Here is a 57,671-nt window from a genome sequence, read left to right as displayed (position 1 = left end):
GTTGAATAAGTTTTTTCTGAAAAGCCGAGCGATGCGACGCATGGTGGATTGCCTGTGTCACCGCCTGTCGCATCAAGGCGGCGGATCCGACTGCGCAGTAATAGCGGGTACCCTGCACCATCTCAATGATGGTACGGACGCCCCTTCCCTCCTCACCGAGCATAAGGCCCCAGGCCTCAACAAGTTCCATTTCACTCGACGCATTGGATTTATTTCCGAGCTTGTCCTTCAGGCGTTGGATATAAAGACCATTTCGCGTCCCGTCGGGACGCCATCGCGGAAGCAAAAAGCAGCTCAGTCCATTTTCGGTGTAGGCGAGCGACAAGAAGGCATCCGACATCGGCGCGGAGCAGAAGAACTTGTGCCCGGTGAGGATATAAGCAGCCCCGGGCCCGGTTTTGGTGCCCTCTGGCCTCGCTTTCGTCGAATTGGCACGCACGTCGGAGCCGCCTTGCTTCTCCGTCATGAACATGCCCATGGTTATGCTTTTTTTCTCTTCCGCAGGGATATCCCGGGGATCGTACTCCTGCGCCAGCAGCCGCGGAATCCAGACATCGGCTATCTCCGGTGTGGCCTTGAGGGCAGGCACCACGGCATAGCTCATGGCCATCGGGCAAAGAACCCCGCCTTCAATCTGATTAAGAAGGTAGGAAAGTGCGCCATGGGCAACATGGTTTCCGAAGCGCGGATTGTTCCAGGCAAAACTCGGAAGGTCGTTGGCGATCGCGAGGTCCATCAGGTTGTGATAGGCCGGATGAAAGGTTACCTGATTGATCCGCATGCCATTGCGGTCAAACGCTTTCATTTCGGGAGGGTACCGGTTTGCTTGATTGGCCCATTCAAGCGTTTCCTCCTTACCCGCCTTCATGGCGAAATCGATTATATTGCGTTCCGCCCATCCTGCCCCTTCCCGGCGCAGCCCTTCCTGCAACGGCAAATCTTTGCCATAAAGATCCTGATCCCCGAGAGGTGGCGGCACATTTGTCACCTCATGGGTGGGCAGATTAGAAATCGGGCTGCGGATATTCATGACATGCCTCCTTCTCAACAGGTGTGAGACTGATATAGAATATGGGACTCGATCTCATCCTTGCCAAACAACTTCATGCCGCAATGTGTAAGGCCCGAGTTTTTCCGCTATCTGTGGCCCCAATTGGTCCTTGTCTCCACCCGTGACTGACACGGTCGCCAGACTGCCGTGCACCGGATGATTATCGACCGTCACCGTAATGACTACCCCGTCTGCGGCAAGCGCCTTGAGTTCGGCATTGAAGACTTTCACTGCGGCATCATGCCGGAGCGCAGGCTTGAATATCTTCCCAACGCCCGTCAGCGGCATTTCGCTTAAGATGGTCAGGTCCGCCGGGTTCGCCGCCCGCTCCGGAATATGCTCACGCGCGAACTCCTTCAACTCCTCCGGCGTTACATTTGCATCCGGCTTCAACTGAACATAGGCCACCGGCATTTCACCGGCATAGGCATCGGGTCGTCCCACAGCGGCGGCAAGCTCCACGCTCGGATGTTCATGCAACGCTTCTTCAATGATCGAAGGATCGATATTATGGCCTCCACGAATGATCAGATCTTTTGCACGGCCCGTAAGCCAGATATAGCCATCCGCATCAATCCGCCCAAGGTCGCCGGAACGCAGCCAGCCATCGGTCGTGAATGCCTTCTGATTATACTCTGCCTGCACATAACCGGGCGTGACGCAGATGCCCTTCATAATAATTTCACCGATCTCGTCCACATCGGAAAACCGGGTAATATGACCGCTTTCATCAATGTCCGCCGCTTTTACCTCGACAAAAGGAAAGCGCAATCCGACGGAACCGAAGCGCACCTCACCCTGTTGCGGCTGCATGGTGGTGAAGCATGTCACCTCCGTCATCCCGTAGCCTTCAAGCATGGGGACACCGGATTTTTCACTGATTGCCTTCAGAACCTCAATCGGCGCGGCAGACCCGCCGGTCAGTCCGGCTCTTAAAGTGCTGATATCGGCGTCCCCGACCGGTACGTTCAACAATGCCGACATCATGGTCGGCACGCCGCCGAGAACAGTTACTTTATATTTATCTACAAGGCGCCAGTAATTACCGATCACAAGAGGGTCACGAAAACCCTGAGGGCTAACAATCACCAGAGTGATACCGTTTAGCATCGGGACCAGCCCAACGACGATGGAACCACTAATATGGAACATCGGCAACCCGGCCAACAGGCAGTCTTTTTCAGAATAACCCAGACCGAAACCGCTCGAGGCGATCTGGGAGAGCTGCATCCGGTTGGTGTGGGGCGCAAGTTTGGGCACCCCGGTCGTTCCGCCTGTATGATAGTAGCCAATAACATCATCCAGAGAGTCATTAAGCGGGCCGTTTATCGCACTCGCATCCTGCTTTGCTGTCTCCGCATCAAGTGGAAAAATTTTCTTGCCGTCACATTCCTTGTCACCACCAAGCACATATACGGCCTTAAGGTTTGGCATGCGTTCGATAACATAGGCGGCCTTCTCCCAGAGTTCAGGGCTCAATGCCTGTCCGGTCGCAATGAGGATGGTGGCATTCGCGGCTTCAGCAATACCATGAATATGCTCCGGCTCCAGCAAGGGATTGACTGCATTGACCGTTCCTACAGCCTCCGCACCCAGCATCGTAAAATATGCCTGTGGGCAGAGCGGCAAAATATAGGTAACCGTCTCCCCCTTCTTCAGGCCTGCGGAAAGAAACAGATTGGCCGTCTGGTTCGTCTTGGCCAGCAACTCCCGGTATGTGATTGGGATACCCTCTCCCATTGGATCACCCGGCGGCAAGGCGATCAGGGCAGGCTTGTCCGCGAATTTCTCAACGGTCGCGCAAAAGGCATCATATACAGAATGATAAGGAACCCATTGCTCGATCGGTGTCTGCTCAAACTTTTCGACATCCGCAAGCGAATTAAAGGGTAAGTTGAAGGCTTTCAGCGAATTCGCCATTCTTTTTTCTCCCAAGGTATTTTATTTTTATTCAGGATGATTGGTCATCTCTAATTATGTCGATCATGATGCCATATTAAAGTCAGGACACAATGAAAAACTGGCGGCCTTGCTTTGCCAGATTTTGCAACCGTCGGAGGTTTCATGAAGGACTTAAAGAATTTAACCGCCCTTACCATCGGTTCCGCGACAATTGATATTATCGCCTCGGTCGAGGATCAAGATATCGAGCGAATGACGATGCATAATGCCACGTCATCCTTCCTTCTGCTCGAAGAAGGCCGGAAGATTGACGTCAGTTCCATCAAGTCTTCTGTCGGCGGTGGCGGCGCAAACTCCGCGGTTGCGCTCGCACGCCTTGGATATCGCACAAGCGCTTTCGTAAAGACCGGCAAAGATATTGAAGGGGCAAAAATAAAAGAAGAGCTCGAAGCGGAAAACGTAGAAACCGACTTGATGATTATGGATGATAGACTTGCGACCGGGCAGGCCATCATGATCATGTCTCATGTCCGCAACCCCACTATATTTACCAACCGGGGGGCCAACACGTCACTCACAACTGACGAAATCAATCCCGATCTGTTTCACCAGAAGGATCTGGTTTATATCGCCAGCCTATCCGGTAATTCAGCGGCCTGCCTCACCCATATTACGCGCCTCGCCAAGGAAGCAGGCGCCTTCGTGGCAACAAATCCAGGCATCCGCCAGATTACATATTGGGCAGGCGACATTGTAGAGGCTTTGGCGCATGTAGATCTGCTCTCCATCAATGCTGTCGAGGCCGAACAACTCGCCCTGACCCTGTTACCTAAAGGGCAGCCGATCTCCGCAGAAAGAGCCGCGAGTGATGGCCCGCTTCTTCTGGATAGAGGACTTGGCGGGCGATCCTTCGAGAGTTTTGTTAGGGAAGTCTGCAAACTTGGACCAAAGATTGTGCTGGTCACAAATGGTGCTGAAGGGGCCTATGCCGGCACATCAGACGGCATCCGGTTTCATCCAGCCGGCAAAGCAGAGGTCGTCAATACCGCAGGGGCCGGAGATGCCTTCGCGACCACTCTCTCCGCCTACGCCGCCGCCGGGGCGGAACTTGAGACCTGCCTGAAAGCGGCAACCGAGAATGCTTTGTCCGTCATCGCCGCGCCGGATACACAGAGCAGTTTGTTGCGGTTGCAGGAACTGCAAGCTTTGTTACGTGCCTGAGATCACAACTACCGGTATCTATCATTGTACGTCCCTCCTGAATGATATAGTACGAAGTCAATCAGGAGCACTGTCGCCATGGTTAGAAATCTTCTCTTAAACGTTGTTGTCTCGGCTCTGTTCGTAATATGCATAGTGTCACTAGCAATGGCCGAGGACATTGGAACAGTAACTCGGCTGAAAAACACGGCATCTGTTGTTCGTGCCGGTCAGCAAATGAATATTGAAACCGGCTTCAAGGTTCAGGAGTTCGATGAAATTCTGTCCGGAGAAGAGGCGCGCGTTGAAATCACTTTTCATGACGGAACAAAGCTCAATATCGGGGCAGATTGTCATATCGTCATCGACAAATTTATGTTCGATCCCGATGTAGGTATCAGCATTGCAATTTTAAGGGCCCTGCAAGGACCGTTTCGTTTTATCACGGGCCACATTGGCAAAACCCGTGATCCTCAGATCGTCGTTCAATCCCGCTTTGGTGTGATCGGCGTCCGTGGGACCGATTTCTGGGCTGGTCCGTCACGCGGTCAGTATGGCGTCTTGCTGCTTGAAGGGTCGATATCTGTGACCAACCCATCCGGTCAACGTATCCTCACTGAACCGGGAACCGGCGTTAACCTGACAAGTAACGATGTGCCGCCAAGTGAGGTGACGACATGGGGAGCTGGCCGGGCCGCCGAGGCACTTGCCGCTGTCGCATTCTAGATTGAAGAGTTCGTCAGGGCATACAGACGGCCCTATAAAATTAACCATCTAAAGCATGAAACTTTAACCCGATTTTTCTCGTTTTTACTGTACTGCCCGGAATTAAAGTGATCCTTTACGGTGACTACTTCGTATTCATGGGTAGTATGCAAGGTTGGGAATATCTGCCCATCTGACCCATTATCTATGAATTCCCTTTCGAGGAGAGCAGTATGTTAAAGAAAATACTTCTGGTGATTTCACTGACGATTGTTGGCGCCATTTCGGCGACTGGACAGAGCCTGGCTGCCAATTCCGAGGTCGGAACCGTTACCCGACTGCAAAGCACTGCAGAAATCGTTCGTGACGGCAAGGGTATTCCTCTCGAAGTTGGCTCAATCGTTCAGGAAAATGATGAAATTAACTCCAAATCAGATGCCCGCGTTGAAATTACCTTCAATGACGGGACAAAGCTCCTGATAGGAGAAAATGCCCGCATAGGAATTGATGAGTATCTTTATGAGCCGAAAGATGGTATTGGCACTGCAATTTTGAGTGCGCTTCAAGGACCGTTCCGCTTTATCACTGGTAAAATCAGCGAGATGAAGGAGAAGCGCCTTGAAGTAAAAACCAGTCTCGCCACGATTGGCATCCGCGGAACTGACTTCTGGGGCGGGCCGTCCATGGGCACTTATGGTGTCTTTCTGTTCGAGGGTACAATCGTTGTCTTTAATTCGGATGGTGGTCGGATTGTAAGTACTCCGGGGACCGGCGTCGATGTGAATGGCATGAACATAGCGCCAGGCGAAGCAGAACAATGGAATGAAGAGCGGGCTCAGGCAGCTGTTGCTACTATAACGTTTAGATAGTTAGGCCCTTCAGGAGAGCGATGGATCGAGTTTATGCAGACCTTCCCCTATCACCCGATAGTCTGAAAGGAGTTCGTGACTATTGGATGTCTTTACGGGGAAGCCGAGGAATGCCGACGCGCCCGGAATTCGATCCCGCCGCCATCGTCCGTTATCTCCCTTATGTAACGCTGGTTGATGTCTTTCAAGATCCGGCGCGGTTTCGTTATCGGCTCATTGGAACCGGAATCACCGAGATCGCAGGACGCGATGCAACGGGAGAATGGCTCAATGAAGATCTCTATGGTGAGAAAGCAGAAGACATTCTCTGGGCGTACAAGAAATGCGTATCGGAAAGGCAACCGATTGCTGTTCGTGAACAAGTTCAGTTTGTTGAAAAGACTTGGGTCACTATTGATGTTGCATTATTTCCATTCGGAGATTCAGACGACAATATCAACATAATACTGGGTGCCGTGGACTTGACCGCTGATGGCGCCGAAACGCCCGGCCTCAAACGAAGCTATATCCTGAATTGGGAAGCAACCTAAGTTACTTCATATCCTATGAATCCTGGGCCGCACAGTCTTTAAAGAAAATATACCCCACCAATAAGCACCCAAGCTGCGATAAACAGGGTTTGCAACGTTATAAGAAGGACCGGTTGGTACCCGATGGTCAGAATATTCTCTAAGGAGGTTTTTACCCCCAAAGCAGCTATAGCAGTCACCAGACACCAGGATGAAAGCGGGATCAGAAAATCTTTCGCAATCGCCGGAACCATATGCATGCTGTTGAGCCCAACACACAGGCAAAAACCAACCACAAAAAACGGCAGCGGGAGGCCTTTTACAGCACCTGAGCTTCTCCTACGGAAATACAGGGAAATGACCAGCACGATCGGGACCAATAACGATACTCTCAACAACTTCGCAATCGTCGATATATCCCCCACTTCCGACGATATGCCATATCCCGCCCCCACAACTTGCGCGACGTCATGTATTGTGCCGCCAAGGAAAATTCCCGCAAAGCTGTCATCTAGATGCAGGGCGTTGACCAGAATAGGATAAATGATCATGGCCAAAGTGCTGAGCGCCGTTACAGCAATAACCGTAAAAACCGTATCCCGTTCACTATTTGGGGTCTTGGGCAGAACAGCTGATATGGCAAGCGCCGCGGACGCGCCGCATATCGCAACCGCGCCACCGGTCAGAAGTCCGAAACGCTTGCCACGCCCTAGTAAACTGGATAGCAGAATACCGACAAGGATAGTCGCACCAACTCCCGTCAAGATAATCCCTACCGGCGCCCATCCGAGGGATAGAACATCATCAAGCGTTAATCGCAGTCCAAGCAGCGCCACACCAAAACGCAACAATGTACTGGAGGAAAACTGAATACCGGCTGAACATTTTCCCTCTTCAGCCAGGAAGTGAAATGCGATCCCGAGTAAAAGGGCAAACAACATTTGCGGTGCCGTATAGTGTTCCGCCAGAAGCCGGGCGGCCGCGGCAATGGTCAGGCACAGCAGCAGCCCCGGAAAAAAAGATAGGCATTTGTCATACTGAGATCTGAGATTTGATTTGAGCTGGTCGAGCAATTTCATCGTAAAGCTGGTGAACAAGGGTAATTTTACCTGGCAGGCAGACTGACGGTGTCGTTAAACATATTAATCTCTTCTTTCGCAAGTGCGATAGAAATTTTCCAACAATTCCTTATCAGACGGGCTCAGCCACGGATATTATTGTGCCATTGCATTCCCCGAAACCGATTGTCCGGTATCCGTCCTTTTCACACCAAGCCGACAGGAAGACAGTATCTCCATCTTCCAGAAATCTGCGACTCTCAGTATTCGAAAGTTGGACAGGGAGTTCGCCTCCTTTTGTTACCTCTATCAGGGCACCGGTTTGATCTGGTCCCGGACCCGACATAGTGCCGCTCCCAAACAGATCTCCCGGCCGCAGGTTGCATCCGTTCAACGTATGATGCGCGACCATCTGCGCCGGTGTCCAGTATGAATATTTGAAGTTACTCTGTCCGAGGCGCTTGGGCGGCACTCCCTCCACCTTCATTTTCGCTGACTGGACGGAAACATCAAGATGCATATCTATGACGCAATTTGCCTCTTCCCTATCCGAACTAAGATAAGGAAGGATGGTTCTCTCCCCTTTGTGCTTCATGGAAATTCGAAACGGCGCAAGCGCTTGCATAGTGACAATCCAGGGAGAGATTGTAGTTGCGAAGTTCTTGCCCAAAAACGGCCCGAGCGGTTGATACTCCCATGCCTGGATATCCCGCGCCGACCAGTCATTCAGTAGACAAATCCCAAAGAGATGTTGTTCTGCCTCGTCAATTGAAATCGGAACATTCCGTTGATTACCCGCCCCGACAAACAGTCCGACTTCCATTTCATAATCCAACTTTTCGGACGCTGATACATGCGGCGGGGCATCAATCGAAGACCGGATTTGGCCTTTCGGCCTGACAATCGGCTCCCCCGAAACGACGATCGAAGACGAACGGCCATGATATGCAATCGGCACCCATTCATAGTTCGGCATTAAAGGATTATCCGGCCGGAACAGCTTTCCGATATTCGTCGCATGATCAATCGACGCATAGAAATCCGTATAGTCCATAATCATCGCAGGGAGCGCATACTCTGCATTTGACTGATCTATCAGGCAATCCGAAATTTCGATCTCATAAAGGCTTCCCTGTCTTAGCACCCCAAACAATGCTTTTCGGGTACTGGACCAGATAGCCTCTCCCTCTGCCATGAAGTCATTGAGAGTGGATGCATACAGACTTTCAGGAATGTTCAATCGGGAGGCCCGCGCGACTTCCGATTGACCTAACGCCGTCAGGTCCAGGATTTTGTCACCAATCCCCACGCCGATACGAAAGGTCTCATCGGTCCCTGCGCTGCGGAACACCGCATAGGGCAGGTTCTGCAAGGGAAAAGGATTCCCCTGTTCATTTGCTGTTTCAACCCAGCTCATACTATTTGGATCATGCGTTTCGTTAAATGTTATCATCCGTTTACGATCGATAGATAATTTGTCTTCCTATATACCTTAGAAACTATCTCCGGCGGATAACCCATTCTTTTTTATCGAAATCGATTTCTTCCCATCTGGCATTAATCAGCTCATTCGTACGCACGAACGTCAGCATAATTAGCTTGAGAGCGTTTCGGGTACTTTGATAAAGCCTCGCGTCGTTCCGTTCCAGCGCGGCAATAAACTCCGGCAACTCCCCTACATCCAATGCCGCGAAGTGTTCCTTCTTAACCGGTTTTAAGGCTTCCTTGATATCCTGAGACGGATCGCGCTGTGCTTTACCTGTCGCAATTGCGTACCGGAAAATTTCACCGCATTTTTGCAGTTGGCGCTTCGCCAGTTCATGCGCCCCGCGATTCTCGATTTTCCGGATGACCTGCAACAGCAACGGCGGTTCAATTTCTAAAATTGGAAAATTGCCAATCTCTGGAAATATATCTTTTTCAAGCCTGGTGATAATCTCTTCCGCATATCGCTTCCGCCAGCGGCTTTTGCGATTCTCGTACCATTCTCGTGCAATCACTTCGAAAGTGTTTTCGGCATTCTCTTTCGCTAATACCTTTTTCTTCTTCTTGTCCTGGGAGGGATCAATTCCATTCTCCAGCAGTTTGCGTGCCCGGAGGTGCTTACCCCTTGCTTCTGCTAAAGATGTTTCCGGATACACCCCAAGAGCCAGAAGCTTTTCCTTGCCGACAAACCGGTATTTATAACGCCAATATTTACTGCCATTAGGCCGGACCTCCAGATAAAGGCCTTTTCCATCGGACAGCTTATAAGCTTTTTCCTTCGCTCCTGCCCTCTTGATTTTGATATCGGTTAGCGGCATTTTGGGGGTACATGATTTTTGGCATTTTCAATGTACCCCCAATCTTACCCTCAAATTTTCTGGATGCAAGAGGTTAGTATCGGATTACATAAGACGCGAAATTCCAATATATCATTGTTTTTATTGTATATTTTGGATAACATTGGATTAAGTGAAATAAGGTTCTGGCTGGGGTGGCAGGATGCGCACCATTAAACCCATTTATCTAAATAAATCAATACCTTAAAAATTTACTGCAACCCCATAAAAACCGATTTTGTATCACTTAAATGTACTAAGTCAAGACGAAATGAAGCAAATTTCAAGTTAGTTCAGCTTGTCCTAATTGCCATCATCCCTAAGCAACAAACCGTCATGACAGTTATGATAAATGAATCCTCATACAGCAGTTCATTTTTATACGAAATTACTACTCGCCATCTATACAAATTGTTGATGCTAACAGTAAGCTGACTTATTTGCCGTCAATTTCTGTAAAGGGATGCGAAGCAGAAGTAGTTTTAAACCATCAATAACTTCTCAGTTTGACCCAACTCGGACTTCTTTTCTTGTCAGGTTTACCTTATTGGGGCAGACTTTAACGAATAGTTAAGCGCTGCGGTACGTTTTTTTTGCAGTCTGATATTTATGGGGATTATTATGCCAATAAAGGTGATCGGCGTCGGTGTCGGCAGAACAGGCACCTATTCTCTTAAGCTCGCGATCAATCAGATTGGGCTGGGACCCTGCCATCATATGGAAGAAGTGCTCCACAATCAGCCAGCGCAAGTGCCACTATGGGCGGCAGCTGCCAAAGGCGCTCCTGATTGGATGGCAATCTACAAGGGATATGAAAGTGCCGTCGATTGGCCTACGGCTGGATTTTTTAGGGAATTGTACACGGCCTATCCAACAGCCAAATTCATACTGACGCATCGCACCCCAGAAAGCTGGGCACAAAGCTTCTCCTATACGATTTACAGATTGCTTGCTGAACGGGACCAGGCCCCCGAGGAATTACAGGAGTGGCTTGACATGACCAGCAAGGTTATTGATAAAACAGGATTTCCTTCTGGACTTAGTGAAGCAAATTTGAGGGAAGCTTTCATCGCTCATAATGAGGCGGTCGTAGCAACGATTCCCGCCGATCAACTCCTTGTCTATAAGGTTAAGGATGGTTGGGCGCCGCTCTGTGCTTTCCTGGACGTGCCGGTTCCCGATGCCCCTTTTCCACGCACCAATGATCGTGCAGAGTTTTGGGATCGCGTATCTGGCAAGATCTGAATCACACATGACTGAACGAAGGAAACTAGCAGCAATATTCGCTGCAGACGTTGTCGGGTTCAGCCGTCTTATGGGGGCTGACGAAGAAGGCACACTGACGCGTTTACGGACAGTGCTTGACCATCTGGTTGATCCAAACATAACCGCCCATAATGGACGTGTGTTCAAGCGAACAGGGGATGGTGTCTTAGTCGAATTCCTAAGTGTGGTTGATGCTGTGCGCTGCGCAATTGACGTGCAAGAAGCAATGATCGAGCACAACGGCGGTTTGCAGGAGAAGCATACCCTCGTACTTCGCATAGGCATTCATCTCGGAGATGTAATTGAACAGAGCGATGGCGACTTGATGGGTGACGGTGTTAATATTGCGGCACGTCTGGAAGGGATCGCCAAGCCCGGCGCAGTCTGTCTATCTGAGGACGCATATCGCCAAGTAAGAGCGAAGATCAATCTGTCTGTTACAGACCACGGCGAAACGACTCTCAAAAATATTGCAGAACCCATCCGGATCTATTCGCTGGCGGTTGGCAATGAGCTGACTATGAAGGATGTGGCGGCGGAACAACTCGGTTTACAGACAAATAAAGCCACAAAGCTCAGAACTCCTGAAAAGCCCTCAATTGCCGTTCTGCCGTTTACGAACATGTCTGGAGATAACGAGCAGGAATACTTTGTTGACGGTATGGTTGAGGATATCATCACGGCGCTGTCACGTTTTAACCAGCTCTTCGTCATCGCCCGAAATTCGAGCTTCGTATACAAGGGCCGGGCTGTGGATATTAAGGAGGTCGGCCGTGAACTGGGTGTACGCTACGTGTTAGAAGGCAGCGTACGTAAGGCAGGGAACCGTTTGCGTATTACCGGACAGTTAATTGATGCCACCTCAGGCGCTCACCTGTGGGCAGACCGCTTTGATGGTGAATTGGAAGATGTGTTTGATCTGCAGGACAGAATTACTGACAATGTGATCGGAGCGATCGAACCGACGGTGCGCAAGGCCGAGATCGAACGCTCACGACGCAAATCAGCCGGTAATCTAGATGCTTACGATCTTTATCTTCAGGCGCTCCCCAATATTTATGCTGTACGTCCTGATGAGAACCGGAAAGCGCTTGATTTGCTCAATCGTGCTATTGATCTTGACCCGTCATACGGACCAGTTTTTGCACATGCTGCTTGGTGTTTTGTGCAACGGATCAGTCGACCCTGGCCACCTTACGGCAGCGATGATTTAGCCACGGCAATCTCGATGGCCCGCCGGGCGCTCGCCGCCGAGACAGACGATGCGGTGAGTATCGTGCTTGGCGGCTTTACGCTCGTGATGTTGAAACAGGACTACGCGACTGGACTGGATGCTGTCCGTCGCTCAGTTAAACTAAACCCAGGATCAGGTTTCGTAAATGCAATGGCTGGCTGTGCTCTTGTATTCGGCGATGATTTAGAGGCCGGGTTGCGTCTTTTGGAGCGAGCAATGACACTAAGTCCGATGGACCCCAATTTCTTCAGCCATTTGACTGTTTCAGCAGTAGCACACCTTTTCAATGATCGCGCCGATCTTGCTGCTGAATTGGCTGAACGCTCTCTTGCCCTCAACTCGGAATGGGACTCGACTTATTGGGTGCTAATTGCTGCCTACACCCAGCTTGATCGATTGTCAGAAGCTCGAGTTGCAACCAAGAAACTTTTAACAATATCATCAGAAGCAACAGTTGCTAAATATAAAATAGCTCTGCCTATCAGGAGCCCCGACTCCCTTGAGCTGGTCCTTAGCGCCCTCCGGCGGGCGGGCTTGCCGGAATGAGCATGAGATCCCATAGGCATTTCTTGTAATTTACACGCTGCGCTCAATGTCGCCTTCTAGCACAAAGCAGAACAAATGTCTGAGCCAAGAAGTGCCTCCTATTTGAGGATTAACGGACTTGGCGGCAGATTGACCTTAGCATTGAGCCGGGCTTCATTCATATGTCTTTACTTTCTCAACCTGGGGGTAGTCGTATTTCAAGCAAGATAATACGAGTAGGGAATATTGTATCATCAACAAAACAGTCCTACACTGAATAGCCCCTAGATTTGTAGATACCTTGCAGCTTAAGAATGAGTGAATAGCCTCTAGGTTTACACATTAATCATACATTTTTACTTGTTTCTCTTGACAGTAAATCCATCGCCTGATTTTACTAATGCGGATAATAATTTTATTCTAAAAAAGGAATAGTTGTGAAATTTAATGCATTAGCAGCGTTGACAGTATCAATATGCGCAATTGTGTTGAGCAATCCCCTGCCGGTAATCGGTGCGGAAAAAAAGTTAGAAAATATATCGCCTTATGCCGGAATAAAAAAGCCAGCTCCTGAGTACGCCAGAATGGTTGTAACTTGGCCCCCTAAAAAAGAGGGAGGGAAAGAAACAGTCAGGTACTTTGATGAATTAGGGTGGTCCCATAACATCCGCGAAACGCCGGATGGAGATATATACTTTGAAACTAAAGTAGGGCATGAAACCCACGCAATATATGGAGTTCCTGGACCAATATTTCCCCCGATTGAAGAAGGTCTAGCGTTTAACAAAGCAGTCGCAGAGTCTATTTATTCTGCTGCATATTTAGTTGATGAAGATTTGAAAAGTGAATGCTATGAGTACATTAAAGGGGTGTTGTTAGACCCAACTTCACTCAATATCACAGCGCCTCTAAAACTTGCAGAGAAAGATATTCTTAAAACACCCCATGTTGGAATTCGATTTAAAGGCAAAGCGAACGCAAGGAATCGAGGCGGGAACATTGTTCCCTCGATAATGTATTGTCATTTTCGTGCTACTGCTACGGGAGTTGAATTTAGATCTGGAGCACTAGTGAACTGAAGGCTAATCGACTCTTCGACCCGCTGATTCATAGTGTACTGATCACTTCAATACCGATTAGCCTATTAGTAGTTCCAGACGTCTGCGGATAGCTCGCTTGTTTAAATTTTCAAAAATAAGTGAGATAAAGGAGTGGTGAGATGTTTGGTTGGTTCAAAAAGATAAATGAAGAAAAACCCTCATGGGAACATCCAACCGAACCACACCTACTTATAGACCATAAGCAATTGAAAATGACCCAATCGCAAGTGGAAAAAGTCCTGACTGCAGGATTTAACGTGAGAATATTGGTTGATGAAGGTTTCCAAATCAAAGAGAGTTCTCCAGTCCGCATTACCGCAGTCATGGAGAAAGAAAACTATTTTTGTGAATATTCTGTCACATATGAGTTAGACGGAAACAAAGTAAAGAAAGTAGTGACCGAACTGCAGGGTCAATGGAGTGCGGGCAAAAAAACAGGAAAGCTATCAGGTGGAACCAACGACCCATTCGATAAATGGAGGGATTGGGATTGTAGGTATGAAGATATAATGGAAAATCTACGTGATGAATAAGTCAAACTCCACAAACTGAAGTTATTTTTTACACCGAAATTGGTATTAAATGTCGGCATTTTAGGCATATACCGCCGAGATATTTCAACGTCATGGCGAGCTAATTACGAAGTATTCGATAAACTGAAGCCCTGCCTATTTCTAGTTTTTTCGCAATCTCCGTCGCACTAACTCCGTCTGAGGCCAGTTTTAGCACTTCATCGCCTTTAGCCCTAGCTGTCGGCTTTCTTCCTTTGTACTTCCCTTCGCTCTTGGCCTTGGCAATACCCTCTCTCTGCCTCTCCAGCATGATTTGCCTCTCAAACTGGCTAACGGCCCCCAAAAGGTTCAGGACCAGTTCTCCAGTGGCATTGCTGGTGTCTATTCCGAGGTTGAGTATTTGAAGATGGGCATCCTTACCTTTAACCGTTTCAACGATTTCCCCGAGATGCCTCATAGATCTGGCCAGACGGTCCAGCTTAGTAACAACCAACGTATCGCCTTCGCGCATATAGTCCAGCGCCTGAGCTAGTTGCTTTCTTTGGGCTACAGAAGAAACTTGTTCCTTGAATATCTTACCACACCCCTGTGTTTCCAATTCCTCTATCTGAGCCTCAAATCCCGCGACCTGTTCAAGTGTTGACGTTCTCGCATAGCCAATCTTCATAATTTTGCACCCTAAAATGTATCATTAGATATAAGACTATGTGGGAATTTCATCTCAAATGTCAAATACTATTTATTTGAGACGCTATAGGGATGCTGTTGGAGTGTATCTTTAGGGCAAGGTCTAGTGGGAAGAAAATGGGCGTTAATCACCCTTAGAGCAGCCCTGAGAGGGTTTAGCTTAGAATGTCAATTTCCCCTTCCAAGTTTGCTTACTCCAGCCAGCAAGTCCCTCTGGCCGTTCTGAGCCAGTGAGATCAAACAAAACTGGATTGAGGGGGGTATGGGGGAATTTAGAATGTCCAATGATTGATGTGGACTCTCGTAATAACGCACCATTTTTGGGAAGAATATATGCGGTCCACTTTACCAACATAATGATATTTTGTTTTATGGAAGTTAGTTTGTACGCATTACCTGATTTATAAAAAGCGTATCGATAAGGTCGGCTCTTGGTATGCCTTTTAAGCTGTATCTTCAGGTCGCTAGGCGCGTGATTGTGCTTCTTCATCTGTTCTAACTGTTGTTGGAATAGTCACGCTATTATAGACCGACGTTTGACTGTTTACTATCGACCTGAAGAGACTATAAAAGGCATAGCAACGAAAGTCTTTCATGGGCGGAGAGCGGAAGTTCGCTGCACCCCGTTCCAAAATCTGGTACGCGAGCGTGCAGTATCTTGAGTTATATAAGTTTCTTGCTGGCAGATTCCTTTGGCGTCGCATCAATAACGATGATATCGGAAGCTCGTAGGCCTGCAACAATCCGCTTATTTCTTATATCTTGGATTGTTTCGAGTTTGTTTCCCAGCTTTCCGTAGTCAATAACTACGAAGATACCAAAAAAGCTGCTGCTAGCCTTTTTGTAGTGCTCAAGCTGAACCTCGTAACCGTGCTTAACTTTGCCGGTATCTCTCTTTAACTCTACTAGCACGTTCGCCTCATAGCCGGACGAGAATTTGAAATCGACGGGTCCGCCCCCCATATTTGCTTCGGGCGACATATCAATATTGTTAGCCTTGCAAAAAGCATCGGCGGCGAGTTGGAAAATTATCTGTGAAGCCCGCTCCAGCTTGGGCTTATCGCCCGACCATAGCTCCTTCCAAAGGTCACCAACTTCAACGTGCTTTTTGAACATCCCAATCGCCTCTAACACAACATCTCGGATTGCCTCGGGACCCTTAGTCAAATCCACATTTGATTTCTCTTCGAATCTTGTTTTGTCTTGCAACATCAATTGTCGCAAGCGGAAGTAACCCAGTATATCTTCATCAGCGTCGTATGCTTTGGCGTTTGCCATAACAGATGCAAGAAAGTGGTTGAAAGCGTCAGAAGAGCTTAGTGCAGCACTCCGCAAAGCCTCTTTGTATTCCGTAACAGTCGGTGTTGCTATTCCTGCGAGCATCTGACTAACTCGCGTCCGAATTTGATCATTCAACATGGCGGCAGCCTGAACATCTGACCAGTCATTTGCGATAGGTAAATCACGAACAATATCTTTTGGAACTAATAAGAACGGCCTGACTTTACCACTCCCATCATCGTAAACGGGTAGTTCTGCTTCGCTGTTTTCGTCAAGTCTTTGCGTTATCACATTCGTGCGCTCACAAAAGTCCTTGGTAATTCCTGCAAGCCTAAAAAAAATGACCCGTGTAGTAAAATCGCTAATAGTGTCAGGGCCCACGCCTTCCTCAAAGAAACCCATAAGAGAGATCATGTCCGGGTCTTTTACACCCAACCTAATGATGTCTGATGTAGTTCTGAGAATTGACTGCTTGATTTCATCAGATCGGGAGCTGCCGGACCTGCTTGAACCACCATAGCCCAATCCATTCTCTGGAGGTTCTTTAAGGTTTAAAAGGGTTTCTGCCCCCTTCCATGCAGCATCACCTTCTTTCTCCGCTATCGCTAAGAGCCGAATGACGTTACTGAAGTATTTTCGAAAATCTTCGACCGCACCCTTCGAAATTTCTTCATAGGAACACTTTTCGAGCAAGACTGGATCAATGAAAAGTTCCAAGTCTACATTAAGAAATGGATCTAGTAGGTTTGCCTTATCCAGCTCGTTGGGATCAATGCCAAAATGTGCCGAAAACAAGATCGGGCTAGAATACTTCGCCATAACAACTCCGGTGATGTCTCCGTCGCAATATGACCGAGATTTTCAGTGTACACCAAACTCAAAATAACATCTATAGTAGTGTAGCGGCTTTGAAATATCGCCTGTCCACCAGCCAGGAGCCATCGCGCATATAGCTTTCGTATGCCCGCAAAGGACCAAATGCAGACTAACTGGAAAATAATGTATGGGCTTGCCCATGTGCGCATCCAAATCTAGCTTGGTAGTATGGAGCACTCCGGTTTTATTGAGTGTTTAGGAAAACTATTAACTTAGGTGCCTGACAAAGATGGATGACTTTGTTGTAATGCATGCCTCTATGGTCTACTGGTGTGACACGTAAGTGAGACATTGATCAACAAAGCTGTTATCAAAACACAGTAATATCAATGCATTGACACAATGGCGGCGTTTCCCCGATCCTGTACCATTTAGTGCGATCAATGACCTGATAAAAACTTCTAATGCCGTGACAAATCAGCTGATAGCAACAAATTAAAAAACAACGAGTATTCCAACGACAAAACAGACAAACAGAGATCCTTTCCAAGGACCTTACTTGATCTGGAAAATACGCAACAAAATCTCAGGCCGGAACAAAAAAAACGGCACCCCCGCCTAGATACGACCGTGGTCCCCCGAGAAAAAAAGAGGGTGTTTAAGAGGGGTTCAAGGTACCGGGATTTAGTATATTTATATCAATCTCTATGTATCAAATTGATATAAATATATAGATTTTTATATCAATGATATAAAAAATATATAAAAAAATAGCCCTTTTCAGCCGAATTCGCGACCTTGAGCACATATTTATCTGTAAATTATATAGGATTATTCCTTTATATTCAATTACTTATCAAATATTCTATATCAAATCGATATCAAAACGTGCTCACTATGGCTCCTTCTTTGTGTCAAATTTTCCTCACCCCTTAAGGTTACGTTGATTTTTTCTCAATTCCTTTCCAAAAATTTGAATTTATCCACCTAGCTAATCAAATAATATAATAACGACTTCATAATGCACTTTTTCGGCTGAAGAATAGACCGGCAATGAAGATTAAGCTCATTAGAAAAATCATGTCACAGACAATATTATTCGCTTGGGCAACACATTTTTTGGCTCTAGAAATTTATAAATTCATGCCAGTATAATCTCCAATACATCGTTATATACACCAAAAGAAAACATAATTTTCATGGCAAAAAGTTCAAAAATTAGGCTTCCCACGGCGTATGAAAGCCCGCAAAGCGCTCGTCAACGGCGGAGTTTTCTGAGGATTTTTGAATTAGCAATGACCGGAGAGTATGATTTGGACCGCATTTCCCGTAAAGTCAGTAGCCTCTCATACCTCACAGGATATTCTCCACCCAGATGGACAGATTTAACTTCCAGTGAAAAATTTGTAATGGAACAAATAGTAGGACATTTCTTTAAGATTAATTTTTCTACAACTTTCAATATTAGTGATGAACAACGACAAAATTGGATATCAAAACATAAAAATATCACTATAGGATTCAAAAAGGAAGTTCTTCACAAAGTCCGGCACATATTAGGAAAGCGCCCTACATACTGGCTGGTAGTTGAGCCAAAGATTTCTCGCGGAAAAAAAGCTAAGAAATATGTGGATACGATAAACTCTCCTCGGAGATTTGATATTCATGCTGGTTTTCTAGTAGACAAGTCTGATCTTGCCCGGTTTCAACAAGGATTGGATAAAAGAGCAGAACAGTTAAAGCTAAAAACGCCTAAACCATCCAGTTCGTTGCTCCCCAAAAAAAAGAAACAGAAAATTCCATACCCCTTATTCCTCAAAGGGAGAATGGTCCAAGGTGCTTATATTAAGGATATTGGATGGGCAACATACTCGTCTAAAGCTATTGCTCTGACAAAAAAAATGCACACGGATCTTACTGGACCGACGCCCTTTGGAAAATCCAGAAATCTAACGCATGCAGCAAAAGCAGCATACGAACAAATTAGGATTGATGCGGCAATATACGAGATTCCTGAACTGTTACTTGCCGAGTTGGTGAAATATTCAATATCACCTGTGCGGAAATTCAAACGTACCCGCGAATCTCTATATGAGCCCTGCCAAAAACTACTAGACAATGCTATAGCTGATTTAGATAAGTCACTAGCATCAAACGAAGATATTGAAACAATAGAAAAACTTTCCCATGCAGGAAAGACCGCTGTAATCAACTGGGCCATAGGTGAAGTTACTAAATTGGCACTTTAGGATGCCAGATTGACTTAATACTGGGGTTGCTCCCAAGTACCGTCAATAGTTCAAATCATTCAGAATTTCGCCCCTGTGGCCTCCAGCGACTATCAGCTATCTCTTTCTCGTAAAATCAGCAAAATGCTCCTAGGCGCGCTTATCGTGCCATTTAGAGCACATAAAAGGTGACTTGTTCTTACTCTGAGTTGCCAGCAACTCTTTCGGCGAATAATTTCTCAACTTCCGGCCACTCCAGCTTAGCTATCGCTTCCGCCAGATTTTTTAGCCTGAACCCTTTATGATAAACGGAGGTAGTCATGCTTTCACCGGAGTCATGCCCAACTAAAGCCTCGACTAGTTCTTTTGATACGCCCTTATTGAGTAGCTGTGTGATGAAGCCGTGTCGAAAGGAGTGATAATCTACTCCTCTTTCAAAAACCCCTATATCCTGTCGATATCGGGAAAACCATTTCGAGAATGCAAAGCCGTATTTTTTATCCGCACCGCCCGGTCTTAGCGCTGGAAAAATTGATCTCTCTGGTTCAGTCACGATACGATCTACGTAATCCAAAAAGCCAAGCTTCACGATAGTCGGATGAACTGGCACTCGACGCTCGGATTGTGCATTCTTGATCTGCCTACCGCCAGCGCCATGGATATGGAAAAAAAATACATCCGCTTCCGACTGAATATCTGATTTCCTTAATTGCGCAAATTCTTCAAGTCTGTTGCCATGATACAGCGCCAACAACGGAAGCCAGTATTTTTCGTCTTTAGTAATGACGCTTCCCGCTTTAGATCGATGCACCTTTGATTTTGACCCTTGCCAATTTGGCGAAGCAAATAAAATTTCCAAATTTGCTACAGACCACTCCTGTCGCTTATTTCTCCTCGAACTATCCCTTGCAAATTTGTACCCAGAGGCCGGATTGCGGCCCTCATAAGTGCCCTCATTCAGAAGATGCGAAAAAAACTTTGATAGGGCTCGATGATGTCGTTTCAAGGTATTAAGCGCTAACGTTTCTTGATCTTTACCTTCGCTGCTTTTTATTATCTGTTGAAGTGATAAATCTCGACTTTCTACGGACCGTCCCCAGTCTCTTGGCAATTTTCTGATTAGAGAAATAAATCCAGCAATATCAGATTTTTGATATTCACTTACTGGCTTATCCCCAGCGACCTCAATGAACCTGATGAAAGTAGTCCTATTCTGATTTACAGTCTGCCCTTTCCATTGGCCTGTTTGTATCATTTGAGCAATTACAGTTTCATAGATTTCTGAAAATCGAACGGGCCTTTTACTTCGAACCTGCTCGCTTTTCGGCTGGTCATTTCCCCCAGCTTCACTTCTCTCAGGCAAAAACTCCGCTTTTCCCCTATCCATCATGTCTAGAACTGTTGAGAAGAGCGTATCGTTTGGCCGAAAGGAATAGTCGCCGTCTAGACGTGCAAGCATGGTTTCATATGCAGCAATTTGCCCTCGCTGGACAAATCGAGCCAGTATTTGCATAAGTGCCTGATTTTCGCTTTCGTCATCATGCAATCTCTCAATACCGACCGAAGACAAAAACGGTTCAATGTTGAGCGAGCTTAAAGACTTAATGTTGGTCAGGTGAGCGGATTTTTCGTCATCTAACCTTGACTGCATCAATGCTCGTGTGAATGAACGTGATGATTCAATTGTATTGGTTTCCTCGCAAAAAACATCCGCACTTTTCAATGCGAAACTTTCTTCCCATTTTTCTATTTCCCGTGAGAATATTTCCCTCGCAATGTTTTGGATATATTTGCTCGCTTGTCTGGGATTCATTTTTGCGTACTCGAAAAGCCGTTCACTTACCAAGTATAATTGCGCAGCGCGAATTTTAGCAAGCTTCCTGCTACCCGTTCCCAGTGAGCGCCTAATTTCCGTAACGCCTATTCTTTCCTTGAATTCAGTAGGGACCTTCCTTCGAAAATAAAAGGTGCCACTTTGATTCTGGAGATAGCGTCCCATTGAGCCCTCTTGCGAACAAAAGTGTACTAGCAAAGTGTACTAACGCTAATGCACTTGGTGGGGACCCGCAAAAAGTCTAAGTATTTGAAATAGTTAAATAATAAATGGCTGGGGTGGCAGGATTCGAACCTGCGCATGACGGGATCAAAACCCGTTGCCTTACCGCTTGGCTACACCCCAATGAGGAGCCTCTTTCTAGCTAAAGGCCCGGATAAGCTCAAGGCAAAATTTGAAAAAATGTGGAAAAGCGAAAACGCCGTGGCTTCTCAGTTGATTACTGTCGCCAGAACCCACCAGTCGGGGTGTCGCGACTGTATGTTCTGCACCGCCTTGCGGGCGCCTTCTGACGTTTCAAAAAGGCCGAAAACCGTTGCACCACTCCCACTCATGCGCGCAAGTTGACATTCTGTCTCTCCGGCAATTTCGTCAATAACACTCTCAATCTGCGGCGCGATTTGAAATGCCGGAGCCTGCAGATCATTTCCCGCTGTCCTCAGAGCAGAGATGATATCTACCTCTGTGCATCCCTCTATGCCCAAGCCGACTTTCGGCGTATCTGATATTTCCAGACGCCGAAAAACATCCGCAGTAGATACCAATATATTACAATTAACCAGTATAATATGAATCTTCGGAATCTTCAGGCCTGCGCTGAGCAGCTCCCCCACGCCGGCCATGATCGTTGGCTTGCCATATAGACATACTGGCACATCCGCGCCGAGCGAGAGGCCGAGCTCCGCCAGTTGCCGATCGGAATACCCAGTTCCCCAAAGTTCATTGAGAAGCTGCAAGGCAAGAGAGGCATCTGCCGAGCCGCCGCCTATCCCCGCCGCGACCGGCAGATTTTTGACCAGTTTTATTTTAGCGCCCTTTTTAACTACCGCCTTTTCCTGAAGAAGCCGGGCTGCCTTTAAAATGAGGTTATCATCCATTGCTCGAATACCGGCAGAAAAAGGTCCGGAAATTTCCAATGAAAGCGAGCTGTCGCTTTCGACCGTCAGCTCATCTCCATAGTCTGCGAATACGACAAGACTGTCGAGCAGATGATAGCCATCAGGCCGCTTACCTGTCACATGCAGATAGAGGTTGATCTTTGCACGGGCGATGCCGGTCAACATGTGCGATGAATTACTTCTCGGCCTTGATGTCATCCTGAAGGCCAGATTTCAGCTTTTCGCGAATTAGGGGCGCGAGTTCGGTTGAGGGCTCAAGCCAGAGTGCCCGCTGCCACTGATAGCGCGCTTCTTCCCGCCGACCAACACGCCAGTAAGCATCGGCGAGATGGTCGGTGATTGTCGGATCCGCCGCCTCCAGCGATACGGCCTTTTCAAGCTGGGTTACCGCATCGTCATAATCCCCAAGCCGATAGTAAAGCCATCCGAGACTGTCCACGATAAAGCCGTCACGCGGACGCAACGAGACGGCCTTGATCAACATATCCTTCGCCTGTTCCAGATTTTCGTTCCGATCGACCCAGGAGTAAGCGAGGTAATTCAAAACCTGCGGATGATCCGGCTGGAGCTCCAGCGACTTTATCAAATCCGCTTCAGCGAGTGGCCATTGCTTGGATTGCTCATAGGCGATACCCCGGGCATAAAAAAGCGACCAATGCCGTTGCTGAAAATCCGGCAGACGGTCAATGGCACGTCCGTAATCCTCGGCTGCCGTCACCCAGTCTTTGGAATCCCGACTGACATCTGCAAGCACCACAAGTGCCTCAATATCCTTTGGATATGAAGCGGCGACAGACTCGAGCATGGCCTTTGCTTCATCGATATTGCCAAGTTTATATGTCGCCCATGCCGCGCGGATTTGTGCGTTGCGGCCATGAGCGGATTGCGCTTTCACTTCACTGTATAAATTCAGGGCTTCCTGCCACCTGCCGCGATCCTCCGCTGTCTCCGCAAGCAGTATCCGGGCCATGGGAAAATCCGGTTTCAGATCGAGAGCGAAGTATATATAGGTTGCAGCAACACCGACGGCGCGTTCCTGCCCGATGATGGACGCGGCGCTGTAAAGCGCTTCTGCCGCGCCATCAACGGCATTTTCAACAACAGGCGTCAACGGACTGCCCGACGCCAGATCGACAAGTTCAAGATGTATTGTCGGGCTCAACGGATATTGTTGAATATAGTCTTCAAAGATTTTGCGGGCCTCTTCCCTCCGCCCTGTCCTGTCGAGATAGGATCCATAAGACTGCACCAGACGCACTGCCCGCCCTGAAGGCCCTTCAAGCGCCTTTGCGTATTCTTCATCCGCGCGCGCGCGGTTCCCGGAAACATCGCTCAGCAAGGCTATCTGATACTGCTTGAGCGCATCAAAGCCGTTGTATTTATCGAGAGCATCCAGTTCTGCAATCGCCGTATCCGTCTGTCCCTGCCCAAGCTTTATCCAGGCCATAAGCAATGGCTTCAACAGCACATTAAACCCGTTGTCCCCTGTTTTCTCCAGATAGCTTTGCGCGGCGGGAAAATCCTTTTGACGCAAGGCCTCAATTGCCAGAACGAGATTGGCTGTCGAATTATCTTCGGACTGCCCCACAACTTTGGGGGCAAGGGCCTTTGCCCGCTGAACGTCGCCTTTTGCAAGCGCCGCCTGCAATGTAAGGCCTAGAAGGACATTGTCACTCTCCCTGTTTCGCAAGGCTTCATCGAAATATAGAAGCGCGGCATTAGCATCTTGCTCACGGAGCGCTTCCCTCCCCGCAAGATACTGCCCGAAGTAAGAAGATGAAAACTCTTCCTCCGTACCGCCCGCATCCTGAAACATGCCCGGAAGTGAGTTTCCCTCGTTCGAGGCGCTGCTCGTGGCGCATGCACCAAGCGCCACCGTCAAAAATACGCTACCAAATACCAGTTTAAACATTTTCACGCCTGTGTCCGTCATATCTGTCGATCTATACTTAACTTTAGGACCCAACGTTTCACACGTCAGAGACGCCAACCCACTCTCTGGTATGTAGGGCATCCAGAACCCGCATTAAACAAAATTCCGGAATTCAGGCGAATTTTCTACATATTCGGATAGTTTGGACCGCCGCCACCTTCAGGCACGACCCAATTGATATTCTGTGTCGGATCCTTGATATCGCATGTTTTGCAGTGAACGCAGTTCTGCGCATTTATCTGCAGACGTGGATTGGACCCATCGTCCTCTGTCAAAAACTCATAAACGCCCGCCGGGCAGAACCGTTGTTCCGGCCCCGCATATTCCGCATAGTTCACAGAAACGGGAATACTGTCATCCTTTAAGGTGAGATGGACCGGCTGATCTTCTTCATGATTGGTGTTGGACAGAAAGACCGAAGATGGTTTGTCAAAAGTGTAAACACCATCGTACTTCGGATATTCAATTTTCTTCGCATCCTTCGCCTTTTTCAGCACCGAATAGTCATCATGATGCTTGAACGTCCAAGGGGCTTTGCCCCCGAGGACTTTCAGATCCAGCCCCGTGTACAATGTTCCAGCGAGCAAGCCCCACTTGAAGGCCGGCCGACTGTTGCGCACCCGATACAACTCTTCATATACCCAAGAATCCTTGTAAAGCGCCGGATATGTATCGAGAACCTTGCCGGGCGCCTCTGCATTCAACTTCATTTCCGCAACGATGGCTTCCGCAGCCATCATCCCTGATTTCATGGCAGTGTGGGAGCCTTTGATTTTCGGCACGTTTAAGAAACCTGCACAACAGCCAATGAGAGCGCCACCCGGAAAAACCAGTTCAGGAACCGACTGGAACCCGCCTTCATTGATCGCCCGCGCACCATAGGAAATACGCTTTCCGCCCTTTAGCATCTCCTTCATCATTGGATGCGTCTTGAACTTCTGGAACTCATCATACGGAGAGAGATAGGGGTTCTCATAGTCAAGCGCGACGACAAAGCCGACATAGGCCTGATTGTTGTCTAGATGGTAGACAAATGACCCGCCATAGGTGTTGCGGTCAAGCGGCCAGCCAAAACTATGAAAAATCTGGCCTTCCTTATGCTGTTCCGGGTCCAACTCCCACAGCTCCTTGATCCCGATACCGAACGTCTGGGGATCGCAATTCTCCCGCAAGCCGAATTTTTCGAACAGTGTTTTCGTCAGGGAACCGCGGACACCTTCCGCGAACAAAGTGTATTTGGCATGCAGTTCCATACCCGGCTCGTAAGAGCCTTTATGCTCACCATCCCGGCCAATCCCCATGTCTCCGGTTGCAACTCCCTTAACGCTGCCATCTTCATGGTACAGGACTTCAGCCGCCGCGAACCCCGGGTAGACTTCGACTTCGAGCGCCTCAGCCTGCTCCGCGAGCCAACGGCAAAGATTTCCGAGACTGATAATATAGTTTCCATGATTATGTAGTTGCTTTGGCAACAGAAAGTTTGGAAAACGAAGCTCGCTCGACTCTGTCATAAAGAAGAATTTTTCGGATTTGACTGGTGTATCGAGGGGAGCGCCTTTTTCCTTCCAGTCCGGAATAAGCTCATCAAGAGCGCGGGTTTCGAATACATTCCCCGAGAGGATATGGGCACCGATTTCAGACCCCTTTTCAAGAACGCAGACAGAAATGTCGATGCCGGATTCAATACTCAACTGACGCAGCTTTATTGCTGCGGACAACCCGGCAGGGCCGCCACCGACAATAACAACATCAAACTCCATAGATTCGCGTTCCATCACAAGCCTCTTTTTACTTATTCCGGCTTATTGGCAGCCGTTACATATTGTTGATCGGGAGTTTTCAAAACTACCTCCCAAGTGCCAATGTCTGACAATTTCGCCCCTGACACTATATTTTTTTTAAAGTGCGTCAATCCCGATTGCGAGCCATTTCGGCAGTTTCCGGCCATTTTATTGCAGGGCTTCTGTATGATAATGTCACTAAACCTTCTAAAATCAAGCTAACTGAACAGGCAACTCGCGACGACCGCCCTACTTCAAATAAATTTTGCTGCCTACACTCTTCTCCAACCATGGAAAAGGTTGTTATGATGGGCCATGCTTCAGAATCCCGCTGATATCATCGCACTGCTCAACTTCTACCTCGATGCCGGGGTGGACGAGACAATCGGTGAAGAGCCGGTCAACCGCTTTAATATGATGCCGCCGAAAGCAATGGCTGCGCCAAAACATGCGCCCGCCCTGCATCCGGCAAACCCGGCGAAAGCCAAAAATCCGGAGATTGTACAATCTCCAGCTGTTCCGTCACTGGCGGAAGGAATTCGTACGGCGGAGGCAATCGCCAAATCATGCAAAACGATTGATGAACTCAGGCAGGCTCTCGAAACATTTGAATATTGTTCACTTAAAAAGCTGGCATCTCACACTGTTTTTGCAGAAGGAAACCCTCAATCCCGGCTTATGATTATCGATCGCCAGCCGTCCGGGGATGAAGACCGGATAGGGCGACCCTTTTCGGGAATGGCTGGTGAGATGCTGGAAAAAATGTTGGCTGCTATCGAGATTGATCGCAGCGATGTATATCTCGCCAGCGCGATTCCCTGGCGCCCACCGGGAGGGCGCGCCCTTACGGATGAAGAACGCGCCCTGTGTCTCCCGTTTGCCCTTCGGCATATTGCATTAGTGAAACCGGACTTTGTTCTGGCCTGCGGAGAGGCCGCTAGTTACCTTCTTAATCAAAAAACCGGGATCAACAAGCTGAGAGGCGTATGGAAAGATTTGCAAATTGACTCAGTTCGGGCAAAAATGCTTTCGATTTTTCATCCGGCCTTTCTGATCGATCAGCCCGGGTTAAAGCGGTATGCATGGTCTGATCTACTTGGTCTAAAAGCGGCGATGAGAGAGAAACAATAACTATTTCCTAACGGGTTCGCCGTAACCTGTCGGCTGTATTAGAATAACTATTGTCTGTTTCATGAAATTCATTCCCAGAATAATTGCCGTTCTGGCACTTTTGATATCCAGCCTCGCGTGGGTGCCGTCCCTGGCGATAGCGAACGCTGTTCCCCCGGTTCTTTCGGCCGCCGATGCGGAGCGGTATCGGGCTATTTTTGCGCTTCAAGACACCGGACAATGGAAAAAAGCTGATGAGCTGATCAAGGCTCTTACGAATAATATCCTGATTGGCCACGTCAAATTTCAACGCTACATGCATCCGACAAAATATCAGGCGAGTTATGAGGAGCTTCATTTATGGATGAAGGCCTATTATGACCATCCGGAAGCCCATCGCCTCTACCGGCTGGCCAAAAGCCGACGACTAAAGGGATGGAAACCTCTTCCAGAACCGTTACACGGGCGGTATCTAGGTGGTACCGGACCAGGGCAGCCCATATTTCTTTCGCGCCCCTATAAAAGTGAGCGGAAGCGGTCTGCGCAGACGCGCAATGATGTCGCCCATGCTAAACGCGTCGTGAGCCGCTATCTTTACCGCGGACAGCCGACGAATGCCGCCGAATACATTTCGCAAAAGAAAATACGAAACCTGCTGGATCAAGTGGAGCTTGATCTCTTGCGAGAGAAGATAGCGAAAAGCTATTTCCTTTATGCCCGGGACGGCAAAGCTATCGAATTTGCAGAAGCCGCGCTCGACAAGTCCCGGAAAAATGTCCCACTTGCGAACTGGACGGCGGGTTTGGCCGCTTGGCGCCTCGGAAAAATCGAAAAAGCTGCGCAGCACTTTGCCGCCCTCGCAGAAACGAGCCGAATTTCCGACTGGAATTTCACAGCTGCGAATTGGTGGGCCTCACGTGCTTATCTGAAACTGGGTGAGCCGGAAAAGGCTTATTATTATCTTGAGAAGACGGCAAGCCAGCCGCGCACCTTCTACGGCTTGCTGGCATTGCGTCAGCTTGGTGTTGAGAAACCATTCAGTTGGGACCTGCCGACGTTGGAGCCGGAGAACATTGCCTGGCTGATGAAAATTCCATCTGCGAAACGGGCTGTCGCGCTCAGCGAAGTCGGAAAATATGATATGGCCGCTCAGGAACTGCGCGCCGCATTCCCGAGTGCAAACGAGAAACTGGCCCCCTTGTTGCTCGCTCTTGCGGAAGATATCGGAGCGCCCTCGGTTGCCATGCGAATGGGATTATATCTCTGGGAAAGCGAGAATGTGACCTGGGATGCCGCTATCTATCCCATGCCAAAATGGCAGCCCGGAGACGGCTTCAAGGTGGACCGCGCCCTTCTTTATGCCTTTATGCGACAGGAGTCAGGCTTTTATTCGCTTGCCCGCAGCGGCGCTGGCGCCAAGGGCCTAATGCAGATTATGCCCTCTACCGCGAGTTATCTCTCGGGCGACAGGTCGTTGCGGAACAGAAACAACAACAAGCTTTTCGATCCGACGTATAATCTTGAGCTTGGCCAGAAATATCTGACATATCTGATGGAATACAAGGATATCGATACCAATCTGTTCCATTTGACAGCGGCCTATAATGGCGGACCTGGTAATCTGAAAAAATGGAAGTCGGAGACGAAATACAGTGAAGACCCGCTGTTCTTCATTGAAGCAATGCCGAGCAAGGAAACCCGTAACTTCATCAAGCGTGTGTTGACGAACTTCTGGATATATCGTCACCGGATGGGACAGGACCTGCCGGGGCTGGACCAGATTGCAAGCGGCAGCTGGCCAGAGTACCAGCCGCTGGATCTGAATGAAAGCGAGGTCGCCGATAATGCCGGGAATTGATACATCCCGCCCGTTCATCAAGGTCCGCATTGCTGTTCTGACGGTATCAGACAGCAGAACCATTGCCGAAGACAGGTCCGGACAGACACTTGTAGACAGGCTGGAGGCAGCAGGGCATATCCTCGCGGATCGCAAAATCGTCAAGGACGAGATTTCCGAGATTCAGAAAATAGTAAATCAATGGATCGCCGACACCGATGTCGATGTTGTCATATCAACAGGCGGTACCGGCGTCACCGGGCGCGACGTCACGCCGGAAGCATTCGCTGGCCTTTACGAAAAGGAAATTCTCGGCTTCGGGGAGCTTTTCCGGATGCTAAGCTACCAGAAAATCGGCACCTCGACCATTCAATCACGAGCGAGCGCCGGGGTTGCGCGGGGCACCTATCTTTTTGCCCTACCGGGTTCCACTGGGGCGGTTAAAGATGCCTGGGATGATATACTTGTGCATCAGCTTGATTACCGCTTTATGCCGTGTAATTTTGTCGAATTATTTGACCGTCTGCGGGAACATGAAAAACGCTCGAAAAGCTAGTGACCGGTATCTGTTGCTGCGAATCCTATTGATTAGTGAAACTCAATCTTAATTCCTCGCCGATAAGATGCAGGTTTCACATCCGGAAAAGAAATCAACGATACTGAATGAAACGCTTTTTTACGACGGCTCGATACCGCGAACATAATCGCAAGGACCTCCGTCACGAGGTTCCCAAACTCCATTTGATGCTAGGTGATCGAGAATTCTCTACCTATGACTGGAGTCTGGGCGGGTTTCGCATAGATGATTTCAAGGAACGCCCTCCGGTCGGCGAAGAAATACGCGTTACCCAAATCGCTTATGATACGGAAAACACTGTCACAACCAATTCAATTGCGGTGGTCACCCGCATTCTCGTCGGCAAGAACCAGGTGGCTTTCAGCTTTAACAAGCTTGACGAGGAAGCCTATGACTTCCTCGAACAAGCAAGCATGCAAAGACTGGCACAACTTCGTAACACTTAGTCAGCCCCGGCCCTAGACAGACACCCAATACCCGTCCGGCGACAGACAGGATGTCATGACATGGCTCGTGCTTTGGGTGCGATGGTATAATATCTGCCGATACTGCTTGCAGAGGCTACCCCGGTTATCGAAACCTTCGCGCAGTATCACAATACTGCCGCGGTGGACACCATCGCGCCAGCTGATTATTTGCCCCACGGGCGCATCCAGCGCCAGATAAAGGGCCTGATGGTGCTTCTCAAGCTGAAGCGCGGATAAATTGACGACGAACCTCACATTGACAAATGGCCAGTAGAACCCCCGGTAATGATAATGCCCATAGTAACGAGGATAATGATGGGGCTTCACATAGACATATTTCGGCCGGTACGGATGGTTATAATAATGCTCAGCACGTGGTTTTACATAATAAACCTTGGGCGGATGCTTCGGGACCGGCTTCGCATAATAAACGTTCTTTACCCTCTTCGGGTTCGGCGTTGCGTAATACACCTTGTCGCCATGGTTTGAATGATATTTTTTACTTTGATTGGAATGTCTTTTACCTCCCGGGTGATTTGCCTTTTGATCACTCCAGTGTTTCTTTTGGCCTCCCGTCCAACCCGTTGCAGAATGCTGATACTTTTGACCTTTTGACTCATAAGTATATTTTCCGTCGTTGCGCGCATCTGCCTCTAATGGCAGCAGGCCACCCAGCACGACTGCCCCCAGCAGGAGATAACTGAATTTCCTCATTTCCTTCTCCTTCCCGTTTGTCCGTCTTTACATTCAACGATAAAGCGCCGGAATTCCGTTGCAAGTTCATTATACTTATTGTTCTTGTTTTGTTCTTTTTGTATTGCTAATATCCGATTATGAGCGAAACCGAAGTCATACCCTTTGATAAAAACAAACGCCGGGGGCGAGGCGCCACAGTCAACCCTGACAGCCGCTTTGAATCAGAAGAGAGGGACTTTATTGACGATGGCTGGAATTCCGCTGACTCAGAGAATGAGTCGGGTAGGCTCAGGACATCCGTAACACTGGAACACCCGAAATCAGTTATCAGTAAGAACTTTTCGCCGGACCTTCCTTTTGACAGATCGATCAATGCCTATCGGGGCTGCGAACATGGGTGTATCTATTGTTATGCCCGGCCGAGCCATGCCTACATGAATCTGTCCCCCGGTCTCGATTTCGAGAGCAAGCTTTTCGCCAAGCCGAATGCGGCCGAACTGCTGGCTCGTGAGATTTCAAGGCCCGCATATCGTTGCCGCCCGATAGCGCTTGGAACCAATACGGATCCCTATCAGCCGATTGAGAGGGATTTAAGGATAACGCGTGAAATCATCGAAGTGCTTGCAGAAGCCCACCATCCCTTCACCATAACAACTAAGTCAGATCTGGTTTTACGGGATATTGATATTCTGGCACCGATGGCAAAGGATAATCTTGTTGCTGTCGGCATCTCCGTCACGACGCTCGACAATCGCCTGTCCCGTGTTATGGAACCGAGAGCCAGCGCGCCGCACAGACGCCTCAAGGCAATAGAAACTCTATCCAATGCGGGTATCCGAACCCTTGTGCAGTCCTCCCCCATTATTCCGGGGCTGAATGATCAAGAGCTGGAGCAGATACTCACCGCGGCCCGAGATAAAGGTGCAGACAGCGCCCTTTATCTGTTGCTGCGATTGCCGCGGGAAGTGGCGAGCCTGTTTGAAAACTGGCTTCTAGAGCATTTCCCGGATAGGGCCTCAAAAGTAATGAAACTTGTTCGCTCCACCCGCGGCGGCAAGGATTACGATCCGGAGTTCGGCACTCGCATGGTTGGCACCGGTCCCTATGCCGCGCTTATTAACAAGCGATTTCAGCTTGCCTGTCGCCAACTCGGCTTTTCAGGCAGTAAATACGACCTTGCGACAGATTTGTTTGTCAAACCGGGACAGGACCGACGACAAATGGATTTATTTTAGATCGATGCCTGTGCTATTGAGGGCGGATGCCAAAGCCGCCCTCGATACTTCCTGATTTATCTTTTGAAAGCCTTGAAAAAGGTTATGTTGCGGGTGTTGACGAGGTTGGACGCGGCCCTTTTGCGGGACCGGTTGTCGCGGCCGCTGTCATCCTGAACCCGTTGAATATCCCCCCCGGTATCCAGGATAGCAAGAAACTCCCCAAGACAAAGCGAGAAGAGCTGTTTGCGTTGATACTGGCTTCGTCACAAGTCGGAATAGGGGAAACAAGCGTCGCGGAGATTGACGAGTTGAACATCCTGCAGGCAAGCCTGCTGGCAATGAGACGGGCGGTTGCAGCCCTTCCCTGCTCCGCCGATGTTGCCTTGGTGGATGGAAACCGTGACCCCGGACTTGGAATTTCGACGCGCCTGATTGTGAAGGGAGATAGCCGTTCCCTCTCCATTGCGGCGGCGTCGATAGTGGCAAAAGTGACACGGGATCGGAAAATGTGCGCTCTTGCGGAAGAGTTTCCCCACTATGGATGGGAGAAAAACGTCGGATATGGAACAGCGGAACATCGCAAGGGATTGCGTGATTTCGGCGTAACACCACAACATAGGCGAAGCTTTGCGCCAATTCGCGCGCTTCTTGCATGTGATTAAGCGAAAGTTCAGAATTATTCTCTAACATACTGATTCAACGAAAAATATTGACGTAGAGAATCGACCGAATCAGTATATTCGCAATGTTAATAACAGAATAATTCACATGACCAAGAAACAAAGCCTGCCGCTCGACCGGATTTTGCAGGGCGACTGCATCGAATTGATGAACAGTCTGCCAGAAAAGTCCGTGGACATGATTTTCGCTGACCCACCCTACAACATGCAGCTTTCCGGAGAGTTACGGCGTCCCGATGACAGCTTCGTCGATGCCGTCACTGATGACTGGGATCAGTTCGAGAGCTTCGAGGTTTATGACCGTTTCACGAGAGAATGGCTTGCCGCTGCAAAGCGGGTCCTGAAGGATGACGGCACGCTTTGGGTCATCGGTTCGTATCACAATATTTTCCGTGTCGGCGCAAGTTTGCAAGATCTCGGATTCTGGATCCTGAATGATGTCATCTGGCGAAAAACAAATCCGATGCCGAATTTTCGCGGAACCCGCTTAACCAATGCGCATGAAACACTCATCTGGTGCTCCAAGGGGCAGGAAGCGAAGAACCTTACGTTCAATTATGATGCGCTTAAAGTCATGAATGACGATATCCAGATGCGCTCGGACTGGCTTTTGCCGATCTGTAACGGAAGTGAAAGGTTAAAGGTTGAAGGCGAAAAAGCCCACACAACCCAAAAGCCGGAAGCCCTTCTCTATCGGGTACTCACGGCGGCCTCCAACCCGGGCGATGTTATCCTCGACCCTTTCTTCGGAACCGGCACAACAGGGGCGGTTGCAAGGAAGCTCGGACGGCACTACATAGGTCTGGAACGCGAGGAAAAATATATTGCTGTCGCACTTGAGCGTATACGTAAAGTTCGGCAGTTGCCCGAGGAAAACCTCGAAATCACGCGCAGCAAACGTCAGGAACCGAGAGTTCCTTTTGGCTCTGTTGTCGAACGTGGCTTGTTGTCCGCCGGTGAATTATTGTTTGACGCGCGTAAAAGATATAAAGCAAGAGTGCGGGCGGACGGGAGTCTCGTTGCCTCTGACGTAACAGGATCCATTCACAAAGTCGGGGCCCAGCTACAAGGCGCCAGCAGTTGCAATGGATGGACGTTCTGGCATTTTGACGTTGAGGGTACGGCAGTATCCATTGACGTGCTCCGGCAGCAGGTCCGCGCAGAAATGAACTAGGGGCGTTGCGCCCCGGAAAATGTAAGGGGTCGCAATGAAGAAAGTATCCACAGCTCTGTTCCTCGGAGGGGCTCTCGCCTTATCCGCTATTAATCCGGCATTCTCATATGAGGAATCCCGTTTCCTTGGCATCGACCGGGATGCCAGCGGGTCGATCTCGATGGAAGAAGCCCAGGCCTATCGGGCCCGATTGTTCAAGGAATATGACCTCAACTCCGACGGCAAGGTCGAATATGAGGAATATGTCGAGGCGGAAGGCCTGCGTTCCGTAACCGCAACGCCTTACTCCAAAGTTCCCGTTCCGGATGAATATCGCGAGATGGATAGCGATGGTGACACCGTTGTCACAATGGAGGAAATCACGGCCGCTGGCGCCGCTCGCTTCAAATCGCTCGACAAGAATGCTGACGGACAGGTCTCCAAGGACGAATTTGTGAGCCCGGGCCTCTAAACCGCTCCAATAACGTTACTGGCTTTCGAGAACCGCCTTTACCACCTTGGTCATAAGAGTCGGCAAGGCATGGTTATCAAACTCTCTGGGGTCGATCCAGACGGCCCCGTCGAGTTCCAGTTTCTCGGGCGACGCGAGCCGTGCAGCTACGGGCTGTAATTCTAGATGAAAATGGGTAAAGGTATGGCGCACCTGCTTCCGAACAGAAATATCGTTCAAGAGGTTTGAGGATTGCCCCTGAAGTAAATGCTCCACCGCGGCCTCCGTTTCCAAAGTTTCTTCTACCCAGTCAGTTGACGGAAACTCCATCATCCCGCCGAGCAAGCCTTTCTCTTCCCGGCGGCGCATGAGCACATGTCCATCCGGCCGCTGCAGCCAGAAAATTACCGCCCGCCGCGTCGGCTTAATCTTCTTTGGTGCTTTGACAGGGTAGTTTTCCATGTCCCTTGCCGCGAGAGCAGCACAACAGGATGACACCGGACAGACAGAGCAGTTCGGATTTCTTGGCAGGCAAATGCCCGCGCCGATATCCATCAGAGCCTGCGCGTAGTCGCCCGGCCGCTCTATCGGCGTCAGTTTCGCCGCAAATTCGGTAATTTCCTTTTTTGCGGCCGGCAACGGAGTCCGGATGCGATAAAGGCGGCTTACAATTCGCTCGATGTTTCCATCCACCACCGTCTCCGCTTTCCCGAAGGCAATGGCCGAAATCGCCGCTGCGGTATATGGTCCGATACCGGGAAGCGATAGTAGTCCGCTCATGTTGTCCGGAAAGACGCCTTTGTGGTCTCTGGCAATAGTAAGGGCACATTTATGGAGATTGCGTGCCCGCGCATAATATCCAAGTCCGGCCCAGGCGGTCAGAATATCATCGAGCGGCGCCTTCGCCATATCGGACACACTCGGCCAGCTTTCCAGAAATTTTCTGAAATACGGACCAACAGTGGCGACCGTCGTTTGCTGCAACATTATTTCGCTCAGCCAGACATGATATGGGTCCGGCTGCTCACCCGGCAGGCTTCGCCATGGCAACCGCCTAGCATGACTGTCATACCAATCGAGAATGGCGGCAGAAAAAGACTTTCGTGAAGGCGTCTGATGGATCATATTAACGTGACGTTATGGGCAAACTTGCGACGACAAGCAATGATAATCTCCCCCAGCATTAATGATGAGCACTAAAGGAAGAGAGTGAAACAAACTCAAAACAGCGCCGGACCGCGGGCGATTGCCAGCCTTGTTGGCAAATCCTCTCGGGCAGCACTTGTTCGGCGCGGCTTTGCCCAAGCTGACATTCTAACGCACTGGCCAACAATCGTCGGACCAAATCTCGCGAATTGTTCCAGCCCTGAAAAACTCAACTATTCCCGCCAGAAAAACAGCGAAGCCACCCTCCGCATCCGCGTTGCGCCAGGCTGGGCTCCCGAATTCCAGCATTTCGAGCCCTTGATTATCGAGCGAATTAACAGCTTTTTCGGCTATCGCGCGATAGCAAAACTGCAGTTGATCCAGGCACCAATAAAAAGGCCAGAAGCAAAGCGAGAAAGACGTACCGTCCCCTTGAGCGATGTGCAAAAGGAATGGGTCAAAGAGACGATTAAGAATGTCTCGGACACTGCGCTTAAAAACCGGCTTGAGGCTGTCGCGACGTCCATGCTCGGCGCACGGAACAGGGAAACGAAGAGCAAAGATCACACCTAAAAGAGGGTCAGCCTCTGTAAAATATAGAAAACGGCATTATGTTGCGATTGTTCACAGGAATCGTTTGAGGATTGAAGAATGAAAAGTTATAGTGACACCATATCTAGTATGAAAGTTAAAAAATTGGCTATATCTCGGCGTAATTTTATAAAAACTGGTAGCGTTTTGCCATTTGCCGCAACGGCGGCGGCAGGGCTTTTTTCCTCGACGGATGCCCATGCAGCGAAACCGCAAATCCTGCAAAGCGATCACGTGATTGGCTTTCCGACGGCGCCCATCACGATTATCGAGTATGCGTCATTGACCTGCGGCCATTGCGGCAATTTTCATAACTTCACTTACGGTGATCTGAAGAAAAGCTATGTGGATTCGGGTAAAGCGAAGTTTGTTTATCGCCACTTCCCGCTCGACAGGTTTGCCTTCATTGCGGCAATTCTCTCCGAATGCACCAGTGATGACAGCGCGTTTTTTGAAATGATCGGCACTCTCTTTGAACAGCAGGGAGTATGGACCAGAGCGTCTGATCCAGCCCTTGCCCTCATCGAAATAGGTGAGCAAAACGGCATCTCTCTGGAACAATTTGTCACCTGCCTCACGGATCAGGAACTGGTGGACGGCATTGCATCGGAAAGCCTGATCGGATCAACACAGTTCGGTGTCGATTCGACCCCCACCCTGTTCATTCAGGGCGAAAAATACCAACGCGACCGAAGCTTCGAGGCAATGGACAGTTACCTGAAAACGTTAGCGTAGATTACCGAGTGATGGAGAGGCTGTGAAGTTTGCACATTTAAGACTGTCCGGGTTCAAATCCTTCGTAGAGCCCACGGAACTCCTTATTAAGGATGGTCTGACAGGCATTGTTGGCCCAAACGGATGTGGCAAATCCAATCTTGTCGAAGCCCTGACATGGGTGATGGGCGAAACCTCGGCGCGCAATTTGCGTGGTGGCGCCATGGATGACGTGATCTTCGCCGGTACAGCCTCGCGCCCGGCCCGCAATGCAGCGGAAGTCACACTTGGCCTTGATAATAAAGAACGGGTTGCTCCTGCGGCATATAACGATTCACCGGAATTGGATGTCACACGCCGTATTCGTCGTGAAACCGGGTCGGATTACCGCATTAACGGCAAAGTCGCACGGGCGCGGGACGTCCAGCTTCTCTTCGCGGATCTCGCAACCGGGGCCCACTCCACCGCCATTGTCAGTCAGGGGCGCGTAGGCGCTCTGATCAACGCCAAGCCTAAGGAACGGCGGCATCTGCTGGAAGAAGCGGCTGGTATTTCCGGACTGCATTCCCGCCGTCACGAGGCCGAGCTCCGTCTCAACTCCGCCGAAGTCAACCTAGAACGGGTTGAGGATGTAATAGAGCAGCTTGAGGTCCAGCTTACAAACCTGAAAAGGCAGGCCCGTCAGGCCAATCGCTATCGCAATATTTCCGGTCATATCCGCAAGACCGAAGCCCTCCTGTTATATCGCAAGCACCAGCAAGCTCAGGAAAAAGCGGCAGATGCACGCCATAAATATGAACAGGCGGTTATGGCGGTGAACGAGTTGACACGACAGGCCGCCGCCGCCGAGTCGGCCACGTTGCGCGCGAATGAAGCCCTCAAACCGCTTCGCGATGCGGAGGCTGAGGCCGCGTCTGCAGCGCATCGATTGACGGTCGCGCGGGAAAATCTGGATGCAGAGGAAGAGCGGGCGAAACGGACGAAGCAGCAGCTGGAAGACCGTAAAAGCCAAATTTCAAGCGATATGATCCGCGAGAAAGATCTTGAAAAAGATGCCGCGGAAGCGATTACGCGTCTGGAGGCGGAAAAAGCCGAACTGCAAGAAGAGATAGAGAGTGCAGGGCCAAAGACGGAAGCGATCCTCAAAAAGGTCAATGGACGGAATGCGGCACTCCAAGAGTTTCAAAGCGGTTTTGATGCAAAAACAGAAGCTGTCGCTACCGAAATCGCGGAACGGAACAGCCTGAGCCAGCAGATTGAAGCCGCCAAAGCACAGCTTGATAAACTCACCAGACGGCTGTCAGACCTGAAAGCAGAACAGGCCTCTTTGAAGGAGAAACTTGGAGAAGGCGGAGCGGACGCACCCTCAGCCCAGCCATTGCAGGAGAAAATCGCGGCTCTCAACGCCCTTAACTCGGCGACCGACGAAGCGGAAATGCTTCGGCAATCTGCGGACGGTGCCGAGCGTGAAGCGCGCGAGAAAGTCAAGTTGGCAGAACGAGACGTGACAGCCCTTGAAGCAGAAGAAAGCGCGTTGATCCGGCTTCTCGAGACCGGAGATGATGGCGAATGGCAGGGCATCATCGAAGCGCTGACAGTCAGTAAAGGTTATGAAGTTGCGCTTGGTGCCGCGATCGGAGACGAGCTTGAAGCGCCAGCGGATGAGGCAGCTTCGGCGTACTGGCGCCTGATCGATCGCAAAGAGGCCTCGCAAGAATTTCCGGGCGCACTTCCCACGCTTGATGAGTTTGTCACGGGGCATGAGGCCTTGAAGGCACGGCTTGCCCAGATCGCGATCATAGAGGCGAAAGACGGACCGGATCTACAGGCCAAGCTAAAACCCGGACAACGGCTCGTAACCCAGGACGGTGATCTTTGGCGATGGGATGGCTTTACGCAAAAATCGGGCGCCAAGACAGTGGCCGCTGCTCGACTGGAACAACGGAACCGTTTGGAAGAAATTGCCAAAGAGCTGATAAAGAAGCGTGCCACGCTCACGAACATGACAAATGATCTGAAATCCTGCACAGATTTGCTGAACGACGGCACGGAAAAACTGAAAACACTGCGCCGTCAACAACGCGAACAGGAACAAGAGCTTTCGAAGCTTCGCGCCGTCCATGCGGAAGAGATTCGTGAAAATGCCGCCAAACAATCCCGTTTATCCTCGCTGGAAGAGAGCATCGCCGAGCAATCCGCCGAGCGGGAATCCCTTGAGAATGATTTGGCGGCAAAGCAGGATGCCCTTGCTAAAATGCCGGATCTGGCCGGAAGCCGCAGTGAAATAGAAACGCTGAGGGCAGAGCTTCATGAAAAGCGTGATGAGCTTGCCATCCTCAGAAGCGAATCGGATAGAATGACGAGAGAGGCTGCCGCGCGACGTGACCGGCTGACTGCGATCGACCGCGAGGTCATAGGCTGGATCGATCGCAATAAAAATATGGCCGAACATTTTGTCCAGCTTGAAATGCGATTCAAGGATACGGCGGAAGAACTTGCCGAGATTGAGGGCAAGCCGGAGGAAATTGCGGCAAAGCGTAACAACCTAATGGATGAAATCGCCCGCGCCGAAGGCCGAAGGAATGCCGCCAGGGACAAGCTCGCGGAGGCCGAATCGGTTCTATCGGAATGTGACGCCGCCTTGAAAAAATGCCAGGATGCCCTCGCAACCTGCCGCGAAGAGCGCGTTCGCCATCAATCCGATGTCGAACATATGACGGAAGTACTGAAAACCCTTGCCGAGCAGGTACGGGAGAAACTCAACTGTACTCCTGACCAGATCAAGTCTGCGGGCGGAATTGAAGAGGGAGAGGAAATCCCCCCCGTTGAAGACAGTGAACGTAAGCTGGACCGGCTCAAGCGCGAACGTGACGGCATGGGACCGGTCAACCTGCGCGCGGAAATAGAGGCCGAAGAAGTACAGGAACAGCTTTCAACACTCACGAACGAGCGTGAAGACCTCCTCGCGGCCATTGCACGACTCCGGCAGGGTATTGCCGGACTTAACAAGGAAGGCCGGGAAAGGCTGCTGACCGCCTTTACGAAGGTCGATCAGCATTTTCAGGAGTTGTTCAAGCAGATTTTTGGTGGTGGTCAGGCGCATCTGACCCTGACGGAATCTGACGATCCGTTAGCCGCTGGCCTGGAAATTATGGCGAGCCCGCCCGGCAAAAAACTTCAGCTCATGTCGCTGCTATCCGGTGGGGAGCAAGCGTTAACCGCCGTGGCGTTGCTCTTTGCAGTGTTCCTCACCAATCCGGCGCCGATATGCGTATTGGACGAGGTAGACGCACCGCTTGACGACGTTAACGTCGAACGACTCTGTCATCTCCTTGAGAGTATCGCCCGGGAATCTGACACGCGGTTTCTTGTCATAACACATCATCCCATCACAATGGCGCGGATGGACAGACTGTTTGGCGTGACGATGATGGAGCGGGGAATTTCACAGCTGGTCTCCGTCGATCTTGAGAAAGCCAAGGAGATTACCGAAAGCGCTGCATAAGCCCATTATGGCCTTACAACAACACCGAATAACGGCAATTTAAAAACTGTCGAAAAAGCGGCCCGTAAGGTCTTGACACCCAAGGGGGCAGACCGTATGTTTCCCGCGCTTTCTGTAGGGGTGGATGGGCAGCAATGAGCTACCTGTCAGGAGACATAAATGAATGAACCTGGACCTCCCTCGGAAGAAGATTTCAGCGCTCGGCTGAAAAAGGCGCGGCAGAAACAGGAACAGGCATCCTGGCAACGCAGCGACTTGAAGGTAGAGCGAAGCGCAGGCGCGGGCAAAGCCTGGAGGCTGTCAGTAGAGATGGTCGCCGCGTTATTGGTTTGTGGCTGGTTTGGCTGGTTGCTCGACAAATGGTTGGACACGAAGCCCTGGGTGATGCTGGTATTTTTGATTGTCGGCGCCGCCGTTGGTCTATACAACGTCATAAAGGTTGCCAGACGCATGAATAGCGGTGAATTTGAGGAATAGATATCGAGCTCTTCATGGCGGATATCTTGGGAAAGTTGAAACAGTAGAACGGGAACAGCATCGTGGCGGCAGAACATAGCCCTCTTGCGCAATTCGAGATTAAGCGCCTTGTTGAAATGAACGTTGGCGGCCTTGATGTCTCTTTTACAAACGCCTCCCTTTTTATGGTAATCGCCATTGCTGCGGTGACCCTGTTCCTGACATTGAGCATGCGGGGCCGGGCCATGGTGCCGGGGCGAATGCAGTCCATGGCCGAGCTCAGCTATGAATTCATCGCCAATATGGTCAAGGACAATGTCGGATCTGAAGGCCGGAAATACTTCCCCTTCATTTTCACTCTGTTCATGTTCGTGCTGTTCTGTAACCTGCTTGGAATGATCCCCTATACCTTTACGGTGACCAGTCAGATTATCGTGACATTTGCACTGGCCGCGGTTGTCTTCATCGGTGTGACGCTTATCGGTATTTTCAAGCATGGGTTCAAGTTTCTGACCTTTTTCGTCCCGAGCGGCGTACCGGTTGCCCTGCTGATCATTCTGGTCCCGATCGAGATTATTTCTTACTTTGTCCGCCCCATCAGCCTGTCTGTCCGACTTTTCGCCAATATGTTGGCCGGTCATACGCTGCTGAAAGTATTTGGCGGATTTGTTGTCGGTCTCGGCCTTTACCTCGGCTGGCTGCCACTCGGATTTATCGTTGTCCTGACAGGCTTGGAATTCCTCGTCGCCTTTTTGCAGGCCTATGTGTTTGCCATTCTGTCATGCCTCTATCTTAACGATGCGCTTCACCTGCATCATTGAGTTTTCGTTAATCTTCAACTTTGGTTGTTCTTGATTTAGAAGGAAGAATATTATGGAATTAGAAGCCGCTAAGATGATCGGTGCCGGCCTTGCGACTATCGCACTTGCAGGTGTGGGCGTAGGTATCGGAAATATCTTCGGATCCTACGTTTCTGGCTCTTTGCGTAATCCCGCTGCTGCTCCGAAAGTTTTCGGTAACGTTCTGCTCGGCTTTGCCCTGACAGAAGCTGTTGCGCTGTTCGCGCTGGTTATCGCATTCCTGATCCTGTTCGGTTAATCAAACTTTCTCATCGAAAGATTACCGATCGATTGGATTAAGGAGCCGGTATGCCGCAACTTAATATTGCAGATTTTCCGCCGCAGCTAATATGGCTCGCAATCACATTTGTCATCCTGTATTTCCTGATGGCGAAGGTGGCGATACCCGGCATTTCAGATGTTCTGGAAAGCCGGCAGAATCGTATTACGTCGGATCTGGAAGAAGCAAAACGGCTGAGTGAAGACGCAGACAAGGCGAAAGCTGACTATGAGGCAGCTCTTTCTCAGGCCCGCTCTAAAGCCCATGGGATCGTTTCCGAGCTGAAGGCGTCCATGGCCAAGGAACAGGAAGCCAGTAAGGCGGAACTGGATGCGGAATTAGCCAAGAAAGCCAAGGCCGCCGAGGCAAGTATCCGCCAAGCCAAGGAAACAGCGCTTAGTCACGTCCGTGAAATCGCGGCCGATACGGCTAAATCCGCTGTAACCAAACTTGTTGCTCTTGATGTTTCCGATAAGGATGTCGAGACTGCGGTTGCCGCAAGCATGAAGGGAGACGCCTGATGCTACAAGATCCCGCATTTTGGGTCGCTATCGCGTTTCTTGGCTTTATTGCCCTCCTTGTCTACTTCAAGGTACCGCCACTGGTTGCCAAGCAGCTGGATGCGCGTGCCGACAAGATTCGGAGCGAACTGGAAGAAGCAAAGAAACTGCGGGAGGATGCGCAGGCTCTTTTCGCAGACTATCAGCGCCGGCAACATGATGCCATGCAGACCGCAGAAGATATCGTTGCTAGGGCCAAGGAAGATGCGGAAATCCTGCGAAAGGAAAGCATCAAGGAGCTTGAGGCAAACCTGGCACGTCGTCAGGAGCTGGCAGAAATCAAGATTCGCCAGGCTGAGGAAAAAGCCGTTGCCGAGGTTCAGGGGATTGCCGTTGACGTTGCGATCGCGGCCGCAACCAAGTTGATGCAGGATGGCCTCAAGGGTGATAAGGCTGATGCCCTTATTGATCAGTCCATCTCCGGGCTTGAAAAGCAGCTCAATTAGCTGAAGAGAAACTCAACAATCAAAGTCTCGTAGCTTCTACGGGGCTTTTTTTGTGCCCGAGATCCCTTACCGCTGACACAAGAAAAAAGCCCCGCCATTTAAGGCGAGGCTATAGTATGCAGCAAACGAAGGGAGGCTTAGGATGCTGCAGAAAGGGCTATGCCAGCGTTGTCTGAATTTTCCGATGCCGTCCAGCGCAATACGGGATTGCGGGCGGCACCGGTTTCATCAAGCCGTCGCCGAGGGGCAAAATGCGGTGCGGCAATAAAATCATCTGCTTCTCCCGCTTTAGCTTTTTCAAGCAGATGACTCATGGCGCCAATAAACAGATCGAGCGTCTGACGCGATTCGCTCTCTGTTGGCTCAATCAGCATCGCCCCATGGACAACAAGCGGGAAATACATGGTCATCGGATGATAACCTTCGTCGATCATCGCCTTCGCCAGATCCAGCGTAGTGACACCTGTGCCTTTGAGAGTGCTGTCATCGAACAAGGCTTCATGCATACAAATTCCGGGGAACGGAGAGTGCAGCTTGTCCTGAAGCCCTACCCTTACATAGTTGGCATTCAGAACGGCATCTTCAGCAATCTGCCTTAGGCCATCTGCCCCATGGCTCTGCATATAGGCGAGGGCCCGAATAAACATACCCATCTGGCCATGGAATCCCTTCATTCGGCCAAAACTTTGCTGCGCGGCTCCTTCCGTCTGCTCAACCAAATCAAAGCCATCCTTACCATGGGTAACGAAGGGAACCGGCGCAAAGGGCGCCAGCGCGTCAGACAAGACGACAGGGCCGGAACCCGGGCCACCGCCGCCATGCGGTGTCGAAAAGGTTTTGTGCAGGTTGATATGCATGGCATCGACGCCAAGGTCACCCGGACGCACCCGCCCCAGAATGGCGTTAAGGTTTGCTCCATCACAATAGAAGTAGCCACCGGCCTCGTGAACCAGATCGGCAATCTTCTTCACGTCCGTCTCAAACAGGCCGCAAGTATTGGGATTCGTCAGCATTACCCCTGCTACATCCGGGCCCAGCTTGGCGGCAAAGGCGTCAAGGTCCATCCTTCCGTCTTTTCGTGCCGGAACTGCCTCCACTTTATAGCCACAAAGAGCAGCAGTAGCCGGATTGGTCCCATGTGCCGATTCCGGCACCAGGATACGCGTACGTGCCTCTCCTCTCGCTTCATGGGCAGCACGAATGGCCATAACGCCGCAAAGCTCTCCATGAGCGCCTGCGGCAGGAGACATGGCAACTGCCGGCATTCCTGTGATCGTTTTCAACCAATGAGCAAGGCTGTCGATAATTTCCAGTGCGCCCTGTACCGTACTGGTCGGTTGCATGGGATGAAGGTCCCCAAGGCCCACAAGACGGGCAACCTTTTCGTTGATCCGCGGATTATGCTTCATAGTGCAGGAGCCAAGAGGGTAAAAGCCTGAATCAATGGCATAGTTCTGTCGGCTTAACCGCACAAAATGCCGAAGCACCTGCGGCTCTGAGAGATCGGGCATTCCGATCGGATCCTTCCGATCCAATCCGCCAAGACGGCTTTTGGCAGTTTCCGGCTCCGCCATATCCACACCGATGCGTCCAGGCACCCCCTGTTCGAAGATAAGAGGGGATTCGAGTTCCAGTCCCTTGTTACCGGTATATGTCTCCATTTGCAGACCCGTGTCATCAATAGCTGCAGGCTGGGTTGGGCGACCTTTATTATTCAACATCAGAGCACCTCCTCCAGCGCAGCGACAAATTGATCCATATCTGAGAGGGAGCAGGTTTCCGTCGCTGCTACAAGCAGCAGGTTAGACATATCTGGATTATCCGGGATCAGGCGAGAAACCGGCACACCGCCCAATATGTCTTTTGCCGCCAGTTTCTCGACAACAGATGACGCATCGTCGGAAAGCCGGACGGTAAACTCATTGAAGAAAGTATCATTGACGATTTCAACGCCGTCTATCGCCTCAAGTTTCTCTGCCAGCGTCACAGCCTGAGAATGATTGAGCCTTGCCAGCTTCATAAAACCGGTCTCGCCCAAAAGGCTCATATGTATTGTAAAGGCCAGGGAGCAGAGCCCCGCATTTGTACAAATATTGCTGGTCGCTTTCTCGCGCCTGATATGCTGTTCCCGTGTAGAAAGAGTGAGGACAAATCCGCGCTTGCCATCCTGATCTACGGTCTGCCCGCAAAGCCGTCCTGGCATCTGGCGGACATATTTCTGACGCGTGGCGAGCAAGCCAACATAGGGGCCGCCGAATGATAGCGGCACTCCGATGGATTGACCTTCCCCCGCGACAATATCCGCCCCCATGTCGCCCGGCGGGATAATGACACCAAGCGAGACAACTTCATTAACAACAACAATCAGAAGGGTGCCGGCTTCATGACATTTATCGGCGAGCGCCGTAAAATCCTGGACGCGACCAAAGAAGTCAGGATTCTGAACAACGACACAAGCAATGTCTGATCCGATATGCTCATCAAAATCCTCGTCGCCTTCCAATACAGGCGGGAGGTTTTTTGTCTCGAATTCCGTAAATTGCAAGGTTGTCCGTGTCACATCCCGATAATGCGGGTGCAAATTGCCCGAAATAATCGCCTTCTTGCGACGGGTTACGCGGCACGCCATCAAGACCGCTTCCGCGCAGGAGGTTGCACCATCATACATTGACGCATTTGCGACTTCCATCCCGGTTATCATCGCCACCTGGGTCTGGAATTCGAACAGTGCCTGAAGCGTGCCTTGGCTGATTTCCGGCTGATACGGCGTATATGACGTCAGAAACTCGGAGCGCTGTATTGTGTGATCGGCAACCGAGGGGACATGATGCTGATATGCCCCGGCTCCCAGAAAACAGGGCGTCATATATGGGGACAGGTTTTTTGCAGCAAGAGTACGGAAATTCCTTTCAACCGTCATTTCACTCTCATGCAACGGCAAGTCAAGCAAGCCTTCGAGCCGTGCGTCTCGCGGAATATCCGCAAAGAGGTCATCAATGGACGGGACTCCAATTTTTGCCAGCATTTCTCGCCGCTCTTCCGCGGTATGGGGCATATATCTCATTCGTCGAGACCCTCGACATAGCTTTTGTAGGCGTCTTCATCCATCAGGTCATCAATTTCGGTACTGTCCGTTACCTTTACTTTTGCAAACCAGCCCCCCTCCAGAGGCGCCTCGTTGACCAGTGTCGGCGACCCTTCTAGGTCTTCATTTACCTCGATCACCTCACCGCTGACAGGAGAGTAGACTTCTGATGCGGCCTTGACGCTCTCGACCACGGCAAGTTCGTCACCTTTCGCAATATCCGAACCCACTTCCGGAACTTCCACATAGACCACGTCACCCAACTGCCCCTGAGCATAATCACTGATGCCGATCGTTGCCACATCGTCCTCCAGCAGCACCCATTCGTGATCTTCCGTATACCTGTATGACATTCAATACACTCCGTTAGAAAATTAACCTCGATAATAACGCTGCTCGACAAAAGGCATTTTTACGATGGTCGCAGCGCGCGCCTTTCCTCGGACAAGCAAATTGATTTTCGTACCCACCGCTGAGAATGCGAACGGTACATACCCCATTGCAATAGGAGCTTCCAGACAGGGAGAGTAACCACCGGACGTTACTTCGCCAATCACATTACCATCTTCGTCGGCAATTTCCGTATGTTCCCGCGCCGGCGCCCGTCCTTCGGGGACGATACCGACGCGTTTCATTGTCGGCTTATTCGTGATTTCAGCCTTTATGACGGCAGCGCCAGGGAAGCCGCCCTCCTCGCGGCGACGCTTGCTAATCGCCCAGAGCAGTCCGGCAGAAATTGGCGTAGTCTGTTCATTCAGATCATGTCCATACAAACAAAGCCCCGCCTCAAGCCGCAGCGAATCGCGCGCGCCAAGCCCGATTGGCGCAACTTCATCCTCCGCCAGTAACTTCCGGCAAAAGGCAACGGCATGTTCATTGGGAATGGAAATTTCATAGCCGTCTTCACCGGTATAACCGGAACGCGTCACAAAACAGGGAACTCCATCCAGAGACACTTCGCGGAAGGTCATAAATGGCATTTTCGTCACGACATCCGCATACCGTGCAAGTACAGCGGTGGCTTTCGGCCCTTGCAAGGCGACAAGCGCCCTGTCGGCAAGCTCCCGGACTTCCGCCTTGCCAGCAAGCCCCTTTTCCAGCAAGGCAATATCCTGCTCCTTGCAAGCGGCATTGACAACGACGAAAAGGTCCTTTTCTCGGCGCGTCACGATCAGATCGTCCAAGATGCCGCCTTCATTATTGGTGAGGAAGCTATATCGCATTTCACCGGGGGCCAGCGCCTGGATATCACCGGGAATTAATTCTTCAATCGCGGATGCAGGATCATCCCCGGATATAACGACCTGCCCCATATGAGAAACATCGAACAGCCCCGCAGAATCGCGGGTGAACAAATGTTCCTTCAGGATTCCCGTCGGATACTGGACAGGCATATCATATCCCGCGAACGGCACCATTTTCGCGCCCAATTCAACATGCAGATCATGGAGGATAGTTTTTTTAGCGGTAGATGCTTCACTCATACGTCAATCCCGGTTTCAGACAAAAGGCTATGTCCCAACGCTAGCTCTGCTGGAACCTACCCCCTCTGTCTTATAACCTGAGAGATTTGACGATTATGGATGCCACAACAATGACAACCATCTCGCTTACCCCTTCGGTGAAATCACAACTGTGATTTGCTTTCCAGAGTTTCATCCCCCTGCGGTCCGTTTGCCTGAGAGTTTCCGGGGTGGTTGCTCCTTCGGCGATGGTTTAGACGCCCATCTCTCCCGCGGGGATCGACTGAATGTGCATGAATAATAAGACTGATTTTGGTTTAGTCAAACAAGTAATGCTCTTTTATAGATTTTCAGCTTTAAAGCTCCAACTGCTCCCTGGTCAGTTGAAACCCTATGATGATGACATAGTCACCGCCGGTTTTAAGCCCCGTCAACGGAATACGTTGTTGCAGTTCTTCCTGAACGGTCGCGCGCCGCCGCCCTTCCTCGACTTCCAGCGGGCTGTAGAAAACTTCCTTGGCGATAATCTCCCCTGACCTTTCGGCGATTGCCACAAAGAACGGAAATTCCTCTGTCTGGCTCTCTGCCGCCGGACCTTTGGTCGCGCCGATGCGCAGGATCAGTTCAACGACAACCGCTGTATCGTCATCCACATACTGACACTGCCCGCTGAATGGCACGATGATTCCCTCAAACCGAACATCAACAAGGTCACGTCCCTCTCCTTCCCGGAACAGGGTGATTGTTTCCGCGCCCGGCAGGACTTCCACTCTTGGACAAGGCAGAGGCGGTTTAGACGATCCGAAAATACTGAAGATATCCGTATCGACACTTCCGCTGCATGCTGACACCAAAAACAACGGGGCTGCCAGTACAGACATACGGGGAAGTTTATTTAAAAATTTAAGCAAGGGCATTAGGATCCCGAAGAATTTAAAGACTAATTTTTAACATAAGTTCTATTGCAGGGCGACAAATCAACGACGTTATCCATCAGCATGTAAAGAAATTGCCACACCACTATAGTCGTCGTCATTTCAATTTACCTCGCCTTGTTATGGCATTACCCTTGAAACTGTTGTATGAGTCCGGCAAATCTAGAATGGACTGATGCAATAAGCAAGTTTTCACCGGGACACGATATTGATCGTGAAACGTGACCCGGAGCGGAAAGAGCATGAACACAGAAAAACGCACATTGTTACTGGCGGCACCGCGTGGATTTTGCGCCGGCGTAGACCGTGCAATACAGATTGTCGAGCGGGCACTCGAGAAGTATGGCGCACCGGTCTACGTCCGCCACGAAATCGTGCATAACCGCTTTGTTGTTGAAAATCTTGAAAAAAAAGGCGCTGTCTTTGTCGATGAGCTAAAGGATATCCCGAAAGATGTGCCGGTTATTTTCTCGGCACACGGTGTTGCGAAATCCGTCCCGGCAGAGGCTGAGAATCGGAAAATGTTCTATATTGACGCGACCTGTCCACTGGTTAGTAAAGTACATCGGGAGGCCGAGCGCCATGAACGCGACGATAAGGAAATAATCCTTATCGGGCATCGTGGACATCCTGAGGTGATCGGAACCATGGGACAGCTTGCCGAGGGGAAAATAACCCTGGTGGAAACGGCAGACGAAGCGCGGGCATTTGTGCCCAAACAGCCCGGCAAGGGCCTCGCATATCTCACCCAGACAACATTGTCCGTTGATGAAACCCGGGAAATTGTCGGCATCCTGAAAGAGCGCTTTCCGGACATCGAGAGTCCGAGGAAGGAAGACATTTGCTATGCGACAACCAACCGGCAGGCGGCGGTGAAAATTCTGGCTGAGCGCTGCGAAGGTCTTCTAGTGATAGGCGCACCGAACTCGTCAAACTCCATGCGGCTGGTAGAGGTTGCTGAAAAATCCGGCTGCGCCGAGGTTGCGATGGTCCAGCGTGCGTCCGATATTCCATGGGAACGATTTAGTCACATCGGCACAATCGGCATTACGGCTGGCGCATCTGCCCCTGAAACCCTCGTGGAGGAAGTCGTCGATGCTTTCTCCCGGCGGTATGAAGTGTTCGTGGAAGAAATCGTGACCAATCAGGAGCAGGTTGTTTTCAAGATGCCGAAGATCCTGGAACGCGAAGGCGCCGCCTGAATCATGGCCGTTTACACTGAAATTTCAGATGATGAGCTGGACGGCCTGCTCGGGCAATATGATTTGGGACAGGCACTTTCCTGCAAAGGTATCGCGGAAGGCGTTGAGAATTCCAATTTCCTGCTCCATACGGAGGTCGGGTATTTCATCCTGACCCTCTATGAAAAGCGCGTGCATGCAGAGGACCTACCCTTCTTTCTCGGCCTGATGGAACATCTGGCGGCGGGTGGATTTATATCGCCTCGCCCTATTTCGGCAAAGGATGGCCGGAACCTCAAAGAAGTTGCGGGGCGTCCGGCCGCGATCATTGAATTCCTGGATGGCCGGTCCGTTCGGCGTATCACACCCCAGCATTGTGCATTACTGGGGCAGACCCTGGCGCAACTGCATACCATTGGCAGCGACTTCAAACTCCAGCGCGCGAATACCCTCTCTGTTTCAAATTGGCGGCCGCTTTTTACGGCTTGCCAGGATAGTGACCATGGAAACATGCCCGATGATCTTTTACCAGAGATCGAGGCGGAGATTAGCTATCTTGAGGCTCACTGGCCATCGGGTCTGCCAAGCGGCGTGATTCATGCGGATCTCTTTCCGGACAATATCTTTTTTCTGAATGACCGGGTAAGCGGCGTTATCGACTATTACTTCGCCTGCAACGATTTTTTTGCATATGACCTGGCGATCTGTCTGAATGCCTGGTGCTTTGAAAACGACGATAGTTTTAATATCACCAAGGCGCGGAAGCTATTGAATGGCTATCGGGAAGTCCGCGATTTTTCCCAACAAGAACTTGATTTCCTGCCGTTGCTTTGTCGGGGTGCTGCTGTGCGGTTTTTACTCACCCGGCTGTTTGACTGGCTCAATCAGGTTGAAGGGGCGCTCGTTAAACCTAAAGACCCGCATGAATATTTAAAAAAGCTTCAATTTCATCAGGCCGTAACGTCCGTCGCCGCATATGGCCTGGAATGACTGAAGATCGAATCACATCAGTCGAAAAGTGAATCAATCTCGTCCTGCGAAATTTCATGACCTTCCGGCTGCGGGCCGCTTAATTCCACGTCCTCATCGAACTGCGGTTTAAACTCTTCTGCCTCCAGTTCTTGCAGTTCGTCTTCCCCGCCGAGAATATCAATCATCTTGGTAATCCGTTCATCGACAAAGCCGAGCGTAGCAACGACCTTCGAAATACGCTGGCCGGTCACGTCCTGAAAATTGCAAGCCTCATAAATTTTCATTACAGCCTTGCTTATTGCTTCCAGACTTTCCATTTCTTCCGGAGAACTCGTATGCAACTCAAGACTTTCGCTTTTGTCTTCAATTGTCTCGACTGCTTCCAGGATTGTATTTGTTGCCGTTTCCGTATCACCGACAACTGCGTCAAGCTGATCGGTGACGGAGCCAAGCTTCTGGCCGCTTCTCGATGAACTCAAGGAAGCTATTTCACGCCGGGTTTCAAGGATGACGTCAGACAATTCCTGCAACTCACGGCGGAGTACCTCCAGCTCGGCGGAGGCCTTCGCTTCCGTGGCTTCCTCTTCAGTGATCGCAATAGGATCAGCCTCGCCAAGCAGTGCCTTGATATCGCCGAGCGCACCCATAAGGTTTTGATACTGTTCGCTGTTTATACCAGCCGAAGCAGGATCGTGAGCTATGGGGGTGGTCAAACCAAATTGCTTTATTTCCGCCGAGAATAGCTTTTTCTGCATCTTGCTCACTCAAACCTCTTCATTCGAAACGGGTATAGATTTCCGTTCATGCCCGGTAAATTTGACGGCAAGGCGCTAATTTTCGGTTAAAATCACTCCTTTTTCTAAAATTGCTCCGCTGTGGCAATCATGCTAATAGCCGACCTAGACAGGTGTTCGTTTTGTAAACCTATTCAGGAGTATGATTTTGGCGGAGAAGATAGTTGTGATTTACACGGATGGCGCTTGTTCCGGAAATCCCGGTCCCGGCGGCTGGGGCGCGCTCCTCCAATATAACGGAAAAGCAAAAGAACTCTGTGGTGGAGAGGCGGAAACCACCAATAATCGCATGGAACTCACCGCCGCCATTGAAGCAATTAATTCGCTGAAACGCAGCACGATTGCCGAGTTGCATACAGACAGCACCTATGTGAAGGATGGCATCACAAAATGGATGGCCAACTGGAAAAGAAATGGTTGGAAAACGGCAGCAAAAAAGCCGGTAAAGAACAAAGACCTCTGGCTCGCGCTCGACAACGCCATCTCAAAGCATCAGATTCGCTGGAAATGGGTCAAAGGCCATGCCGGTGACCCCGGAAATGAAAAAGCCGACGAACTTGCCAACGTCGGCATGGAAAAATTCAGGAAGTAATCCGCGAGATCAACTCAAGTCGACAGATGTGGGGAAGGCCAAAGCCCTCCCCACATAGCTTAAAAAAACTAGAGCTGGCCAAGAAGGGTCTCTGCGTCGGATACTTCGAAACCGCCGGTTTCTTCCAGGTTGAGCTGTGATACCACGCCATCATCGACAACCATGGAATAACGGCGGGAACGGACGCCCAGTCCTGCACCGGAAGCGTCGAATTCAACGCCCATTGCTTTTGTAAAGGCAGCATCCGGGTCCGCTACCATCTTGATACTTCCCGCGTTGTGATCTTTCCCCCATGCGGCCATGACAAACGGATCATTTACGGACAGACAGACAATATCGCTGACTCCCTTGGAATTCAAATTCGCCATATTATCAACGAAACCCGGCAAATGCTTGGCGGAACATGTCGGTGTGTAGGCTCCGGGCACAGCAAACAACGCAACTTTCTTGCCGCCGAACAAATCCGCTGTTGAAACCTTGGACGGACCTTTGTCCGTCATCATCATCAAATCGACATTTGGAAGTTTGTCACCAACTTTTATCGTCATTTTAATATCCTGTTGTATGTAGTTGCGTAGTGGCTTTCGGTAAAACTAACATAGTCATGTCTGCCGAAATTAAAAGTTTTCTAAGTTACGGCACCGATTTTTATTCTATATGCAATGGTCCCTGCGCGGCCTTCCCCTTATCACTTATAGTAACCACAATTTGCTGACTGGACAGAACATCTGTCTTCGCCGGAAGATTCGCTTTCAAAATAAAATTTGCCGTCTCACGGTCCTGCGATACATCCTTCGACAGCAACTCGAAATAGGCTCCCTCGATCCCCTCTATAATAATTTGCGGAGAATCGAAGGAAGAATTGGTGTATGCGGTCACCCTGAAATCTTCATCGTTCAGCGCCATGGCGCTCGCCCTGCTGATCGCAACGCCTGACGTTCCGATAACAGCCGGAACATGCTTTGCATATTGATCGATGATGGCAGCCTCCTTAGAGATCTTGGCTGTACCCGCACCTAGAGCGAGTGTGAAGGCATGTTCATAGGGAATACAGATATTTTCACATATACCCAGTTGAAGCCGCAGCTTCAGGTCAAGCGGTTCGCCTGCCTCTTTCAGCGTGACATCTATCGGGAAAACCACCTCATCATGATACCCCCAACTCGTCAGGCCATAAGTTTCAAATGCTTCCGGCAAAGGCCAAGCAACTAACGCGTCCTTTAGATTTTCCGACCCGACCCAGTCAAAATGCGGAGGGATTCCGGCGTCCCCCGGTGTTCGCCAGTAGGTTTTCCAACCCGGGGCCAATTTAATTTGAAGACCGATGCGCACAGAATCGCGGCCAGCTACTCCATCACGCTCGGATATCAGCCGTAAATTGGATTGGTCTGTCCTGATCCAATCGGAACTGGAGGCGGCACTCACATTCGCAGCAAAGAGGCCGCCCAAACACATCAGCATTATACTCAATGAGGCTGGTATATTTATTTTCATCCCGCCGGAACCTTTTATCCATCAACAGGTTTGAACAATTATATAAAACATTATTTAAGGGTTGGTATGTCACAATCGTGTCATGAAAAGTTTTTGGCGCTGGGAATTTTTGTCAAAAGACACATATTTACATTATGACAGTAAGCACAATTGATACAGGTTATCTGGACGGCAAGCTCCTGGTTGCAATGCCCAGCATGGGAGATCCACGGTTTAAAAAGGCTGTGATTCTTCTTTGCGCCCATTCAGAATCAGGGGCGATGGGGATTCTTCTTAACCGTTCCCTGGATGCCCTGAGCTTCGATGATCTGCTCGAACAACTGGAAATACCGAAAACGGATAGCGCCAGCCAGATCAATATTCATTTTGGCGGCCCAGTCGATACGGAGCGGGGTTTCGTCGTTCATTCCACCGATCTTCTGTATGAAACCACCTTGGTCATCAGCGATGACATGGCGCTGACCGCGACTGTAGACATGCTGAAAACCATTGCTCAGGGGAGTGGTCCTGAAAGCAGGTTTCTGGCGCTTGGATATTCCGGTTGGGGTCCCGGTCAGTTGGAACAGGAAATTCAAGAAAATGGCTGGCTTGTCGTCGATCCGGATACAGAGATCGTCTTTGGCTCAGCGCTTGATACCAAGTGGGAAGTCGCTATCAACAAATTGGGCGTTGATCCTTCCCTCCTTTTCGGTGATATCGGTCACGCCTGATGTGATGCATCAGGGGGCGATTCTGTCGGTTCGCAGTAACGCATACAACGAGTGATCATGCCAGACACCATTGATACAGAGATATTCTCTCGCCAGCCCTTCTTTTGAAAACCCGACTTTTTCGAGCAGGCGGGAACTCGGAATATTCGATGGTAGGCAGGCCGCCTCAACTCGCCGCAGGCCAAACTCGCTGAACAGCAAGGGAATCAGACCGCAGAGCGCCTCAAACATATAGCCTTTTCGGGCATATCGCTTCCCTGTCCAGTAACCAAGCGTCCCGGTCTGAGCCACGCCACGACGTATGTTCCCCAGCGTGATGCCGCCGATAATATCTTCGCTCTCACGATCAACGAGGAAAAACGCCTGCCCCATATCATCTTTTACGTCCCTGGCATAACGCCGTAGCCGCGCCCGGAAGCTTGCCTTGGTAAGAGAGTCCATAGTCCAGACAGGCTCCCATGGAACAAGAAAGTCACGGCTCTCAGCACGCACTTCCGCCCATTTTTCCCAATCTGAAATCCGCGGCGGACGCAAGATAAGCCGCTCTGTGATGACTTTTGGGCCGCTTCCCATCAATGACAGTTTATCCAACATCACCGCGGCCTCCTTATCTCACCTTAGCTAAATCTTGCCGCGATCCTGTCAAACGGATCAAGCTTTTTCAGCGGGCCAAGCGCCGCGAGGCTTGGCGTAACGCCGAAAAACAAACGTCCCGCGAGGTTTTTCGCATCCTCAACCGTAACGGCATCAACTTTCTCAATGATTTCCGCAGCAGGCAGAACACGTCCATAAATGAGAACCTGCCGCGCATGCACTTCAGAACGCGACGCCGGACCTTCCATTCCCATCAGAAGAGACGCCTTCAACTGCGCCTTTGCCCGTTCTACCTCCGCCACTTCAATGTCATCGCTGGCACGAAACAGCTCATCACTCAGTACATGGCTTAACTCGCCAATGTGATCCTCACCTGTTCCCGCATAAACGGAGAAGGTTCCCGTATCGGCAAATGACGAGGAAAAACTGAAAACCGAATAACACAGCCCGCGGCGTTCCCGAATCTCCTGAAATAGCCGCGACGACATGCCCCCGCCCAACAGGCCGGACAGAATTTGTGCTGTATAGAAATCGTCGTCCGAATAGGAAAGCCCCGGCACCGACAGGGCATAATGAACTTGCTCCAGATCTCGCTCTTCCCGATACTCGCCGCCCTGATATACCGCCGGCTCCATCAGGGTTTCACCTTTTGTCGCCAATTCACCGAAGGCTCTCTCTGCCAGTCGCATCAGCGCCTCGTGATCGACCGCCCCGGACGCGCTCAAAACCATTTTCGGCGCCAGATAATGGCTTTTCATGTAATCCGCGATCATGGGACGATCAAATCCACGCACCTGCGCGACGGTCCCCAGAATAGAGCGGCCAATTGGCTGATCGGGATAGGAGGTTTCCTGCAAATGATCGAAAATAATGTCGTCCGGGGTATCATGCGTCTGCCCGATTTCCTGGACAATCACTTCTTTCTCACGTGCGATCTCGGTTTGATCAAAGCTGGAATGCTGCAGAATATCACCGAGGATGTCCACGGCAAGCGGCACATCATCCTTCAACACCCTCGCAAAATACGCAGTCTGATCGCGGCTGGTATAGGCATTGAGGTGACCGCCAACAGATTCGATCACCTCCGCAATTTGAAGGGCCGACCGCTTTGATGTTCCTTTAAACGCCATATGCTCCAACACATGGGAAATGCCATTTTCCGCCGCCGTCTCATGACGCGCGCCGGTATCAACCCACACTCCGACCGCCGAGGTTTCCAAACCCAACATTGGATCAGTGATAACCCGCAATCCATTCTTCAGCGTTGTGACTCTCGTGTCCATCAATGTTCTTTCTTCCTCAGGCCTCGCTCAGTATGCGGGCATGATCTTTAATAAATGATTTTACCGTGTCCACTTCGTTTGGCAAACTCACAAGTCTCTCTTCACGTCCAAACAGATCCGCCATATGTTTGGGGAGAGCAGGCCGTTCGCCCGTTGCTTTTTCCACCGCCTCTGGAAATTTCGCGGGATGTGCTGTAGATAGGGTAACCAGCGGCGTTTTCTCGTTTTTACGGCATTTTTCTCCGACAAAAAGACCGACCGCAGTATGAGGATCAACCAGTTTCGCGCTATGCGCCAGGGTTTCTCGGATGGTCGCAAAGGTGTCTTCTTCATCACATCGTCCGGCCGCGAAAATGCTCTCGTTCAGTCGGGACATATTGACCGAAAAGCCTCCGTCCTGGTCCAGCTTCTCCATCAGTTCAGCAACCTCGGCCCCGTCCCGTCCATAAAGGTCGGCAAGGAAACGCTCAAAATTACTAGAGACCTGAATGTCCATACTGGGACTGATGGTCGGATCAACACCAGATTTACGGTACTCGCCGCTGTTGAAAAACCGCGAGAGGATATCATTGCGATTGGTCGCCACGATGAGCTGTTCGACCGGCAGCCCCATCCTGCTTGCAGCATATCCGGCATAAACATCCCCAAAATTCCCGCTAGGAACAGAAAAGGACATCGGGCGTGCCGGGGCACCAAGGCTGACGCCCACGGTGAAGTAATAAACGATCTGCGCCATCACGCGTGCCCAGTTGATTGAGTTGACCGCCGAGACCGAGAGAGTATCGCGGAAGTCATGGTCATTGAACATCGCCTTGACCATGGCCTGACAATCGTCAAAATCACCTTCAACCGCGATATTATGAACATTTGCATCGGTCACGGTGGTCATTTGGCGCCGCTGCACCTCCGATACTCTGCCTTTCGGATGCAGGATAAAGATATCAATGGCCTCACGCCCGCGGCACGCCTCGATCGCGGCGGAACCTGTATCACCGGATGTCGCCCCTACGATCGTTACCCGTTTACCCACGCGCGCAAGAAGGTGATCATAGAGCAATCCGAGAAGCTGCAGAGCAACATCCTTGAAGGCTAGAGTCGGTCCGTGATACAGTTCCATCAGGAATTCATTACTGCCGATCTGGCTAACCGGTACGACCGCATCATGGGAAAAGCTGGAATAGGCTTTTCTTGTCATAGCCCGGAAGTCTTCCGGAGAAATGCTATCTCCCAGAAACGGCTGCAACAGGAAACCCGCAGCCTCCGCATAGGACATGCCGGCAAGGCTCCTGATATCCTCACGGGAAAACTGCGGCCAGCTTTCCGGCAGATAGAGACCGCCGTCCCGCGCAAGGCCAGCCAAGACGACTTCTTCAAAATTCAAAACAGGCGCTTTTCCGCGCGTGCTGATATAGCGCAACCTCATTCTCCCACATATGGATCAAATGGCGGGAGAGAGTAACCATATGCGTTGCGTTCGCGCAAGTCCGGATGTCTCTTCTATGGTAAGTAACGTTCCTTCAGATGTGCCTTGAAGGCATCCACGGTCAGGGGGGACCCCGTCGCCGACTGCAAAATGCTGTCCGTAGATTGAGAGCTGCCAAGTGCGTGGATATTCCGGCGCAGCCATCCAAGTAATTCGTTAAAGCTTCCGGCCCTAATCTTCGAGGAGAAATTGGGAATATCCGACTTTGCCGCCCGATAAATCTGCGCGGCTGCCATGGCGCCCAATGTATAGGTCGGAAAATAGCCAATCGCTCCACTCGGCCAGTGAATATCCTGAAGACAGCCAAGCCGGTCGTTTGGCGGCGTTATACCCAGCATTTTTCGCGTGCCACTGTTCCAGGCCGCCGGTAAATCTGTCACCTCCAAATCACCCGATAGAAGCGCCTTTTCAAGTGAATAGCGCAAGATGA

Annotated in this window: 54 protein-coding genes, 1 tRNA gene and 2 riboswitches (2 of these 57 running past the window's edge); of the genes, 29 read left to right on the top strand and 26 right to left on the bottom strand. The window is 50.3% G+C overall.

Annotated elements, in window-relative coordinates; all coding sequences use genetic code 11:
- Nucleotides 1-1,030: the 5' portion of an acyl-CoA dehydrogenase family protein gene (locus tag AAC599_RS13060; protein ID WP_340150844.1), read on the bottom strand. Its footprint begins 641 nt before the window's first position; the window shows 1,030 of its 1,671 coding nt (coding positions 1-1,030); the start codon lies at nt 1,028-1,030; its stop codon lies off the left edge, out of view.
- Between the two features lie 54 nt (nt 1,031-1,084).
- The gene (locus tag AAC599_RS13055) at nt 1,085-2,971 is read right to left on the bottom strand and encodes an acyl-CoA synthetase (protein WP_340150843.1); all 1,887 of its coding nucleotides are present in this window, start codon (nt 2,969-2,971) and stop codon (nt 1,085-1,087) included.
- Between the two features lie 144 nt (nt 2,972-3,115).
- On the opposite strand from AAC599_RS13055, the gene AAC599_RS13050 reads away from it, so the two are divergent.
- The 4 genes from AAC599_RS13050 to AAC599_RS13035 all read left to right on the top strand — a co-directional run bounded on the left by AAC599_RS13050 (nt 3,116) and on the right by AAC599_RS13035 (nt 6,257).
- Nucleotides 3,116-4,174, top strand: coding sequence for a carbohydrate kinase family protein (locus AAC599_RS13050; RefSeq protein ID WP_340150842.1), 1,059 nt, complete (start codon nt 3,116-3,118; stop codon nt 4,172-4,174).
- Between the two features lie 78 nt (nt 4,175-4,252).
- The gene (locus tag AAC599_RS13045) at nt 4,253-4,879 is read left to right on the top strand and encodes a FecR domain-containing protein (protein ID WP_340150841.1); all 627 of its coding nucleotides are present in this window, start codon (nt 4,253-4,255) and stop codon (nt 4,877-4,879) included.
- A gap of 212 nt (nt 4,880-5,091) precedes the next feature.
- Nucleotides 5,092-5,727 (top strand): FecR family protein, encoded by a 636-nt coding sequence (locus AAC599_RS13040; protein WP_340150840.1) that lies wholly within the window; start codon nt 5,092-5,094, stop codon nt 5,725-5,727.
- 20 nt (nt 5,728-5,747) lie between these two features.
- Complete coding sequence (locus tag AAC599_RS13035; protein ID WP_340150839.1) at nt 5,748-6,257, top strand: PAS domain-containing protein; 510 nt, start codon at nt 5,748-5,750, stop codon at nt 6,255-6,257.
- Between the two features lie 38 nt (nt 6,258-6,295).
- Here the strand turns inward: AAC599_RS13035 and AAC599_RS13030 are convergent, their stop codons facing one another.
- The 3 genes from AAC599_RS13030 to AAC599_RS13020 all read right to left on the bottom strand — a co-directional run bounded on the left by AAC599_RS13030 (nt 6,296) and on the right by AAC599_RS13020 (nt 9,597).
- Complete coding sequence (locus tag AAC599_RS13030; RefSeq protein ID WP_340151009.1) at nt 6,296-7,315, bottom strand: YeiH family protein; 1,020 nt, start codon at nt 7,313-7,315, stop codon at nt 6,296-6,298.
- Nucleotides 7,316-7,427: 112 nt separating this feature from the next.
- On the bottom strand, nt 7,428-8,711 hold the full coding sequence (gene fahA / locus AAC599_RS13025; protein ID WP_340150838.1) for a fumarylacetoacetase: 1,284 nt from the start codon (nt 8,709-8,711) through the stop codon (nt 7,428-7,430).
- A gap of 82 nt (nt 8,712-8,793) precedes the next feature.
- Entirely contained in the window at nt 8,794-9,597 is an 804-nt protein-coding gene (locus tag AAC599_RS13020) for an integrase arm-type DNA-binding domain-containing protein (RefSeq protein WP_340150837.1), read from the bottom strand.
- A 639-nt stretch (nt 9,598-10,236) separates the two neighbouring features.
- Between AAC599_RS13020 and AAC599_RS13015 the strand changes: the two genes are divergently transcribed.
- The 4 genes from AAC599_RS13015 (at nt 10,237) to AAC599_RS13000 (ending at nt 14,273) form a co-directional block, all read left to right on the top strand.
- Entirely contained in the window at nt 10,237-10,860 is a 624-nt protein-coding gene (locus AAC599_RS13015; protein ID WP_340150836.1) for a sulfotransferase family protein, read from the top strand.
- Between the two features lie 7 nt (nt 10,861-10,867).
- Complete coding sequence (locus tag AAC599_RS13010) at nt 10,868-12,661, top strand: adenylate/guanylate cyclase domain-containing protein (RefSeq protein ID WP_340150835.1); 1,794 nt, start codon at nt 10,868-10,870, stop codon at nt 12,659-12,661.
- A gap of 416 nt (nt 12,662-13,077) precedes the next feature.
- Nucleotides 13,078-13,719, top strand: a complete 642-nt coding sequence (locus AAC599_RS13005; RefSeq protein ID WP_340150834.1) for a hypothetical protein — start codon at nt 13,078-13,080, stop codon at nt 13,717-13,719.
- A 140-nt stretch (nt 13,720-13,859) separates the two neighbouring features.
- On the top strand, nt 13,860-14,273 hold the full coding sequence (locus tag AAC599_RS13000) for a hypothetical protein (protein ID WP_340150833.1): 414 nt from the start codon (nt 13,860-13,862) through the stop codon (nt 14,271-14,273).
- Nucleotides 14,274-14,373: 100 nt separating this feature from the next.
- On the opposite strand, the gene AAC599_RS12995 is transcribed toward AAC599_RS13000, so the two are convergent.
- On the bottom strand, nt 14,374-14,919 hold the full coding sequence (locus AAC599_RS12995; protein WP_340150832.1) for a recombinase family protein: 546 nt from the start codon (nt 14,917-14,919) through the stop codon (nt 14,374-14,376).
- Between the two features lie 683 nt (nt 14,920-15,602).
- A complete protein-coding gene (locus AAC599_RS12990; RefSeq protein WP_340150831.1) occupies nt 15,603-17,039 on the bottom strand; it encodes a hypothetical protein in 1,437 nt (478 codons plus the stop codon).
- Nucleotides 17,040-18,235: 1,196 nt separating this feature from the next.
- Here AAC599_RS12990 and AAC599_RS12985 point away from each other — a divergent pair.
- Nucleotides 18,236-19,285, top strand: a complete 1,050-nt coding sequence (locus tag AAC599_RS12985) for a hypothetical protein (RefSeq protein ID WP_340150830.1) — start codon at nt 18,236-18,238, stop codon at nt 19,283-19,285.
- Nucleotides 19,286-19,463: 178 nt separating this feature from the next.
- Here AAC599_RS12985 and AAC599_RS12980 read toward each other — a convergent pair whose 3' ends face one another.
- The 5 genes from AAC599_RS12980 to AAC599_RS12960 form a co-directional block, all read right to left on the bottom strand.
- The gene (locus AAC599_RS12980) at nt 19,464-21,263 is read right to left on the bottom strand and encodes a site-specific integrase (protein WP_340150829.1); all 1,800 of its coding nucleotides are present in this window, start codon (nt 21,261-21,263) and stop codon (nt 19,464-19,466) included.
- Between the two features lie 105 nt (nt 21,264-21,368).
- Nucleotides 21,369-21,443: transfer RNA gene (locus AAC599_RS12975), tRNA-Gln, on the bottom strand.
- Nucleotides 21,444-21,529: 86 nt separating this feature from the next.
- Nucleotides 21,530-22,381 carry a 4-(cytidine 5'-diphospho)-2-C-methyl-D-erythritol kinase gene (locus tag AAC599_RS12970; protein WP_340150828.1) on the bottom strand — a complete coding sequence of 284 codons (852 nt, stop codon included), beginning with the start codon at nt 22,379-22,381 and terminating at the stop codon, nt 21,530-21,532.
- Between the two features lie 10 nt (nt 22,382-22,391).
- The gene (locus AAC599_RS12965; RefSeq protein WP_340150827.1) at nt 22,392-24,128 is read right to left on the bottom strand and encodes a tetratricopeptide repeat protein; all 1,737 of its coding nucleotides are present in this window, start codon (nt 24,126-24,128) and stop codon (nt 22,392-22,394) included.
- 146 nt (nt 24,129-24,274) lie between these two features.
- Nucleotides 24,275-25,924, bottom strand: coding sequence for an electron transfer flavoprotein-ubiquinone oxidoreductase (locus AAC599_RS12960; RefSeq protein ID WP_340150826.1), 1,650 nt, complete (start codon nt 25,922-25,924; stop codon nt 24,275-24,277).
- 321 nt (nt 25,925-26,245) lie between these two features.
- Between AAC599_RS12960 and AAC599_RS12955 the strand changes: the two genes are divergently transcribed.
- From AAC599_RS12955 to AAC599_RS12940, 4 genes are all read left to right on the top strand, one after another.
- Complete coding sequence (locus tag AAC599_RS12955) at nt 26,246-27,061, top strand: uracil-DNA glycosylase (RefSeq protein ID WP_340150825.1); 816 nt, start codon at nt 26,246-26,248, stop codon at nt 27,059-27,061.
- Between the two features lie 61 nt (nt 27,062-27,122).
- Nucleotides 27,123-28,898, top strand: coding sequence for a transglycosylase SLT domain-containing protein (locus tag AAC599_RS12950; protein ID WP_340150824.1), 1,776 nt, complete (start codon nt 27,123-27,125; stop codon nt 28,896-28,898).
- Nucleotides 28,885-29,433 (top strand): molybdenum cofactor biosynthesis protein B, encoded by a 549-nt coding sequence (moaB, locus tag AAC599_RS12945; protein ID WP_340150823.1) that lies wholly within the window; start codon nt 28,885-28,887, stop codon nt 29,431-29,433. Before AAC599_RS12950 ends, moaB begins: the two co-directional genes overlap by 14 nt.
- 107 nt (nt 29,434-29,540) lie before the next feature.
- Nucleotides 29,541-29,900 (top strand): hypothetical protein, encoded by a 360-nt coding sequence (locus AAC599_RS12940; protein ID WP_340150822.1) that lies wholly within the window; start codon nt 29,541-29,543, stop codon nt 29,898-29,900.
- A 12-nt stretch (nt 29,901-29,912) separates the two neighbouring features.
- Here the strand turns inward: AAC599_RS12940 and AAC599_RS12935 are convergent, their stop codons facing one another.
- Entirely contained in the window at nt 29,913-30,635 is a 723-nt protein-coding gene (locus tag AAC599_RS12935) for a hypothetical protein (protein WP_340150821.1), read from the bottom strand.
- A 119-nt stretch (nt 30,636-30,754) separates the two neighbouring features.
- On the opposite strand from AAC599_RS12935, the gene AAC599_RS12930 reads away from it, so the two are divergent.
- The 4 genes from AAC599_RS12930 (at nt 30,755) to AAC599_RS12915 (ending at nt 34,139) form a co-directional block, all read left to right on the top strand.
- Nucleotides 30,755-31,852 (top strand): PA0069 family radical SAM protein, encoded by a 1,098-nt coding sequence (locus AAC599_RS12930; protein ID WP_340150820.1) that lies wholly within the window; start codon nt 30,755-30,757, stop codon nt 31,850-31,852.
- A gap of 26 nt (nt 31,853-31,878) precedes the next feature.
- On the top strand, nt 31,879-32,496 hold the full coding sequence (locus AAC599_RS12925) for a ribonuclease HII (RefSeq protein WP_340150819.1): 618 nt from the start codon (nt 31,879-31,881) through the stop codon (nt 32,494-32,496).
- Nucleotides 32,497-32,602: 106 nt separating this feature from the next.
- Nucleotides 32,603-33,688 carry a site-specific DNA-methyltransferase gene (locus AAC599_RS12920; RefSeq protein WP_340150818.1) on the top strand — a complete coding sequence of 362 codons (1,086 nt, stop codon included), beginning with the start codon at nt 32,603-32,605 and terminating at the stop codon, nt 33,686-33,688.
- Nucleotides 33,689-33,722: 34 nt separating this feature from the next.
- Complete coding sequence (locus AAC599_RS12915) at nt 33,723-34,139, top strand: hypothetical protein (RefSeq protein ID WP_340150817.1); 417 nt, start codon at nt 33,723-33,725, stop codon at nt 34,137-34,139.
- 15 nt (nt 34,140-34,154) lie between these two features.
- Here the strand turns inward: AAC599_RS12915 and mutY are convergent, their stop codons facing one another.
- Nucleotides 34,155-35,243 (bottom strand): A/G-specific adenine glycosylase, encoded by a 1,089-nt coding sequence (gene mutY / locus AAC599_RS12910; protein WP_340150816.1) that lies wholly within the window; start codon nt 35,241-35,243, stop codon nt 34,155-34,157.
- A gap of 84 nt (nt 35,244-35,327) precedes the next feature.
- Here mutY and AAC599_RS12905 point away from each other — a divergent pair, with 84 nt between their 5' ends.
- The 8 genes from AAC599_RS12905 to AAC599_RS12870 all read left to right on the top strand — a co-directional run bounded on the left by AAC599_RS12905 (nt 35,328) and on the right by AAC599_RS12870 (nt 42,655).
- A complete protein-coding gene (locus AAC599_RS12905) occupies nt 35,328-35,837 on the top strand; it encodes a DciA family protein (protein ID WP_340150815.1) in 510 nt (169 codons plus the stop codon).
- A gap of 165 nt (nt 35,838-36,002) precedes the next feature.
- Complete coding sequence (locus AAC599_RS12900; protein WP_340150814.1) at nt 36,003-36,590, top strand: thioredoxin domain-containing protein; 588 nt, start codon at nt 36,003-36,005, stop codon at nt 36,588-36,590.
- A gap of 22 nt (nt 36,591-36,612) precedes the next feature.
- Nucleotides 36,613-40,074: a chromosome segregation protein SMC gene (gene smc, locus AAC599_RS12895; RefSeq protein ID WP_340150813.1), complete on the top strand. Its 3,462-nt coding sequence runs from the start codon at nt 36,613-36,615 to the stop codon at nt 40,072-40,074.
- A gap of 159 nt (nt 40,075-40,233) precedes the next feature.
- Nucleotides 40,234-40,551, top strand: a complete 318-nt coding sequence (locus AAC599_RS12890; RefSeq protein WP_340150812.1) for an AtpZ/AtpI family protein — start codon at nt 40,234-40,236, stop codon at nt 40,549-40,551.
- A 62-nt stretch (nt 40,552-40,613) separates the two neighbouring features.
- A complete protein-coding gene (locus AAC599_RS12885) occupies nt 40,614-41,351 on the top strand; it encodes a F0F1 ATP synthase subunit A (protein ID WP_293961201.1) in 738 nt (245 codons plus the stop codon).
- Nucleotides 41,352-41,403: 52 nt separating this feature from the next.
- Nucleotides 41,404-41,628 (top strand): F0F1 ATP synthase subunit C, encoded by a 225-nt coding sequence (locus AAC599_RS12880; RefSeq protein ID WP_161313699.1) that lies wholly within the window; start codon nt 41,404-41,406, stop codon nt 41,626-41,628.
- Nucleotides 41,629-41,678: 50 nt separating this feature from the next.
- Nucleotides 41,679-42,170 carry a hypothetical protein gene (locus AAC599_RS12875; RefSeq protein ID WP_340150811.1) on the top strand — a complete coding sequence of 164 codons (492 nt, stop codon included), beginning with the start codon at nt 41,679-41,681 and terminating at the stop codon, nt 42,168-42,170.
- Entirely contained in the window at nt 42,170-42,655 is a 486-nt protein-coding gene (locus AAC599_RS12870) for a hypothetical protein (protein WP_340150810.1), read from the top strand. The genes AAC599_RS12875 and AAC599_RS12870 overlap by 1 nt, the downstream gene beginning before the upstream one ends.
- A 137-nt stretch (nt 42,656-42,792) precedes the next feature.
- Here AAC599_RS12870 and gcvPB read toward each other — a convergent pair whose 3' ends face one another.
- From gcvPB to AAC599_RS12845, 5 genes are all read right to left on the bottom strand, one after another.
- Nucleotides 42,793-44,376, bottom strand: a complete 1,584-nt coding sequence (gene gcvPB, locus AAC599_RS12865; RefSeq protein ID WP_340150809.1) for an aminomethyl-transferring glycine dehydrogenase subunit GcvPB — start codon at nt 44,374-44,376, stop codon at nt 42,793-42,795.
- Nucleotides 44,376-45,710: an aminomethyl-transferring glycine dehydrogenase subunit GcvPA gene (gene gcvPA / locus AAC599_RS12860; protein ID WP_340150808.1), complete on the bottom strand. Its 1,335-nt coding sequence runs from the start codon at nt 45,708-45,710 to the stop codon at nt 44,376-44,378. The genes gcvPB and gcvPA overlap by 1 nt, the downstream gene beginning before the upstream one ends.
- 5 nt (nt 45,711-45,715) lie before the next feature.
- On the bottom strand, nt 45,716-46,093 hold the full coding sequence (gene gcvH, locus AAC599_RS12855; RefSeq protein WP_340150807.1) for a glycine cleavage system protein GcvH: 378 nt from the start codon (nt 46,091-46,093) through the stop codon (nt 45,716-45,718).
- 21 nt (nt 46,094-46,114) lie between these two features.
- Nucleotides 46,115-47,224, bottom strand: coding sequence for a glycine cleavage system aminomethyltransferase GcvT (gene gcvT / locus AAC599_RS12850; RefSeq protein ID WP_340150806.1), 1,110 nt, complete (start codon nt 47,222-47,224; stop codon nt 46,115-46,117).
- 63 nt (nt 47,225-47,287) lie between these two features.
- Nucleotides 47,288-47,393, bottom strand: a riboswitch (glycine riboswitch).
- A gap of 3 nt (nt 47,394-47,396) precedes the next feature.
- A riboswitch (glycine riboswitch) is annotated at nt 47,397-47,486 on the bottom strand.
- A gap of 73 nt (nt 47,487-47,559) precedes the next feature.
- Nucleotides 47,560-48,054 carry a hypothetical protein gene (locus AAC599_RS12845; protein WP_340150805.1) on the bottom strand — a complete coding sequence of 165 codons (495 nt, stop codon included), beginning with the start codon at nt 48,052-48,054 and terminating at the stop codon, nt 47,560-47,562.
- Nucleotides 48,055-48,380: 326 nt separating this feature from the next.
- Between AAC599_RS12845 and ispH the strand changes: the two genes are divergently transcribed.
- Both ispH and thrB read left to right on the top strand, forming a co-directional pair.
- Complete coding sequence (gene ispH, locus AAC599_RS12840) at nt 48,381-49,340, top strand: 4-hydroxy-3-methylbut-2-enyl diphosphate reductase (RefSeq protein ID WP_340150804.1); 960 nt, start codon at nt 48,381-48,383, stop codon at nt 49,338-49,340.
- Between the two features lie 3 nt (nt 49,341-49,343).
- A complete protein-coding gene (gene thrB, locus AAC599_RS12835) occupies nt 49,344-50,309 on the top strand; it encodes a homoserine kinase (protein WP_340150803.1) in 966 nt (321 codons plus the stop codon).
- A 17-nt stretch (nt 50,310-50,326) separates the two neighbouring features.
- Here thrB and AAC599_RS12830 read toward each other — a convergent pair whose 3' ends face one another.
- A complete protein-coding gene (locus AAC599_RS12830; RefSeq protein ID WP_340150802.1) occupies nt 50,327-51,055 on the bottom strand; it encodes a hypothetical protein in 729 nt (242 codons plus the stop codon).
- Nucleotides 51,056-51,227: 172 nt separating this feature from the next.
- Between AAC599_RS12830 and rnhA the strand changes: the two genes are divergently transcribed.
- The gene (gene rnhA / locus AAC599_RS12825) at nt 51,228-51,677 is read left to right on the top strand and encodes a ribonuclease HI (RefSeq protein WP_340150801.1); all 450 of its coding nucleotides are present in this window, start codon (nt 51,228-51,230) and stop codon (nt 51,675-51,677) included.
- 68 nt (nt 51,678-51,745) lie between these two features.
- On the opposite strand, the gene AAC599_RS12820 is transcribed toward rnhA, so the two are convergent.
- On the bottom strand, nt 51,746-52,225 hold the full coding sequence (locus tag AAC599_RS12820) for a peroxiredoxin (RefSeq protein WP_340150800.1): 480 nt from the start codon (nt 52,223-52,225) through the stop codon (nt 51,746-51,748).
- 100 nt (nt 52,226-52,325) lie between these two features.
- Nucleotides 52,326-53,138 (bottom strand): protein-disulfide reductase DsbD domain-containing protein, encoded by an 813-nt coding sequence (locus AAC599_RS12815; protein WP_340150799.1) that lies wholly within the window; start codon nt 53,136-53,138, stop codon nt 52,326-52,328.
- 167 nt (nt 53,139-53,305) lie between these two features.
- Between AAC599_RS12815 and AAC599_RS12810 the strand changes: the two genes are divergently transcribed.
- Nucleotides 53,306-53,881 carry a YqgE/AlgH family protein gene (locus AAC599_RS12810; protein ID WP_340150798.1) on the top strand — a complete coding sequence of 192 codons (576 nt, stop codon included), beginning with the start codon at nt 53,306-53,308 and terminating at the stop codon, nt 53,879-53,881.
- A 9-nt stretch (nt 53,882-53,890) separates the two neighbouring features.
- Here the strand turns inward: AAC599_RS12810 and AAC599_RS12805 are convergent, their stop codons facing one another.
- From AAC599_RS12805 to AAC599_RS12790, 4 genes are all read right to left on the bottom strand, one after another.
- Nucleotides 53,891-54,475 (bottom strand): GNAT family protein, encoded by a 585-nt coding sequence (locus AAC599_RS12805; RefSeq protein ID WP_340150797.1) that lies wholly within the window; start codon nt 54,473-54,475, stop codon nt 53,891-53,893.
- A 23-nt stretch (nt 54,476-54,498) separates the two neighbouring features.
- Nucleotides 54,499-55,758, bottom strand: a complete 1,260-nt coding sequence (locus AAC599_RS12800; protein WP_340151008.1) for a pitrilysin family protein — start codon at nt 55,756-55,758, stop codon at nt 54,499-54,501.
- A gap of 16 nt (nt 55,759-55,774) precedes the next feature.
- Nucleotides 55,775-57,175 carry a threonine synthase gene (gene thrC / locus AAC599_RS12795; protein WP_340150796.1) on the bottom strand — a complete coding sequence of 467 codons (1,401 nt, stop codon included), beginning with the start codon at nt 57,173-57,175 and terminating at the stop codon, nt 55,775-55,777.
- A gap of 80 nt (nt 57,176-57,255) precedes the next feature.
- On the bottom strand, nt 57,256-57,671 hold the 3' end of the coding sequence (locus AAC599_RS12790) for a carboxypeptidase M32 (protein WP_340150795.1). 1,087 nt of this gene lie beyond the right edge of the window; 416 of the gene's 1,503 nt are visible here — the last part of the coding sequence; its start codon lies beyond the right edge, outside the window — the gene reads right to left on this strand; its stop codon occupies nt 57,256-57,258.

The organism is uncultured Sneathiella sp. (genome assembly GCF_963976355.1).
Lineage (GTDB): Bacteria > Pseudomonadota > Alphaproteobacteria > Sneathiellales > Sneathiellaceae > Sneathiella.
The sequence above is the reverse complement of the archived record's forward strand: the minus strand, read 5'-3'. Positions and strand labels throughout refer to the sequence as shown.

What these genes read in the sequence shown, in the direction of transcription:
- AAC599_RS12935 (WP_340150821.1), bottom strand. Translation starts at nt 30,635, where the DNA reads ATGAGGAAATTCAGTTATCTCCTGCTGGGGGCAGTCGTGCTGGGTGGC.
- AAC599_RS12915 (WP_340150817.1), top strand. Translation starts at nt 33,723, where the DNA reads ATGAAGAAAGTATCCACAGCTCTGTTCCTCGGAGGGGCTCTCGCCTTA.
- AAC599_RS13035 (WP_340150839.1), top strand. Translation starts at nt 5,748, where the DNA reads ATGGATCGAGTTTATGCAGACCTTCCCCTATCACCCGATAGTCTGAAA.
- AAC599_RS13055 (WP_340150843.1), bottom strand. Translation starts at nt 2,971, where the DNA reads ATGGCGAATTCGCTGAAAGCCTTCAACTTACCCTTTAATTCGCTTGCG.
- moaB (WP_340150823.1), top strand. Translation starts at nt 28,885, where the DNA reads ATGCCGGGAATTGATACATCCCGCCCGTTCATCAAGGTCCGCATTGCT.
- AAC599_RS13050 (WP_340150842.1), top strand. Translation starts at nt 3,116, where the DNA reads ATGAAGGACTTAAAGAATTTAACCGCCCTTACCATCGGTTCCGCGACA.
- AAC599_RS12985 (WP_340150830.1), top strand. Translation starts at nt 18,236, where the DNA reads ATGGCAAAAAGTTCAAAAATTAGGCTTCCCACGGCGTATGAAAGCCCG.
- rnhA (WP_340150801.1), top strand. Translation starts at nt 51,228, where the DNA reads ATGATTTTGGCGGAGAAGATAGTTGTGATTTACACGGATGGCGCTTGT.
- AAC599_RS12980 (WP_340150829.1), bottom strand. Translation starts at nt 21,263, where the DNA reads ATGGGACGCTATCTCCAGAATCAAAGTGGCACCTTTTATTTTCGAAGG.
- fahA (WP_340150838.1), bottom strand. Translation starts at nt 8,711, where the DNA reads ATGAGCTGGGTTGAAACAGCAAATGAACAGGGGAATCCTTTTCCCTTG.
- AAC599_RS12960 (WP_340150826.1), bottom strand. Translation starts at nt 25,924, where the DNA reads ATGGAACGCGAATCTATGGAGTTTGATGTTGTTATTGTCGGTGGCGGC.
- ispH (WP_340150804.1), top strand. Translation starts at nt 48,381, where the DNA reads ATGAACACAGAAAAACGCACATTGTTACTGGCGGCACCGCGTGGATTT.
- AAC599_RS12875 (WP_340150811.1), top strand. Translation starts at nt 41,679, where the DNA reads ATGCCGCAACTTAATATTGCAGATTTTCCGCCGCAGCTAATATGGCTC.
- AAC599_RS12995 (WP_340150832.1), bottom strand. Translation starts at nt 14,919, where the DNA reads ATGAAGATTGGCTATGCGAGAACGTCAACACTTGAACAGGTCGCGGGA.
- gcvH (WP_340150807.1), bottom strand. Translation starts at nt 46,093, where the DNA reads ATGTCATACAGGTATACGGAAGATCACGAATGGGTGCTGCTGGAGGAC.
- thrB (WP_340150803.1), top strand. Translation starts at nt 49,344, where the DNA reads ATGGCCGTTTACACTGAAATTTCAGATGATGAGCTGGACGGCCTGCTC.
- AAC599_RS12890 (WP_340150812.1), top strand. Translation starts at nt 40,234, where the DNA reads ATGAATGAACCTGGACCTCCCTCGGAAGAAGATTTCAGCGCTCGGCTG.
- AAC599_RS12940 (WP_340150822.1), top strand. Translation starts at nt 29,541, where the DNA reads ATGAAACGCTTTTTTACGACGGCTCGATACCGCGAACATAATCGCAAG.
- AAC599_RS13045 (WP_340150841.1), top strand. Translation starts at nt 4,253, where the DNA reads ATGGTTAGAAATCTTCTCTTAAACGTTGTTGTCTCGGCTCTGTTCGTA.
- AAC599_RS13010 (WP_340150835.1), top strand. Translation starts at nt 10,868, where the DNA reads ATGACTGAACGAAGGAAACTAGCAGCAATATTCGCTGCAGACGTTGTC.
- AAC599_RS12950 (WP_340150824.1), top strand. Translation starts at nt 27,123, where the DNA reads ATGAAATTCATTCCCAGAATAATTGCCGTTCTGGCACTTTTGATATCC.
- AAC599_RS12955 (WP_340150825.1), top strand. Translation starts at nt 26,246, where the DNA reads ATGCTTCAGAATCCCGCTGATATCATCGCACTGCTCAACTTCTACCTC.
- AAC599_RS12920 (WP_340150818.1), top strand. Translation starts at nt 32,603, where the DNA reads ATGACCAAGAAACAAAGCCTGCCGCTCGACCGGATTTTGCAGGGCGAC.
- AAC599_RS13030 (WP_340151009.1), bottom strand. Translation starts at nt 7,315, where the DNA reads ATGAAATTGCTCGACCAGCTCAAATCAAATCTCAGATCTCAGTATGAC.
- AAC599_RS12930 (WP_340150820.1), top strand. Translation starts at nt 30,755, where the DNA reads ATGAGCGAAACCGAAGTCATACCCTTTGATAAAAACAAACGCCGGGGG.
- AAC599_RS12925 (WP_340150819.1), top strand. Translation starts at nt 31,879, where the DNA reads ATGCCAAAGCCGCCCTCGATACTTCCTGATTTATCTTTTGAAAGCCTT.
- AAC599_RS12810 (WP_340150798.1), top strand. Translation starts at nt 53,306, where the DNA reads ATGACAGTAAGCACAATTGATACAGGTTATCTGGACGGCAAGCTCCTG.
- AAC599_RS12815 (WP_340150799.1), bottom strand. Translation starts at nt 53,138, where the DNA reads ATGCTGATGTGTTTGGGCGGCCTCTTTGCTGCGAATGTGAGTGCCGCC.
- mutY (WP_340150816.1), bottom strand. Translation starts at nt 35,243, where the DNA reads ATGATCCATCAGACGCCTTCACGAAAGTCTTTTTCTGCCGCCATTCTC.
- AAC599_RS12965 (WP_340150827.1), bottom strand. Translation starts at nt 24,128, where the DNA reads ATGTTTAAACTGGTATTTGGTAGCGTATTTTTGACGGTGGCGCTTGGT.
- AAC599_RS12820 (WP_340150800.1), bottom strand. Translation starts at nt 52,225, where the DNA reads ATGACGATAAAAGTTGGTGACAAACTTCCAAATGTCGATTTGATGATG.
- gcvT (WP_340150806.1), bottom strand. Translation starts at nt 47,224, where the DNA reads ATGAGTGAAGCATCTACCGCTAAAAAAACTATCCTCCATGATCTGCAT.
- AAC599_RS13040 (WP_340150840.1), top strand. Translation starts at nt 5,092, where the DNA reads ATGTTAAAGAAAATACTTCTGGTGATTTCACTGACGATTGTTGGCGCC.
- AAC599_RS12805 (WP_340150797.1), bottom strand. Translation starts at nt 54,475, where the DNA reads ATGTTGGATAAACTGTCATTGATGGGAAGCGGCCCAAAAGTCATCACA.
- AAC599_RS12880 (WP_161313699.1), top strand. Translation starts at nt 41,404, where the DNA reads ATGGAATTAGAAGCCGCTAAGATGATCGGTGCCGGCCTTGCGACTATC.
- AAC599_RS12870 (WP_340150810.1), top strand. Translation starts at nt 42,170, where the DNA reads ATGCTACAAGATCCCGCATTTTGGGTCGCTATCGCGTTTCTTGGCTTT.
- AAC599_RS13015 (WP_340150836.1), top strand. Translation starts at nt 10,237, where the DNA reads ATGCCAATAAAGGTGATCGGCGTCGGTGTCGGCAGAACAGGCACCTAT.
- gcvPA (WP_340150808.1), bottom strand. Translation starts at nt 45,710, where the DNA reads ATGCCCCATACCGCGGAAGAGCGGCGAGAAATGCTGGCAAAAATTGGA.
- AAC599_RS13020 (WP_340150837.1), bottom strand. Translation starts at nt 9,597, where the DNA reads ATGCCGCTAACCGATATCAAAATCAAGAGGGCAGGAGCGAAGGAAAAA.
- AAC599_RS12970 (WP_340150828.1), bottom strand. Translation starts at nt 22,381, where the DNA reads ATGTTGACCGGCATCGCCCGTGCAAAGATCAACCTCTATCTGCATGTG.
- AAC599_RS12800 (WP_340151008.1), bottom strand. Translation starts at nt 55,758, where the DNA reads ATGGACACGAGAGTCACAACGCTGAAGAATGGATTGCGGGTTATCACT.
- AAC599_RS12990 (WP_340150831.1), bottom strand. Translation starts at nt 17,039, where the DNA reads ATGGCGAAGTATTCTAGCCCGATCTTGTTTTCGGCACATTTTGGCATT.
- AAC599_RS13000 (WP_340150833.1), top strand. Translation starts at nt 13,860, where the DNA reads ATGTTTGGTTGGTTCAAAAAGATAAATGAAGAAAAACCCTCATGGGAA.
- gcvPB (WP_340150809.1), bottom strand. Translation starts at nt 44,376, where the DNA reads ATGTTGAATAATAAAGGTCGCCCAACCCAGCCTGCAGCTATTGATGAC.